The organism is Janthinobacterium sp. PLB04, from assembly GCF_021165895.1.
In the GTDB taxonomy this organism is placed as follows: domain Bacteria; phylum Pseudomonadota; class Gammaproteobacteria; order Burkholderiales; family Burkholderiaceae_D; genus Janthinobacterium; species Janthinobacterium lividum.
Window position 1 is genome coordinate 4,391,724 of record NZ_CP088968.1, and the last position, 57,671, is coordinate 4,449,394.

The 57,671-nt window shown below is 65.8% G+C and carries 47 protein-coding genes (1 of these 47 only partly in view); 21 read left to right on the top strand and 26 right to left on the bottom strand.

Features of this window, described 5'->3' with window-relative positions; all coding sequences use genetic code 11:
- From LSO07_RS19275 to LSO07_RS19285, 3 genes are all read left to right on the top strand, one after another.
- Positions 1-2,079: the 3' portion of an indolepyruvate ferredoxin oxidoreductase family protein gene (locus LSO07_RS19275; protein WP_151097779.1), read on the top strand. It extends 1,446 nt beyond the left edge of the window; the window shows 2,079 of its 3,525 coding nt (coding positions 1,447-3,525); its start codon lies off the left edge, out of view; the stop codon is at positions 2,077-2,079.
- Between the two features lie 67 nt (positions 2,080-2,146).
- Complete coding sequence (locus LSO07_RS19280) at positions 2,147-3,550, top strand: SLC13 family permease (protein ID WP_208672423.1); 1,404 nt, start codon at positions 2,147-2,149, stop codon at positions 3,548-3,550.
- 232 nt (positions 3,551-3,782) lie between these two features.
- Positions 3,783-4,670 (top strand): LysR family transcriptional regulator, encoded by an 888-nt coding sequence (locus LSO07_RS19285; protein ID WP_034783934.1) that lies wholly within the window; start codon positions 3,783-3,785, stop codon positions 4,668-4,670.
- A gap of 203 nt (positions 4,671-4,873) precedes the next feature.
- Here LSO07_RS19285 and LSO07_RS19290 read toward each other — a convergent pair whose 3' ends face one another.
- The 8 genes from LSO07_RS19290 to LSO07_RS19325 all read right to left on the bottom strand — a co-directional run bounded on the left by LSO07_RS19290 (position 4,874) and on the right by LSO07_RS19325 (position 11,028).
- The gene (locus LSO07_RS19290; protein WP_151096311.1) at positions 4,874-6,001 is read right to left on the bottom strand and encodes an acyl-CoA dehydrogenase family protein; all 1,128 of its coding nucleotides are present in this window, start codon (positions 5,999-6,001) and stop codon (positions 4,874-4,876) included.
- A gap of 66 nt (positions 6,002-6,067) precedes the next feature.
- Complete coding sequence (locus LSO07_RS19295) at positions 6,068-6,760, bottom strand: glutathione S-transferase family protein (RefSeq protein ID WP_151096312.1); 693 nt, start codon at positions 6,758-6,760, stop codon at positions 6,068-6,070.
- 23 nt (positions 6,761-6,783) lie between these two features.
- Positions 6,784-7,392 carry a flavoprotein gene (locus LSO07_RS19300; RefSeq protein WP_070257682.1) on the bottom strand — a complete coding sequence of 203 codons (609 nt, stop codon included), beginning with the start codon at positions 7,390-7,392 and terminating at the stop codon, positions 6,784-6,786.
- A 36-nt stretch (positions 7,393-7,428) separates the two neighbouring features.
- Positions 7,429-8,649 (bottom strand): MalY/PatB family protein, encoded by a 1,221-nt coding sequence (locus LSO07_RS19305; RefSeq protein ID WP_225317355.1) that lies wholly within the window; start codon positions 8,647-8,649, stop codon positions 7,429-7,431.
- Positions 8,646-9,368 carry a glutamine amidotransferase gene (locus LSO07_RS19310; protein WP_034783929.1) on the bottom strand — a complete coding sequence of 241 codons (723 nt, stop codon included), beginning with the start codon at positions 9,366-9,368 and terminating at the stop codon, positions 8,646-8,648. The genes LSO07_RS19305 and LSO07_RS19310 overlap by 4 nt, the downstream gene beginning before the upstream one ends.
- Positions 9,361-10,056 (bottom strand): peptidoglycan DD-metalloendopeptidase family protein, encoded by a 696-nt coding sequence (locus LSO07_RS19315; protein WP_034783928.1) that lies wholly within the window; start codon positions 10,054-10,056, stop codon positions 9,361-9,363. The genes LSO07_RS19310 and LSO07_RS19315 overlap by 8 nt, the downstream gene beginning before the upstream one ends.
- A complete protein-coding gene (locus LSO07_RS19320) occupies positions 10,053-10,610 on the bottom strand; it encodes a hypothetical protein (protein WP_099388187.1) in 558 nt (185 codons plus the stop codon). The genes LSO07_RS19315 and LSO07_RS19320 overlap by 4 nt, the downstream gene beginning before the upstream one ends.
- 1 nt (position 10,611) lies before the next feature.
- Positions 10,612-11,028 carry an acyl-CoA thioesterase gene (locus LSO07_RS19325; RefSeq protein ID WP_034783925.1) on the bottom strand — a complete coding sequence of 139 codons (417 nt, stop codon included), beginning with the start codon at positions 11,026-11,028 and terminating at the stop codon, positions 10,612-10,614.
- A gap of 273 nt (positions 11,029-11,301) precedes the next feature.
- On the opposite strand from LSO07_RS19325, the gene gshB reads away from it, so the two are divergent.
- The 4 genes from gshB to LSO07_RS19345 all read left to right on the top strand — a co-directional run bounded on the left by gshB (position 11,302) and on the right by LSO07_RS19345 (position 17,422).
- Positions 11,302-12,270 carry a glutathione synthase gene (gshB, locus tag LSO07_RS19330; RefSeq protein WP_070280423.1) on the top strand — a complete coding sequence of 323 codons (969 nt, stop codon included), beginning with the start codon at positions 11,302-11,304 and terminating at the stop codon, positions 12,268-12,270.
- Complete coding sequence (gene paaZ / locus LSO07_RS19335) at positions 12,267-14,321, top strand: phenylacetic acid degradation bifunctional protein PaaZ (protein ID WP_151096313.1); 2,055 nt, start codon at positions 12,267-12,269, stop codon at positions 14,319-14,321. The genes gshB and paaZ overlap by 4 nt, the downstream gene beginning before the upstream one ends.
- A gap of 245 nt (positions 14,322-14,566) precedes the next feature.
- Positions 14,567-16,612, top strand: a complete 2,046-nt coding sequence (locus tag LSO07_RS19340) for a TonB-dependent receptor domain-containing protein (protein WP_151096314.1) — start codon at positions 14,567-14,569, stop codon at positions 16,610-16,612.
- Positions 16,613-16,657: 45 nt separating this feature from the next.
- Entirely contained in the window at positions 16,658-17,422 is a 765-nt protein-coding gene (locus LSO07_RS19345) for an SAM-dependent methyltransferase (protein WP_151096315.1), read from the top strand.
- Here LSO07_RS19345 and LSO07_RS19350 read toward each other — a convergent pair.
- The 5 genes from LSO07_RS19350 to LSO07_RS19370 form a co-directional block, all read right to left on the bottom strand.
- Positions 17,419-19,026: an ABC transporter ATP-binding protein gene (locus LSO07_RS19350; protein WP_151096316.1), complete on the bottom strand. Its 1,608-nt coding sequence runs from the start codon at positions 19,024-19,026 to the stop codon at positions 17,419-17,421. The two genes, LSO07_RS19345 and LSO07_RS19350, sit on opposite strands and share 4 nt — an antisense overlap.
- Entirely contained in the window at positions 19,020-19,805 is a 786-nt protein-coding gene (locus tag LSO07_RS19355) for an ABC transporter permease (RefSeq protein ID WP_151096317.1), read from the bottom strand. Before LSO07_RS19355 ends, LSO07_RS19350 begins: the two co-directional genes overlap by 7 nt.
- Positions 19,802-20,740, bottom strand: coding sequence for an ABC transporter permease (locus LSO07_RS19360; RefSeq protein ID WP_151096318.1), 939 nt, complete (start codon positions 20,738-20,740; stop codon positions 19,802-19,804). Before LSO07_RS19360 ends, LSO07_RS19355 begins: the two co-directional genes overlap by 4 nt.
- Before the next feature lie 64 nt (positions 20,741-20,804).
- Positions 20,805-22,370, bottom strand: a complete 1,566-nt coding sequence (locus LSO07_RS19365; protein ID WP_151096319.1) for an ABC transporter substrate-binding protein — start codon at positions 22,368-22,370, stop codon at positions 20,805-20,807.
- Between the two features lie 253 nt (positions 22,371-22,623).
- Entirely contained in the window at positions 22,624-24,072 is a 1,449-nt protein-coding gene (locus LSO07_RS19370) for a M20/M25/M40 family metallo-hydrolase (RefSeq protein ID WP_092605695.1), read from the bottom strand.
- A 174-nt stretch (positions 24,073-24,246) separates the two neighbouring features.
- On the opposite strand from LSO07_RS19370, the gene LSO07_RS19375 reads away from it, so the two are divergent.
- The 3 genes from LSO07_RS19375 to LSO07_RS19385 all read left to right on the top strand — a co-directional run bounded on the left by LSO07_RS19375 (position 24,247) and on the right by LSO07_RS19385 (position 26,457).
- A complete protein-coding gene (locus tag LSO07_RS19375; RefSeq protein WP_070258128.1) occupies positions 24,247-24,789 on the top strand; it encodes a GNAT family N-acetyltransferase in 543 nt (180 codons plus the stop codon).
- A 121-nt stretch (positions 24,790-24,910) separates the two neighbouring features.
- Entirely contained in the window at positions 24,911-25,357 is a 447-nt protein-coding gene (locus LSO07_RS19380) for a glycine zipper 2TM domain-containing protein (RefSeq protein WP_034751896.1), read from the top strand.
- 149 nt (positions 25,358-25,506) lie between these two features.
- Positions 25,507-26,457, top strand: a complete 951-nt coding sequence (locus LSO07_RS19385; protein WP_151096320.1) for a PP2C family protein-serine/threonine phosphatase — start codon at positions 25,507-25,509, stop codon at positions 26,455-26,457.
- On the opposite strand, the gene LSO07_RS19390 is transcribed toward LSO07_RS19385, so the two are convergent.
- A complete protein-coding gene (locus tag LSO07_RS19390) occupies positions 26,438-26,857 on the bottom strand; it encodes a DUF2177 family protein (protein WP_034783974.1) in 420 nt (139 codons plus the stop codon). The genes LSO07_RS19385 and LSO07_RS19390 overlap by 20 nt on opposite strands.
- A gap of 646 nt (positions 26,858-27,503) precedes the next feature.
- On the opposite strand from LSO07_RS19390, the gene LSO07_RS19395 reads away from it, so the two are divergent.
- The 5 genes from LSO07_RS19395 to LSO07_RS19415 all read left to right on the top strand — a co-directional run bounded on the left by LSO07_RS19395 (position 27,504) and on the right by LSO07_RS19415 (position 34,197).
- Positions 27,504-28,883, top strand: a complete 1,380-nt coding sequence (locus LSO07_RS19395; protein ID WP_318526593.1) for an FHA domain-containing protein — start codon at positions 27,504-27,506, stop codon at positions 28,881-28,883.
- A 523-nt stretch (positions 28,884-29,406) separates the two neighbouring features.
- Positions 29,407-30,009: a metal-dependent hydrolase gene (locus LSO07_RS19400; RefSeq protein ID WP_151096321.1), complete on the top strand. Its 603-nt coding sequence runs from the start codon at positions 29,407-29,409 to the stop codon at positions 30,007-30,009.
- Between the two features lie 24 nt (positions 30,010-30,033).
- Positions 30,034-30,633, top strand: a complete 600-nt coding sequence (locus tag LSO07_RS19405; RefSeq protein ID WP_151096322.1) for a sigma-70 family RNA polymerase sigma factor — start codon at positions 30,034-30,036, stop codon at positions 30,631-30,633.
- Positions 30,633-31,601: a FecR domain-containing protein gene (locus LSO07_RS19410; RefSeq protein WP_191909728.1), complete on the top strand. Its 969-nt coding sequence runs from the start codon at positions 30,633-30,635 to the stop codon at positions 31,599-31,601. Before LSO07_RS19405 ends, LSO07_RS19410 begins: the two co-directional genes overlap by 1 nt.
- Positions 31,602-31,716: 115 nt before the next feature.
- Complete coding sequence (locus tag LSO07_RS19415; RefSeq protein ID WP_151096324.1) at positions 31,717-34,197, top strand: TonB-dependent siderophore receptor; 2,481 nt, start codon at positions 31,717-31,719, stop codon at positions 34,195-34,197.
- 7 nt (positions 34,198-34,204) lie between these two features.
- Here LSO07_RS19415 and LSO07_RS19420 read toward each other — a convergent pair whose 3' ends face one another.
- The 5 genes from LSO07_RS19420 to LSO07_RS19440 all read right to left on the bottom strand — a co-directional run bounded on the left by LSO07_RS19420 (position 34,205) and on the right by LSO07_RS19440 (position 41,031).
- A complete protein-coding gene (locus tag LSO07_RS19420) occupies positions 34,205-35,092 on the bottom strand; it encodes a pirin family protein (RefSeq protein WP_151096325.1) in 888 nt (295 codons plus the stop codon).
- Positions 35,089-35,487, bottom strand: coding sequence for an OsmC family protein (locus LSO07_RS19425; protein WP_034783198.1), 399 nt, complete (start codon positions 35,485-35,487; stop codon positions 35,089-35,091). Before LSO07_RS19425 ends, LSO07_RS19420 begins: the two co-directional genes overlap by 4 nt.
- A 78-nt stretch (positions 35,488-35,565) precedes the next feature.
- A complete protein-coding gene (locus tag LSO07_RS19430) occupies positions 35,566-36,312 on the bottom strand; it encodes an SIMPL domain-containing protein (RefSeq protein ID WP_151096326.1) in 747 nt (248 codons plus the stop codon).
- Positions 36,313-36,359: 47 nt separating this feature from the next.
- Positions 36,360-38,690, bottom strand: a complete 2,331-nt coding sequence (locus LSO07_RS19435; protein ID WP_191909729.1) for a bifunctional serine/threonine-protein kinase/formylglycine-generating enzyme family protein — start codon at positions 38,688-38,690, stop codon at positions 36,360-36,362.
- A gap of 19 nt (positions 38,691-38,709) precedes the next feature.
- The gene (locus tag LSO07_RS19440; RefSeq protein WP_151096328.1) at positions 38,710-41,031 is read right to left on the bottom strand and encodes a hypothetical protein; all 2,322 of its coding nucleotides are present in this window, start codon (positions 41,029-41,031) and stop codon (positions 38,710-38,712) included.
- Between the two features lie 322 nt (positions 41,032-41,353).
- Between LSO07_RS19440 and LSO07_RS19445 the strand changes: the two genes are divergently transcribed.
- From LSO07_RS19445 to LSO07_RS19460, 3 genes are all read left to right on the top strand, one after another.
- The gene (locus LSO07_RS19445; RefSeq protein WP_099394078.1) at positions 41,354-41,590 is read left to right on the top strand and encodes a hypothetical protein; all 237 of its coding nucleotides are present in this window, start codon (positions 41,354-41,356) and stop codon (positions 41,588-41,590) included.
- A 199-nt stretch (positions 41,591-41,789) separates the two neighbouring features.
- Positions 41,790-42,488: a YXWGXW repeat-containing protein gene (locus LSO07_RS28435; protein ID WP_318526594.1), complete on the top strand. Its 699-nt coding sequence runs from the start codon at positions 41,790-41,792 to the stop codon at positions 42,486-42,488.
- A gap of 116 nt (positions 42,489-42,604) precedes the next feature.
- The gene (locus LSO07_RS19460; RefSeq protein WP_170846295.1) at positions 42,605-43,633 is read left to right on the top strand and encodes a transporter; all 1,029 of its coding nucleotides are present in this window, start codon (positions 42,605-42,607) and stop codon (positions 43,631-43,633) included.
- Between the two features lie 65 nt (positions 43,634-43,698).
- Here LSO07_RS19460 and rnk read toward each other — a convergent pair whose 3' ends face one another.
- Positions 43,699-44,106: a nucleoside diphosphate kinase regulator gene (gene rnk, locus LSO07_RS19465; RefSeq protein WP_162835757.1), complete on the bottom strand. Its 408-nt coding sequence runs from the start codon at positions 44,104-44,106 to the stop codon at positions 43,699-43,701.
- A 740-nt stretch (positions 44,107-44,846) separates the two neighbouring features.
- Between rnk and LSO07_RS19470 the strand changes: the two genes are divergently transcribed.
- The gene (locus LSO07_RS19470) at positions 44,847-46,739 is read left to right on the top strand and encodes a putative bifunctional diguanylate cyclase/phosphodiesterase (RefSeq protein WP_151096329.1); all 1,893 of its coding nucleotides are present in this window, start codon (positions 44,847-44,849) and stop codon (positions 46,737-46,739) included.
- 162 nt (positions 46,740-46,901) lie between these two features.
- Here LSO07_RS19470 and LSO07_RS19475 read toward each other — a convergent pair whose 3' ends face one another.
- Positions 46,902-48,578 (bottom strand): peptide chain release factor 3, encoded by a 1,677-nt coding sequence (locus LSO07_RS19475; RefSeq protein WP_070258162.1) that lies wholly within the window; start codon positions 48,576-48,578, stop codon positions 46,902-46,904.
- A gap of 174 nt (positions 48,579-48,752) precedes the next feature.
- Between LSO07_RS19475 and LSO07_RS19480 the strand changes: the two genes are divergently transcribed.
- Complete coding sequence (locus LSO07_RS19480; protein WP_151096330.1) at positions 48,753-50,810, top strand: methyl-accepting chemotaxis protein; 2,058 nt, start codon at positions 48,753-48,755, stop codon at positions 50,808-50,810.
- Positions 50,811-51,036: 226 nt separating this feature from the next.
- On the top strand, positions 51,037-51,846 hold the full coding sequence (locus LSO07_RS19485) for a Crp/Fnr family transcriptional regulator (protein WP_034783188.1): 810 nt from the start codon (positions 51,037-51,039) through the stop codon (positions 51,844-51,846).
- A gap of 61 nt (positions 51,847-51,907) precedes the next feature.
- On the opposite strand, the gene LSO07_RS19490 is transcribed toward LSO07_RS19485, so the two are convergent.
- From LSO07_RS19490 to pheT, 5 genes are all read right to left on the bottom strand, one after another.
- Complete coding sequence (locus LSO07_RS19490) at positions 51,908-53,323, bottom strand: sensor histidine kinase (RefSeq protein WP_151096331.1); 1,416 nt, start codon at positions 53,321-53,323, stop codon at positions 51,908-51,910.
- A 144-nt stretch (positions 53,324-53,467) separates the two neighbouring features.
- Positions 53,468-54,100, bottom strand: a complete 633-nt coding sequence (locus tag LSO07_RS19495) for a response regulator (RefSeq protein WP_034783185.1) — start codon at positions 54,098-54,100, stop codon at positions 53,468-53,470.
- Between the two features lie 210 nt (positions 54,101-54,310).
- A complete protein-coding gene (locus tag LSO07_RS19500) occupies positions 54,311-54,715 on the bottom strand; it encodes a MerR family transcriptional regulator (protein ID WP_034783182.1) in 405 nt (134 codons plus the stop codon).
- Positions 54,716-54,725: 10 nt separating this feature from the next.
- Entirely contained in the window at positions 54,726-55,073 is a 348-nt protein-coding gene (locus tag LSO07_RS19505) for an integration host factor subunit alpha (protein ID WP_010399205.1), read from the bottom strand.
- 169 nt (positions 55,074-55,242) lie between these two features.
- A complete protein-coding gene (pheT, locus tag LSO07_RS19510) occupies positions 55,243-57,669 on the bottom strand; it encodes a phenylalanine--tRNA ligase subunit beta (RefSeq protein ID WP_151096332.1) in 2,427 nt (808 codons plus the stop codon).
- Between the last annotated feature and the right edge of the window lie 2 nt (positions 57,670-57,671).

Consider the following 57,671-nt stretch of genomic DNA (forward strand, 5'->3'; position numbering starts at 1 on the left):
GGCGTCGACTGGGTGGCGCACTCGATGTTCAGCACCACCCCGCACGTGTTCCAGAACCTGGGCGACGGCACGTATTTCCACTCGGGCTTCCTGGCCATCCGCCAGGCCATCGCCGGGCGCGCCAATATCACCTACAAGATTTTATACAACGACGCCGTGGCCATGACGGGCGGCCAGCCCATCGACGGCAGCCTGACGGTCGACGCCATCGCCTGGCAAGTGCATGCCGAGGGCGCCAAGGCGATTGCCGTGGTCAGCGACGCGCCGGAAAAATACGCGGGCCTGCACGGCCGCTTCCCGCCGCCCGCCACCTTCCACGGACGCGAAGAGCTCGACCAGGTGCAGCGCCGCCTGCGCGAGGTGAGGGGCGTCACCGTGCTGATTTACGACCAGACTTGCGCGGCCGAGCTGCGCCGGCGCCGCAAGAAAAAGGAATTGCCCGATCCGCCGCGCCGCATGGTCATCAACAGCGCCGTGTGCGAGGGATGCGGCGATTGCGGTGTCCAGTCGAACTGCCTGTCCATCGTGCCCCTGGAAACGGGCTACGGCCGCAAGCGCGCCATCGACCAGTCGTCCTGCAACAAGGATTATTCCTGCGCCAACGGCTTTTGCCCCAGCTTCGTCTCCGTGCGCGGCGGCGCCTTGCGCAAGGCAGCCGACGCCGCCATCGATCCGCAAGCCCTGCGCCGCGCCGCGGCAGCCCTGCCCCTGCCCGCGCCGCATGCCTGGCACGGCCCGTTCAACCTGCTGGTGACGGGGGTGGGCGGCACGGGCGTGGTGACGGTGGGTGCGCTCGTTTCCATGGCCGCGCACCTGGAGGGCAAGCAAGCCTCGGTGCTCGACTTCATGGGCTTTGCGCAAAAGGGCGGCGCCGTGCTGTCCTTCGTGCGCCTGGCCCTGGCCGGCCAGGATCTGCACCAGGCGCGCATCGACATCGGCCAGACCGATGCCATGCTGGCCTGCGACATGGTGGTCGGCGCCAGCGCCGACGCGCTGCAGACCCTGCGCCACGGCCACACGCGCGTGGTCGCCAACACGCACCAGTTCCCCACCGCCGCCATGGTGCGCGATCCGGATGCGCCGCAGCACGCGGGCGCCCTGATGGACAAGCTGCGCCACGCCGTCAGCGTGGAACACATCGCCGAGTGCAACGGCCAGGTGCTGGCGCGCCAGCTGATGGGCGACACCATCATGGCCAATATACTGCTGATGGGCTTTGCGTGGCAGCGCGGCCTGATCCCCGTCGGCCTGGCGGCGCTGGAACGGGCCATCGAATTGAATGGCGTGGCCGTCGACGCCAACAAGGCGGCCTTTGCCGCCGGCCGCCTGGCCGCCTGCGGCGCGCCCCTGCTGCAAGGCGTGGCCGCGGGTCCGGTGGCGGAAGACGCCAGCCTGGGCGCGCTGGTGGAGCAGCGCAGCGCCATGCTGGCGCGCTACCAGAACGCGGCGCTGGCGGAACGCTTCCAGGCGTTTGTCGCGCGCGTGCGCGAGCACGAAAGCGCCGTCTTCGGCGCCGATGCGCCGCCCGTGCTGACCCTGGCCGTGGCGCGCGGCTACAGCAAGCTGCTGGCCTACAAGGATGAATACGAGGTGGCGCGGCTGTTCTCGGACGGCCAGTTCCAGCGCGAGCTGCAGCAGCAGTTCGAGGGCGACGTGACGCTCACCTTCCACATGGCGCCGCCGCTGCTGGGCAAGCGCAAGCGCGCCTTCGGCCCCTGGATGGGCAGACTGCTGGCGCTGCTGGCCAGGGCCAGGGGGCTGCGCGGCACGCGGTTCGACGTGTTTGGCTACAGCGCCGAACGGCGCCGCGAGCGCCAGCTGATCACCGACTACACGGCACGCCTCGACGCCCTGCTGCCGCGCCTGAGCGCCGGGAACCTCGCTTCCATCGTGGCGCTGGCCGAACTGCCGCAGGCCATCCGCGGCTACGGCCACGTAAAACTGGCCAGCATCGATGCCGCCGAACTGCGCGCGCAGGCGCTGCTGGCCAGGCTGGAACAGCCGGCCGCTGCCGCTGCCCCAGCCGCGCCACACGCCCAGCAGCCTTTCCGCACCATCGCCATCCGGCGCTACCAGTAAACATGCTTTTCATTGACCACCACACGGCGCGGCGCCTTGCCGCGCCGGCGCGCCCAGGAGCCCAGCCTTGAAGTCCTTGTCCCTCGCCCTTCCCCTGCCCGTTGCGCGCCTGCGCGCGCTGGCCGCCATCGCCGCGCTGACGCTTGCCAGCGGCCTGGCGGCCGCGCTCTACCTGCCGGCCTCCATGGCCGGCGTGGTGGCGCTGCTGGTCTTTTGCATCAGCATGTGGGCCACGGCCCTGGTGCCCGAATACTGGCCGGCCCTGGCCTTCTTCCTGGTGGCGATGCTGTGCAATATGGCGCCCGCGCAAACCGTGTTCTCCGGCCTGCAGTCGACCACCTTCTGGCTGCTGTTCAGCGGCGCCGTGATGGGGGCGGCGATCGGCCACACGGGCCTGGGCAAGCGCGCGGCGGCCATCCTGTCGCGCATGCTGGGGCGGCGCTACGCGGGCGTCATCGCCGGCATCGTGCTGTTCAGCGTGGCGCTGGCCTTCGTCATGCCTTCAGGCATGGGCCGCGTGGTCCTGCTCATTCCCATCACCATGGCCGTGGCCGAGCATATCGGCTATGGCGCGGGCCATAACGGCCGCACGGGCATGCTGATGGCGGCCAGCTTTTCCAGCTTCCTGCCGACCTTCGCCATCCTGCCGTCGAACGCGCCGAACATGATCCTGTCCGGCATGGCGGACAATCTATATGGCGTGCAGATCGCGTATGTCGACTACCTGCTGCTGCATTTTCCCGTGCTGGGCATCCTCAAATCCGTCCTGCTGGTGCTGCTGATCCTGTGGATGTTTCCCGCCGCCGATCCCGTGCGCGCGGCCGCGCCGGCGCAGCGGCAAGGTCCCATGTCGGCGCAGGAGACGGGACTGGCCGTGGTGCTGGGAGGCTGCCTGGCCCTGTGGATGACGGACGGTCTGCATCATGTGTCGCCGGCCTGGGTCGGCCTGGCCGCCGCCCTGGTCTGCCTGTGGCCGGCCGCCGACCTGACGTCGAAAAAATGCCTGAACCAGGAAATCAACTACGGCTCGCTGCTGTTCGTGGCCGGCGTGATGGGCCTGGGCGCGGTGATTTCGGAAAGCGGCCTGGGCGAAGCCGTGGTGCACGGCCTGAGCCGGCATGCACGCTTTGCCACCGACACGCCGCTGTGGAACGCCGCCGTGCTGACGGTGATCTCGACGGTGGTGTCGCTGGTGACCAACCTGGCGGGCGTGCCGGCGACGATGACGCCGCTGGCGCAGGACCTGGCGGCCGTCACGGGCCTGCCGCTGATGACGGTGCTGATGACCCAAGTGCTGGCATTTTCCAATGTCTGCCTGCCCTACCAGGCGCCGCCCCTGATTTTCGCCATGCAGGCGGCCAGCCTGCCGGTGGCGGCCGTCACCCGCCTGTGCCTGAGCCTGTTCATCCTCAGCCTGCTGATACTCACGCCGCTGGACTTCGTATGGTGGCACGTGGTCGGCCTGCTGTAGCGCTGGCCCGCGGGCAAGAACTTTCTCACGAAAAGTAACAATTTACGCCATTTCAAGGGCTGACGCGCGTCGCGCCAGTGACAGGGAGAAGGGAAAAGTCACAAATAATTACCCATCTTGCAGGCATTGTTAATGCGGTTTTCTTAATGAAATCACATATAATGCATAGTTGAAAAACAAATAAGAATATCTGAAATTTCACCCATATTTTAACTTAGTGGACCCGCCCCTCATGGAAATCCATCACCTGAAAACCTTCGCCACGGTGGCGCGCGAGGGCAGCATTACGCGCGCATCCGAACGGCTCTTCCTGAGCCAGCCCGCAGTCAGTGCCCATGTCAAGGCGATGGAGGATTATCTCGGCCTGACCCTGTTTGAACGCACGGCGCGCGGCATGAGCCTGACCAGCAGCGGCCAGCGCATCCTGGCCAAGGCCGAACGCACGCTCAACATCCATCGCGAACTGCTCGACGAAGCCAACCACATCAAGGGCCGCCTGGCCGGCAAGCTGCGCATCGGCGTCGGCGGCCAGTCCAACAACGAAGCCATTGGCCGGCTGGTGCGGCGCTTTTCCGAGCACCATCCGGAAGTCGAGGTCTCGCTGGAGCACGGCAGTTCCACCGGCACCCTGAACGGCATCCGCAGCGGCACGCTCGACGCGGGTTTCTACAACGAGGCGCGCTCGCCCGACGATGACCTGATGACGATCGAAGTGGCGTGCTTCCCCGTCTACGTGGCGGCGCCTGCCGGCATGCTCGACACCACCCAGCCACTCGACTGGAACGCGCTGGCAGAGCTGCCGTGGATCTTCGCGCCATCGAGCCTGTGCTGCGGCGGGGCCGCCGAGCACCTGTTCAAGACGCGCAATTTCCGTCCGCGCCGCATCATCAGCATCGACCGCGAAAGCGTCACCCGCTCGATGCTGGCCGAGCGCCTCGGCGTCGGCCTGCTGCATGGCGACACGGCGCTGGAAGCGCAGCGCCTCGGTGAAATCGACATCCTGTGCGTGGCACAGTCGTCCGTGCGCAATCTGTTCGCGCACCTGGCCTCGCGCGCCAGAGAGCCGATGTTCGAGGCGATCAATGATGCGCTGAGCGAATCGGGCATATTGGCGGCCTGAACCGCCAATATACCGTGCGAGTGCCACAGCCAGCCCGGGAAACCTAGCTAAGTAATCCTCGGGAAATTAGTGTGAATTTATGACGAACAGAACCGGATGCTATGCAAGGCGCTCACTGCGACGCAGTGCGAGCACTGCTAGCAGCGAGCAACGCTGCAGAGCGCCGGTTATGGAAGTCAGAAATCACAATAATTTATTGGGGGTTACTTAACCAGGCGCTGCATCTGATTGAAGATATTTTTGCGGTGCATTTCTTCGGTGCCGCCCACGCTGGCGAAAGCCAGGGCGTTTTTCATGAGCTCGGCCACGCGGCCGTTGTGATAGCCAAGACTGCCGTACAGCTTGACGAGGCTGGTAGCGCTGTTGATCAGGTCTTCGGATCCCACCAGCTTGGCGATGGAACAGCTCATCAACCCTTCCCGCTGGCCTGCCAGCAACTGCGACAGCGCGCCAAACGCCAGCCATCGCGAACGTTCCATGCCGATGCGGATATCGACCAGGCGCCGCTGCACGTACTGGTGGTTGTCGATGCTGCTATTGAAGCTGCTGCGGCTGGCCGCGTAGCGCATCGCCTCGTCCAGGTAGGGCGCGATCAGGTTGGCCGCCGCCAGGCCGTAATACAGGCGTCCCAGCGAAATGGTGTCGATCAGCGTGGCCAGACCGCGACCGGGTGCGCCCAGCAGTTGCGACGGGCGCACGGCCACATCCTCGAAATGCAGGGCGCCGGTGGGCAGGTTGCGGTTGCCCAGCTTGTCGTCCAGCAGGCCGGCGCGCAGGCCGGGCGTGCCGCGGTCGACCAGCGCCAGCGCGATATTGTGCTCGTCCTTGTCCGCCAGGCGGCAGACGATCAGGGCGAAATCCATGATGGGCGCGTGGGCGATATTGTACTTGCCGCCATTGAGCACGTAGCCGTCGGCCGTGGCGCGCAAGGTGCTCTGGATGCTGCGCACGTCCGTGCCCGTGCCCGGCTCGGCGATACCGGTGGCGCTGACGTCGCCGCGCAGGATGGCGCCGAAATAGCGGTCGCGCTGCCCTTCCGTGCCGTGCCGCTCCAGGCCCCGCACCATGCCGGCCTGGGCGATGACCGACAGCAGCAGCTCCGGCGCGCCGATGGTGGACGACAGGCCGTCGAGGGCGGCGGTAAAACTCCACCAGTCGCCCGTCGCGTGATCGCTGCCGGGCACGATCATGCGCCACAGACCGGCATCGCGCAGGCGCTGCCAGCCGTCAAAATCGAAACCTTCGGCGCGCGCGGCGGCGCCGGCGGCAATGTCGCTGCCGATGCCGGCATAGCGCTGGCGTATCTCGCCCTGTTGCGGTGTAAACATCATGGTTAGCCTTGTTGGTCAATGAAAGAAAAAGGGCCGCGCGGGCGGCCCTGGCAGGTACGCCGGCCGTCAGTCCGACAGGACGACGGAGCGCCCGATGGCGCCGTGCAGGTCGAGGCAGCGCTCGAACCAGGTACTGACGGGATCGTCGGCCTGCAGCAAGGGATACGGCACGGTGATGCGCGCCCATTGCAGCACGCCGAACAGGATGTAGTCGGCAAACAGGGGCTGCGCGCCGCCCAGCCAGGGCTGCTTGGCCAGCACGCTGCGCAGCGGCGCGAATTTTTCCGGCAGGGCCGCCAGCTCGATGTGGCGGGTGGCCGAGGCCTCTTCCAGGGTCTTGCCGAAGCGTTTCTCGCGCGCCGCGCGGAAATACGCCTGGTCCGCCGGCGACATCAGCGCATGCATGTCCATGGCGGCGATGGCCGAGACGGGCGGATGGATGACCGTCTGGCTGAAGCTTTCGACGAAACGGGCCATGGCCTGGCCGCCCGGGCCGCCAAACAGGCTGGGCCGGTCCGGATAGGCGCGCTCCAGGTGCACGGCGATTTCGAAGCTGTCGCCCTCGATGTGGCCGTTGTCGTTCAGCACCGGCACGCTTTTATAGCTGCCGTCCTCGATGCCGGCGATTTCCGCGAAGGAGACGGGCCGCACCTCGGCCTGCAGTTCCTTGTGCTTGAGTGCCATGATGATCTTCCATACATGGGGCGAATAATGACGGCGCCGGTCGGCGGCGCACAGGCTGTACAGGATGATGGACATGCGGTTCTCTCTGGTTGTGAAGGTCAGGCCGCGGCGCCGGTCAGCGCCAGGCGCTGCACGCCGCTGGCGGGGAAGCGTTCGCGCAGCAGCGCCAGCACCTGCTCGGGACTCGGCAGCGAGTGGTGGCCGTGCATGCGCTCGAGCAGCGGATCGAAATGGTCGCGCCAGACGGGGTCGATGATGATGTAGCCGTCCTCGCGCAGCTGCGCCAGGTTACGCTGCACGGCCGGCTTGGCCAGCATCGGCCCGCCCATCACGGGGAACAGCAGCACGGGAAAGGTGGCGGCCAGGATCACGGTGGTCAGGCGGTTGCCGGAAAAGCCGTTTGCCACGGCCGCCAGCGTATTCGCGGTGGCGGGCAGTACCAGCAGCAGGTCGTGCTCGGCGGCCAGGCGGCCCGGCTTGTCGGTCGGCCAATCCTGCGGCCGCTCGCCGCTGATGACGCGGTCGACGTACAGCGCGATCGATTCCGGCTTGAGGAAGTTGGTGGCATTCGGCGTCATCAGCACGCTCAGCTCGCAATCGAGGTGGTCCTTGATGATGCGCAGGTAGTTCGGCAGCAGGGTCGAATCGAGCGATCCCGTGACGCCGATGAGGATGCGCGGCTTGTGTTTGTTGATGGGCGTTTCCATGGTGTTGTGTCCAGGTGATGGCACGGCTGTGCCGGGTTAATGGGGTGCAGGCGGACGGCGGCGCTGGTGCGCGCGCACCGCCATGACCATGCGGTCGAGGATCTCGGCCAGCAGCGGCTGCGAGGTGGCGAAATTGAGGCGCGCGCAGTGCGCGGCGCGCGCGTCGAAGACTTCGCCCGGGCTGAGCGCCACGCGCGCATGCTGGAGGAAGAAATCCGCCGCCGGCTGGTCCAGCTCCAGCGCGCCGCAATCGAGCCACAGCAGATACGTCCCCTGCGGCACGTGGAAGCGGATGCCCGGCAACTCGCGGCGCAGGATCTGCGCCGCGTAGTCGCGCATGGCCAGCAGGTGCTCCAGCACGGCGTCGAGCCAGGGCTGCCCGTCGTTCCAGGCCGCCACGGTGGCGTCGATGCCCAGGTTGTTGACGGCGCCCGTCAGGCGCGCCGGCAGGCGCGCATGGAAGCGCTGCTGCAGCTGCGGCGTGCCGAAATGGGCGACGGCGCAGCGCAGTCCGGCGATATTGAAGCTCTTCGTGGCCGAGTTCAGGGTGACGGTGCGCGCGGCCGCCGCCTGCGACAGGGAAGCGAATGGCAGATGGCGCGCGCCCGGGTAGACCAGGTCGGCATGGATTTCGTCGGACACCACGATCAATGCATGGCGCTCGGCAAAGGCCAGCACGCCGTCCAGCTCCGCGCGGCTCAGCACGCGCCCCGTCGGATTGTGCGGATTGCACAGGATCAGCACGCGCGTGCGGGCATCGACGGCTTGCTCCAGGCTCTCCAGGTCGAGCTGGAAGCCGTCGGCACCCGTGCGCATTTCCAGCGCGACCAGGCGCCGGCCCGTGCCCTCGACCGCTTCGCGGAAGGGCGCATAGTGCGGCACCTGCACGATCACGCCGTCGCCCGGGTCGGAAAACGCCATCACCGCGGCAAACGTCGCCTGCACCAGGTCGGGCAGGACCAGCACCTGGTCGGCCTCGGCCTGCCAGCCGTACAGGCGGCGCATGCGCGCGGCGAACGCGTGTGCCACGGCGCGGTCGGCCTTGCGTCCGTCGCGCAGGGGATAAGTGAAATCGACGCGCTGCAGCACCTGCGCCAGCGCCGCCTGCACGGCGGGCGCGGTGCCCAGGTCCATGTCGGCCACGCAGGCGGCAAGCACGCCGGGCTGGTACTGGCGCCACTTGAAACTCTGGCGCGCCAGCAGCTGGTCCAGGGTCAGCGCCAGGCCGTCCTGCAGGGTAGCGAGCTGGCGGCTCATGCTTCGGTAAACACGCGGTTCAGGAAGCCGTTGAACCAAGCCCGCAGCGCCTTGTCGTGCAGCACGCGTCCCTGCAGGTGCTGTTCGCCCTGCTGCGCGTTCGGCAAGTGGAAGCGGTGCGCGCCCTTCACCGCCCAGCGGCGCTGCATGGCCAGGGTCAGCTCGGGATGGTACTGGATGCCCCAGGCTTTCTCGCCGTAGCGGAAGGCCTGGTTGCGGTAGGCGTCGCCCTCGGCCAGCAGGATGGCGCCCTTGGGCAGCTCGAAACCCTCCATGTGGAAGTGGTACACCATGTCCGGCCACTTGGGCATGATGCGCTGGCCTTCGGCCGTCGGCTTCAGCGGATACCAGCCGATCTCCGTGACGTCGCCCTCGGCCGCCGTCACCTTGCAGCCGAGATTCTTGGCCAGCATCTGCGCGCCCAGGCAGATGCCCAGATACGGCCGGTTTTCCGCCAGCGGCACGGACAGCCACTCGATCTCGCGGCGGATGTGGGCATCGCTGTCGTTCGCGCTCATCGGACCGCCGAACGAGATCACGCCCGCGTGGCCATCGAGGGTGTCGGGCAGCGGGTCGCCGCACACGGGACGGCGGATATCGAGTTCAAAGCCCTTGTCGCGCAGCAGCTTGCCGGCGCGGCCCGGCGTCGACGCCTCCTGGCGCAATATCGCCAGGATCGGCCGCTTGCGCCCGCGCCGGCCTTGCATCGTTTCACTCATGCTGCTCTCCTTGTATCTTGTTGCGCTGGATGTAGGACTCGACCAGGCTGGCATACGGCGGCACGAAGGTCACCAGGGTCTGCTGGCCCACCTTGATGGTGTCCTTGACGTCGAAATGCAGGTGGATCGGCAGCTTGTCGATCCAGTTGTTCGAAATCCTGCCGATGCGCGCGCCGCGCGCCACCGGCTGCAGTTCGCGCACGGCCAGGTCGCTGGTATTGAGGTGCACATAGCGGTACAAGGTGCCGGCGGCCGTCTGCAGGGTGACGCTGAAACGCGCGATCTGCACGATGACGCCATCGTCGGCCGCTACGGCCCAGTGAAAGTTGGCGCGGCAGGTGGCCGGGCGCAAGTCTTGCCCCTGGTGTCCGCCGGACAGGCAGAACGGCAGATTGTCCTTGCGCAGCTCGCAAAAATTGTCGCGCCACGGATAGGCATAGTTGGCGTCGTCGCAGGAATCGCCTGCCTTGCCGCGCTGGCCGCCCACGCCGTAGAAATGCGAACTGGCGTAGGCCGCGCCCTTCTCGATGGGAAAGCGCATGTCCGGGTACAGCACGGCGGCGCTGGCCACGCCGCTGCCGCTGCCGGGCAGCAGTGCTCCGGGCGGCAGGAAACGGTCATCATTGCCGGCCAGTGCCGGCAGCGCCAGCGCACCGAGCACGCCAGCCAGTAGCAAAGTCTTCATCATGGTTTTTCTCCCGCCACGAGCAGCAGCGCACGCGCCGTGTCGGTCAGATATTGCGGATCGGTGCAGCGCTTGTCCTTGAGCGGCTCGTCGCAGCTCATGCGCAGCGTGTAGGCGGCGCCGAAGCGCGTGAAGCTGTAGTCGGCGCCGTCGCCTATCGATTCGAAGGCGCCGCCCGCATGTTCGAGCTTCAGGTCACCTGGTGCGACGAGGTGCGTGGCGCTGCCGAACAGCCCCAGCTTCGCGCCCGCCGGCGCATACAGGGCCGCATAGGCCGTGCCCTGGCCATGGAAACGCGGCGCGCCCCAGTCGCCTTCGGCCGGCAGCAGCAGTACCGGGATGTTGACCTGCGCCAGCCCGGCGGGCGCCGTGGCGCGCAGCGGCCGCAGCACCGCGTCGGCCTGCGCCGCGCCGGCACGCGCCAAGCTGGCCGCGGGCCAGTCGATCGGCGTCAGCACGCGCCGCACCGGTTCACCGGCGCTGGCGGCCAGCGGCGCCGCAGCGCCCGCTAGCAGGCCCAGCGCGCCAAGCGCTTGCAGGAATGCCAGGCGCGCCATCTTAGAGGCTGCCCTGGTAGGCCAGCACGGTCTGCTTGAACGACTCGGGCACGGGCTGCGTGGCCTGCTTTTCATAGTCGTACATGACGTGCACGGAAATGGCCTTGGCCATCACCACACCCTGCTCGTCGCCGATGTGCATGATGTGCTCCATTTCAAAGCTCTTACCGCCGAACTTGGAGACATGGCTGAGCACCAGCACCTTGTCGCCGTACTTGGCCTGGGCGATGTATTCGCACGCGGTTTTCACCATGATGTGCGGCAGCTTTTCGCTCTTCGGAATTTCCAGGATGCGGTGCATGTATTCGAGGTAGGCCGTCTGCATGTACTCGTAGTACACGGGGCTGCTGACGTGGCCCATCGAGTCGGTGTCGCGGTAACGGATGTCGAGATTGGTCTTGAAAGAGCGGCGCATCATTGTGTCCTCATGTGGCGGTTATATCCGGTCAGGCCGGCTTGGGTAGTGACATTTCGCCAATGATGCTAAGACCGATAGCGGGTACCTCACAAGACGCAATATCTGAGGGCGGACGTCCAAATATCTGAGGAGCCGAATGGCGCCCGTTGCGCTACCATCGCTGCAGAAATATTCCAGCAACAAGGACCCGGCGCATGGCGCCACGGCTGCCGCGCGCACTGGCGCGGCCCACCGGTTTCCTCTACCCCACCCTATTGAATGAAAGGCGCATCGATGAAAATCGCGATCCTGGCTGACCGCCTCGAGCTGTTGAACATCAAGAAAGATTCGACCTACGCGATGATGCAGGAAGCGGCCGCGCGCGGCCACGCACTGCACGTGTTCGAACAGCAGCATCTGCACTGCGAGGGCGGCGTGGTCAGCGCCCATGCCGCGCGCGTGCAGCTGGTCGACGACGCCGGCACGTGGTTCCACCGGGAGGCGGCGGCGACGCTGCCGCTGGCGCAGTTCGACGCCGTCCTGGTACGCAAGGATCCGCCTTTCGACATGGAATACCTGTACAGCACCTACCTGCTGGAAATGGCGCAGCGCCAGGGAGCGCGCGTCTTCAACCGGCCATCGGCCGTGCGCAACCACAACGAGAAACTGGCGATCCTGGAATTTGCGCCGTTTTGCGCGCCGACCCTGGTCAGCCGCGAGCCGTCGCGCCTGCGCGCCTTCCACGCCGAGCACGGCGACGTGATCTTCAAGCCGCTCGACGGCATGGGCGGCGCCGGCATCTTCCGTGTGCGCGAGGACGGCATGAACCTGGGCGCCACTGTGGAAATGCTGACGCGCGACGGCGCCGTCACCATCATGGCGCAACGCTACATTCCCGCCATCAGCGAGGGCGACAAGCGCATCTTGCTCATCGGCGGCAAGCCGGTGCCGCATGCGCTGGCGCGCATACCGCAGGCGGGCGAGGTGCGCGGCAACCTGGCTGCCGGCGGGCGCGGCGAAGCGCGCGTGCTGACGGCGCGCGACCGCGAGATCGCCGATACCCTGGCGCCGGTGCTGGCGGCGCGCGGCCTGCTGCTGGTCGGGCTGGACGTGATCGGCGCGCATCTCACCGAAGTCAATGTCACCAGTCCCACCTGCTTCCGCGAAATCATGCAGCAGACGGGTTTCGACGTGGCAGGCATGTTCATCGATGCGCTGGAAACGGCGGCATCGCTCACGCACACGAACGAGGAACAATCATGAGCAAGGTAAGCACACTGCAAAGCTGGATAGGCGGACGCTGGATGGGCAGCGAAGCGGGCCTGTCGCTGCACAGCGCCATCGACAATTCGCTGATCTATCACACGCATGCCGAGTCGGTCGACGCGCAGCAGGCGCTCGACTATGCGCGCCGCACCGGCGTGCCGGCGCTGATGGCCCTCGACTTCCAGCAGCGGGCGGCCTGCCTGCGGGCGCTGGCAACGCACATCCAGCAGCATCGCGAGGAGCTGTACACGATCGCCTACCTGAGCGGCGCCACGCGCGCCGACAGCAAGCAGGATATCTGCGCCGGCATCGGCGTGCTCAATTCCTACGCCGGCATCGCCGCCAGCGGCCTGCCTTCGGGCAATGTGCTGCACGAAGCGCCCGCCATGTCGCTGTGCCGGCGCGGCGGCGCGGCCGGCACGCACATCATGGTGCCGCGCGGCGGCGTGGCCCTGCACATCAACCCGTTCAACCTGCCCGTCTGGTCGCTGCTGGAAAAATTCGCCGCCAGCTTCCTGGCCGCCATGCCCTGCATCGTCAAGCCCGCCACCTGCACCAGCTACCTGGCCGAAGCGCTGGTGCGCCTGATCGACGCGTCCGGCGTGCTGCCGAAAGGCGCGCTGCAGCTGGCCATCGGCCCGGCCGATGCCTTGCTGGCCCGCCTGCAGGACAACGATGCCGTCAGCTTCACCGGTTCGGACGCCACCGCCACGACCTTGCGCAACCACCCCAACCTGCTGGCGCGTTCGGTCCAGGTCAGCCTGGGCGCGGCGTCGCTCAATTGCGCCATCCTGGGACCGGACGTGCGCAGCGGCGAGCCGGAATTCGAGCTGCTGGTCGACGCCATCGTGCGTTCGATGACGGTCAAGGCGGGCCAGGACGGCGCCGCCATCCGCCGCGTGATGGTGCCGCACGGGCAGATCGAAGCGCTGACGGCGCGCCTGCGCGAACGCCTGGCGGCGGTGGTGATCGGCGACCCGGCCCAGGCAGGCGTGCAAATGGGACCGCTGGCATCGCAGGAGCAGCGCAGCGAACTGGGCGCCCGCGTGCGCGCCCTGGCCGAGGAAAGCGACATCGTCTGCGGCCAGGCGGACGGCTACGCGCCTTCCGGCGCAGGCGTGCGCGATGGCGCCTTTGCCGCACCCACACTGCTGCTGTGCCGCGGCGGCGCGCGCAGCGACGCCGTGCATGAAATCGAGGCCTTCGGCCCCGTCTGCGCCCTGATGCCGTATGCGGACGTGGAGGAAGCGCTGGCGCTGGCCGCACGCGGCAGGGGCAGCCTGGCCAGCACCCTGGCCACGCGCGATCCGAAACTGGCCGCGTATGCGGTGCCGCGCCTGGCCGCCTCGCACGGGCGCGTGCTGGTGCTGGAACGCGAAGTGGCGGCGGCGGGGACGGACGTGCTGGCGTCGGCGCACCTGAAATACGGCGGCCCCGGCCGCGCCGGCTGCGGCGAGCAGCTGGGCGGCCTGCGCGCCATCTCGCAATACCTGCAACGCTCGGCGCTGCAAGGCTCGCCCACCATGCTGACGGCCGTGACGGGCGAATACGTGCGCGGCGCCGCCGTGCGCGAAAGCGTGCAGCATCCGTTCCGCAAGCATTTCGACGAGCTGGAAGTGGGCGAATCGCTGCTGACGCACCGGCGCACCGTCTGCGAAGCGGATATCGTGGCCTTCGGCGGCATCTCGGGCGATTATTTCTACATGCATTTCGACGAGATCGCCGCGCGCGATTCGCAGTTCGGCCGGCGCATCGCGCACGGCTATTTCGTGCTGGCCGCCGCCGCCGGCCTGTTCGTGTCCCCGGCGCCGGGTCCCGTGCTGGCCAACTACGGGCTCGACGACCTGCGCTTCGTCGCGCCGGTCGGCATCGGCGACACCATCCGCGCGCGCCTGACGTGCAAGCGCAAGGTCGACCGCCAGCGGCGCGACGACAAGGGTGTCGGCCAGGGCGTGGTGTCGTGGGACGTGCAGGTCACCAACCAGAACGATGAACTGGTGGCCAGCTACGACATCCTGACCCTGGTCGCCAAGCGCGCAGAGCTGTGAGCGGCAGCCCTCAGTTTTCCTGATGGCGCCGCTCAAGAAATACAAATAGCCAACGTTGCCCCCGTCTTTCAGAATGGCGGCTGACGAGATGAAGCCAACCGGGTATTTCAGGGACCGGAAGCGGTGCGGCGCGCCGCTTCCAGTCCCGGGACAGCGCTGCTGTAGCAGATTCGACTGACGCTGCGCAGGCCAGCACCTGCGCCCTCCCTTCCCGTAGCTTCCCTTCTGACAAAGACGACCTTCCCATGCGACATGCCGTTCCCCTTTTCCTGCTTGGCGCCAGCGCGCTGCCCATCGCCCCCTTCTCTTTCGCCCAGCAAATGTCCGACACGCGCGCCGAACAGGCCGCGCCGCTGGCGACCCTGCCCGAAGTCAAGCTGATCGAGCAGTCCGCGCCGGACGCGCCCCTGCCGGGCATCACGCGCATTTCCCGCGAGACCCTGCAGCGCCAGCAAGCCATGGACATGGCCGACGTCTTCGCCAGCGAACCCGCCGTCAGCGTGGGCGGCGGCGCCAGCAATGCGCAGCGCATCTACCTGCGCGGCGTCGACGGCGCCAACCTGAACATCAGCATCGACGGCGCGCGCCAGGGCCGCAGCCTGCACCAGCACCGGGGCGACCTGGGCGGCATCGATCCCGACCTGCTGAAACAGGTCGATATCCAGCCCGGCCCCAGCGCCGACGCGGGACCGGGCGCGCTGGGCGGCAGCATCCGCTTTGACACCGTCGATGCGCAGGAATTGCTGGCGCCTGGCAAACGCGCCGGCGCCAGCGTGCGCGCGGCGTACGCCAGCGCCGACGAAGCGCGGCGCGGCGCCGTCAGCGTGTACGGCATGCTGGGCGAGACCTTGGACAATAAGCTGGGCTTGCTGGCCCATGTCAGCGCCGTCAACCGCGACAACTACCGCATCGGCGGCGGTGGCGACGTGCCCAATTCGGCCGGGCATGACCGCGACTACCTGCTCAAATTGAGCTTGCTGGACCTGGCCGGGCATAGCCTGCGCCTGGGCGCGGCGCGCAACCGCAATGCGGGGCTCTACCTGTTCAGCCGGGTCGGCAGCGACAACGGCTATGCGCCCGCGAACGCCGTGCCCACCTACCAGCGCAGCGAACGCCATACCTATACCCTGGAACACCGCTACCAGCCGGCCGGCAATGCGCTGCTGGACTGGAAATTCAATCTGTACCTGAACGAGAACGAGCTGGAAGACGTCAGCCAGGCGCGCAGCGCGAGGACGACGGAACGGGGCGGCAGCGTGCGCAATACGGCAAACCTGGCCTTGGCCGGCACGCAGCACCGCCTGACGGCCGGCGCCGACTTCATGGACGAGGAAGGCATCACCAACGGCGTGCTGGGCGCCGCCATCCTGGGGCCGGGCCGCAAATCCACGCAGGCGCGCAATCTGGGCATCTTCGTGCAGGAGCGCATGCGCTGGCAAGCCCTGCAGCTGTCGCTGGGCTTGCGCCACGACCGCTACGATACCGCCTTCGGACCGCGTACCTTCAAGGGTGGCAAGACATCGCCAAACGCGGGCGCCGAGCTGGAGCTGGGCCGCGGCGTGGGCGCCTTTGCCAGCTATGGCGAAGCCGTGCGCGCCAGCGGCATCATCCCCATCGGTTTCCTCACCAGCCTGGACAAAAAGAGCAATTTCAACAACGGCAAGCCCTTCAAGCCGGAAACCTCGACCACGCGCGAAGCGGGCCTGAAGTACGAGGGCGCCAATGCGCTGCTGGACGGCGACAGCCTGACCGTACGCCTCGGCTACTTCGACACCCGCATTGCCAACCTGATCGAATGGGCCGGCCAGGGCGTCGTGTATCCCGCGTATATCCGCAACATGCCCGAGACCCTGCGCTCGAAGGGCTGGGAATGGAAGGCGCGCTGGCAGCGTGGCGGCTACGGCTCGTCCGTCGGCGTGGTGCTGGCCGATACCACGGTGGGCGACAAGCCCTTGAACCCGGCGCGCCGCGTGGGCACGGCGCTGGGCGACCGGCTCACGTGGGACAGCCACTGGCAGATGCTGCCCGGCCTCACGGCCGGCTATACCCTGAACGCCGTGCGGCGCCTGGACGACGTGCCGAAAGCGGCGGTACAGCGGGCCGGCTACGTGCTGCACGACGTCCAGCTGCAATGGCAGCCGGCCGCGCTGCGCGCGCTGAGCCTGGCGCTGGCCGTGCGCAACCTGGGCGACAAGCGCTACACGAGCCACAGTTCGCTCGACGGCGGCGTCGGCAATATCCTGCCGGAGCCGGGACGCGACGTGCGCGTGAGCGCCAGTTACCACTTTTAAGCGATTCCACCATCCCAATCACCCATCCGTAAAGAGAAGAGAACCATGACCTATACCACCCAAGCGGGCGCGCGCTGCGGCCTGTACCTCGTCAGCGCCGGCATCGGCGACCCTGACAGCATCACCGTGAAGGCGCAGAAAACCCTGCGCGGCGTCGATATCGTGTTCGGCATCCCGCGCCTGCTGGAAGCGTTTGCCGACCTGCTTGACGGCAAGGAAGTGCACAAGGCGGGCCACGGCCTGTTCAGCCCCCTGGCGCGGCGCGACACGCCGGAAGAGGAAGTCGACGCCATGGAAAAACAGACGCGCGACATCATCCACGCGGCGGCGGCGGCCGGCAAGACCGTCGCGGTGCTCGACTATGGCGACGCCATGATCTTCGGGCCGCAATCGGGCTACCTGAGCGAGTTCAGCGAACTGAATCCCGTCGTCATCCCTGGCATCTCCTGCTTCAATGCGGCCAATGCGGCGCTGGCCCGCGATGTCACCGGCGGCAAGCACAGCCGTTCCGTGATCCTCGCCGCCTCGGCCGACACGCGCGACGACTACACGGGCAGCGACACCCTGGACAAGCTGGCCGCCACGGGTTCCACCCTGGTCTTCTTTACCATGCGCGCCGACCTGCCCTCGCTGGTCGAACGCCTGGCGCGCCACCTGCCTGGCAGCACGCCGCTCGCCATCGTCGCCCACGCGGGGGCCGACGCGAAACAGGCCGTGCTGCGCGCCACGCTGGGCACGGTGCTGGCCCGCACGGAGAACGAAAAGCCGCCGTTCGAACACCTGGTGTATGTAGGCGATTTCCTCGGCTAGGCCAGGCGCATCCAGGCCGCCGGCGCGGCGCCCTCCGTGCCGTCCTGCGGCCCGGGCAACGCCGTGCAGCGGCCATCTTCCAGCCGCACGATGCGGTCCGCCACGTGGCGGGCGACAGGCAGATTGTGCGTGATGAGCAGCAGGGCCAGGCCGCGCGCCTCCTGCACGTCGAGCAGCAGCCGCAGCACCTTCGCCTGCACCGAGGCATCCAGCGCGGCGGTCGGTTCATCGGCCACCAGCACGGCCGGATCGGCGATCAGCGCCCGCGCGATGGCCAGGCGCTGCAATTCCCCGCCGCTCAAGCTGCGCGCCTGGCGCGCCAGGAAGGCCTCTGTGGCCGGCAGGCGCACGTCGGCCAGCGCCCGCAGCGCCGCCGCGCGGATCGCGTCCACGCTGACGCGATCCGCGATGGCGAGCGGCTCGGCCACCGCCTCGAACACGCTGAAGTGGCTGGCCACCGAGGCGCCCGCATGCTGCGGCACGTAGGCGATGCCCGCCGCCGCGCCCCCCTCTTCCCGCTCCGGCGTGGTCACTGTGCCCGTATCGGCCTGCTGCAGGCCGACGAGGATGCGCGCCAAAGTCGACTTGCCCGCGCCGGACGCGCCCACGATGACCACCGTTTCGCCCGACTGCACGTCCAGGTCGACGCCCGCCAGTACGGCTTGTCCGCCCAGGCGCTTGTGCACGCCGCGCGCGGACAGCACGGTGACGATGCCGCCGCGCAGGCAGGCTACGCCCGTGGCATCGAGCGCCGGCGCCTCCTCGCCGCAGCGGGCGATGCGCTGGCTGCAGCGGCTGGCGAAGGCGCAGCCGCGCGCGCCCTCTTCATGGGTGCCGGCGATGCCCTGTAAATCCTTGCCGTTCTCGCGCGGCCAGGCGCGCAGCAGGCCGCGCGTGTAGGGATGGCGCGGCGCCGCCAGCACCGCTGCGGCCGGCCCCGTTTCCACGGCGCTGCCGCCGTACAGCACCAGCACGTCGCCATCGAGCGCGCGCGCCAGCTCCAGGTCGTGCGTCACCACCACCAGCTGGCGCTGGGCCGCTTCGGCGCGCAGGCGCCCGAGCACCAGCGCGCTGGTGGCGGGATCGAGCGCGGACGTCGGCTCGTCCAGCACCAGCAGTGCCGGGTCAGGCGCCAGCGCCGCCGCCAGCAGGACGCGCTGCAGCTGGCCGCCGCTGCATTGGGCCGGATAGCGCCGGTGCAGGTTTTCGGCCAGGCCCAGCGAAACCAGCAGGGCACCGGCCGCCAGTTCGGCTGGCCCGCGCCGCATGCCCAGATGCCGCCGCAAAGGCGCCGCCACCTGCGCCAGCAAGGTGTGCTGGGGATTGAGGGCGTCGTGCATATCTTGCGGCACCAGGCCGGCCTGGCGGCCGCGCCAGCGCCGCAGCACCGCTTCGTCCGCATCCACCAGTTGCATGGCGCCGGCGCGCAAGCTGCCGCTGCCGCGCCCCGGCGCCATGCCGAGCAAGGCCCGCGCCAGCGTGCTCTTGCCGGCGCCCGATTCGCCGATGATCACCAGCGGCACGCCGGGGCGCGCCTGAAAATGCAGCTGGCGCAGCAGCTGGCGGCCATCCGCCTCGATGCAGAAAGCGGCCGCCGCTAGCATCGCGCGCGCTCGTCGAGGCCCTGGCCCAGCAGCGCCAGCGCAATCAGCAGCATGGCCAGGCACAGCCAGGCCGCCAGGATCCAGGCGCGCGCGTCCGGGTGGGCAAGATAGGGCATGGTTTCATTGAGCATGCCGCCCCAGGTCGGGGTACGCGGATCGGCCAGCCCGAGGAAGGCCAGGCCCGCGTAGTGAAACACGGCGCGGCGCACCAGGGCCACGGCTTGCACGGCCAGCAATCCCGCCATGGCCGGCCACACATGGCGGCGCAGCAGGTAGATGCCCGACGCCGACGCCAGGCGTGCCGCGTCCAGGCTCTCCTGGCGCCACACCTGGCGCAGGCGCAGGCGCAACGCGCGAAATTCGACATCCCAGCCGAATGCCGCCAGCATCGCCACCAGGGCCGCCACGCCCGGCTGCATGGCCGAGGCGATGACGATGAAAACCAGAGTCGATGGCAAGGCGCTGAACAGGTCGGCCAGCCGCAGCACCAGCGTATCGGCCGCCGGCCAGGCCAGCCCGCACAGCGCCAGCAGCACGGCCAGCACGATGCTGGTGGCGCTCACGGCCACGCCGATGCCCAGGGTCGGCAGCGCGGCGACGGCCAGGCGGCGCAGCACGTCGCGGCCCAGGTCATCGGTGCCCAGCCAGTGCAGGGCGCCGGGCGGCGCCAGCACGGCATCCATGGCGCCGCCGGACGCCGGCTGCAGCCAGCTGGCGCCGGCCAGCATCAGGGCCAGCACCAGCAGCAGCCCGGTCCCCGCGCGCACGGACGCGTTCATGGCGCGCGCTGCGCGCGCCGTGCCAGGCGGGCGGCCAGTGCATCGGCCAGCAAGTTCATGGCGAACAGCAGCAGCCCCGTCGCCAGCAGGGCGCCACGCACCAGCGGGTAGTCGTGCTTGACGATGGCGTCCGTCAGCACCAGGTTGATGCCGGGATAGGCAAAGACGGTTTCCGCGTACACGGCGCCCGACACCAGGCGCGCGGCCACGCCGCCCAGGCGCGACAGCACGACGGCAAGCACGTTGGGCGCCAGGTGGCGGTAGCGCAAGGCGAACGGCCCCACGCCCTGCGCGCGGGCCAGGTCCATGAAGGTGCGCTGCCGTACGCTGACGGCCGTGGCGCGCGCGCTGAGGAATACGCCGGCGGCCGCTGGCAGCGCCATGGCGCACACGGGCAGCACCAGGTGCTGTGCGCGCTCCAGCCATGCGGCCGCACCCGTCTGGATGGAAAACGGCGCCATGGCGCCATTGCTGGGAAACCATTGCAAACCATAGGCGAACAGCATGACCAGGCCCATCGCCAGGGCGAAAGGCGGGATGCTGTCGAGTGCCAGGGTGATGGCCGTCAGCACGCGGTCCGGCGCCCTGCCCTGCGCGAACGCGGCCTCGATGCCCAGCACCACGCCCAGCAGCAGGGCCAGTGCCAGCGCGCACGCCACCAGCAGCATGGTCCAAGGCAGGTGCTGCGCCAATAAGTCCTTTACCGGCATGCCGTGGCGGATGGAATAGCCGAAATCGAGGCGCAGCAGCTGCGCCAGGTGCCCGAGGTACAGCTGCCACAGCGGCTGCCCGCCGCCCAGGCCATGGCGCGCCAGCAGGGCGCCGCGTTCGGCCGCATCGAGTTCGATCAGCGCATCCTGCCCCAGGATGGCCGTGACGGGGTCGCCGGGCATGAGCAGCGGCAGCGCGAAATCGAGGCTGACGAGCGCCAGCAAGGCCAGCGCATAGCCCGCGGCGCGCCGGCCCGGGAACGTAGAAGCGCTCAGCGTCGGCTCCCGTCTACTGCACGAACATCAGTTTGTTCAGCGGCAGCGAGATGCCGACGGCGATGCCGCCCGGCGTGAACCACGGCCGCAGGCGCGCATTGGCCGCCGTGATCCACTGCGGCGAATACAGGAAAAACGCCGGCAGCTCCTCGGCATAGATGGCCTGGGCACGGTCGAGCAGCGCGCGCCGTTTGGCCACGTCGACGGTGCCGACCTGCTGCTGCAGCAGCTCGAGCAGATCGGCGCGGCGGAAGGCATCGCTGAAGGCGCCGTTGCCCGCCGTTTGCCGCAGCATGCTTTCCGGGTCCCCATTGCTGCCCTGGCTGACGAGCGCCAGGTCGAAATCGGCAGCGACCATGCGCGCGCCCAGGATACCGCCGTCCATGATGCGCACATTGACTTCCATGCCCAGCTTTTCCAGCTGGCCAGCCAGCTGGCTGGCGGGCCGCGCCAGGCTGCGCGTCGCCGCCAGTTCGAGCACCCACGGCTTGCCGCCGCTGTCGCGCAGGCGACCGTCCGGCGCGGCGCGGTAGCCCAGCTCCGCCAGCATGCGGCGCGCTGCCGCCGGATCGTAGGCATACGCATCGAACGGCGCCCCGCTCTGCCAGATGCTGCCCCGCACGAAGCGTCCGGCGGACACCTCGCCCTGCCCATTCTCGACCACGCGCAGCAGTTCCTGCCGGTCGATGCCGCGCGCGATGGCCTGGCGCAGGCGCTTGTCGTCAAACGGCGGGCGCGCATGATTGAAGCGCAGCCGCACCGGATGGCCGGAAGGCGCGCTGACCACGGTGGCAAAACGCGTCACTTCGGCAGCCAGGGGCGCCGGCAGGCTGCGGATCATGTCCACCTGGCCCCGCTTGAGCGCGCCCACGGCAAGCGAAGGCTGCATGCGCAGGAACAGCAGGCTGCGCACCCTGGGCGGGCCCAGGTAGTACGCTTCGTTCGCGGTGAAAAGATAGCGGCCCGCCGCCTTGTCATACGCCCCCAGGCGATAGGGGCCGCTGCCGACGATGTCGGCCTGTTTCACGTGCTGGGGGTCGTCCAGGCGCGCATACACATGCTGTGGCAGGATGGGCACCGAACCGGCCAGCTGCGCCACGAACGGCGCATACACGCGCTTCAGGCGCACGCGCACGCGCCCCTTGCCCAGGTCGTCCACGCCGTCGATGGCCCCCAGGTCGAACAGGGGATGCGGGTGCTGGCGCAAATACGCAAAAGTAAACACCACGTCCGCCGCCGTGACGCTCTTGCCGTCATGCCAACGCGCATCGGAGCGCAAGGTGAAATCGATGGTGCGGTGGTCGGCGCTTTCCCGCCACGCGCTGGCCAGCCCCGGCACCAGCTTGCCGCTGGCATCGCGCCACACGAGGGTGTCGAAAATCAGGCTCGTCAGCGTATAGCCCATGCCGCCGCTGGCATGGGTGTAGGGAGTCGGCAAGCCGAAGTCGCCCTGTTCATCGGCAATGGTACAGCGCTCGATGCGCGGCGCCGGCGACGGCTGCTGCGTACTGGCGCTGGCGCCGGCACACGCCAGCCAGCCGGCAAGGAGTAGGGGAAAAAGCAAGCGAAGACGGGGCACCAGCGTTCCTGACGATCAGAAGAGAGGCAAACCCCGGCCGCCATGGGCCGGGCAAGTGTGCTGCGTAGAATGGATTCCCAACTAAATGAGAATTATTTACAGCTGCATATCTTATGGTTGCCGCGCTGGCCAGGCAAATTGTCTTTCCGGAGGGCTGGTATCTGAAAAACTGAGGGCCGGGGGCAGGCTCCCCTTGCCCAGGCGCGGGGCCTGTCAAGGCGCCACAGCTGGCGCTGTCCCGGCGCCATGCCGCTTACTCGCCCTGCTCCGGCGCGCGGCCGATCTCGCCATCGATATTGGCCAGGAACCAGGCCAGCGACGACATCAGCGCCACGTTGCGTTTCAGGTTATTCGGGTCGACCTTGTCCAGGGTGTCGGCCGGCGTATGGTGGTAGTGGAAGTAACTGTGGCTGTCGACCAGCGGCTCGAAGCTGGGCACGCCTCCCGTTTCCAGACGGTGCAAATCGCCCGTGCCCAGCGCATCGCGGCGCGTGAACGCGTGTGCGCCCATCGGCTGCAGGGCGGCCAGCAAAGGCGTGAACAGTTTTTCCGCCTTCGGTCCCACGCTGGCCTTGATGCCGAACGGGCGGCCGGCGCCGCTATCCATCTCGATGGCCGCATATTGCTTGCCGAGCGCCTGCTTGTGGGCCTCGAAGTAAGCCTGGCCGCCGCGGCCGCCGTTTTCCTCGTTCATCCAGGCGATCACGCGGATGGTGCGGCGCGGACGGTAGTCGAGCTTTTTCAGGGTTTCCACCACGCCCATGGCCGCCACCACGCCGGCGCCGTCGTCGTGCGCGCCCGTCGCCAGGTCCCAGGAGTCGAGGTGGCCCGAGACCACCACCACTTCGTCGGCCTTGTCCGTGCCCGGCCAGTCGGCGATGACGTTGTAGCTATCGGCTTCCGGCAGGTTTTGCGGCGTCAGGGTCAGGTGCATTTTCATCGGGCCGCGCGCGGCCAGGCGGCCGATCAGCAGGGCGTCTTCCACGGTGACGGCGGCGGCGGGAATGCGTTTATTGTCGTCCAGGCCCGTGGCGCCCGCATGCGGGATGCGGAAATCGGCGCCGCCCACCGAGCGCACCAGCGCGGCCGCCGCGCCCAGGTCGGCCGCCGCCTTCGGTCCGAGGAAGCGCGAGCGCGAACCCTGGCCGTAGGTGACGCCGGCCAGCCCCCGCTCGGCCATCTCCTGGTCGAACGGCGTGTCGATCAGCACGATGGCGCCCTTCACTTCCGCCGCGCGCGCCTTGAGTTCTTCCAGGCTCTTGACGATGATCACGGGCGCCGTCAGGCCGGCGGCCGCAGTGGCGCCGGAGCCGCCCAGGGCGGTGAGCACCACGCGCTGCGACACGCCCTGCGGACGGCCAGCATAGTCGACGATTTCCGCCGTTTCCACGCCGCGCACCCAGTGCGGCACTTTCACGGGCTGCAAGGTGACCTTGGCGCCCAGCTGGCGCATGGTGTCGGCCACCTGCTGCACGGCGGCGGCGGCGCCGGCGGAGCCGGACAGGCGCGGGCCGATCAGATCCGTCATGTCGGCCAGGCGGGCGTAGGCCCAGTCGCTTTGCAGCGCGGTGTCGCGCACCTGCGCCAGCGCTTGCGGCGTGTTGCCTGGCGCGGCGGCAAAGGCGCCGGCGCTGACGATGCAGCCAAGGGCAAGGGATACGGCGGAACGGCGCAGTGGCGCGCCAGTCAGGATACTATGCATGTGTTCAGTTCCAGTCAACAAGGTCGAAGCGGGTACGCCGTGGCCATGGGCAAGGCGCGAATTTTTCTACGATAGCGCATTTATTCTGTCATTGCAGCAACTTTTACGGGATCGATTGCCTCTTTCCCCCAGAGTCGATTACCATGCAGATCGTGATCGCTACCGGATACCGCCATGCTCAAGGGAAGACTCTGTATCGTCCGGCATTTGACCGCCGCCGACCTCAATACCTATATCGCGCTGATCAACGACCTGCCCGCGCGCAGCGAGTTCTTTTCCATGCAATTCAAGTCGCCCGAAGCGATCCGGCGCGAATTCATGCAGACGGGCCTGGTCACGGAGGATAGTGAACTGTTCCTGATTGAAGACCATCACCAGCACATCATCGGCTCTATCACGCACTTCAAGGGCCGCACCCCGGCTTGCCGCGAAATCGGCTACCGCCTGTTCGACCCCAAGTGGGGCGGACGCGGCTATGGCGGCGAAGCGACGCGCCTGGTTGTCGACTACCTGTTCAATGCCTATCCCTACCACCGTCTGGAATTGCTGATGGACCCACAAAATACGGCTTCCGAACGGATCGCGCAAAGGTGCGGCTTTACCGAGGAAGGCGTGAAGCGCCAGGCCTTTTTCATCAATGGCGTCATGCGCGACGTGAAAATGTATAGCCTGCTGCGTCCGGAATGGCAAGCGTTTGCGCCTATCGTGTCAGGCTGAAACTGTTACCACGCCGCCCTGATTGTAATAAGTTGTATTAGACGTGGAACAAGCTTGCGGCAGCGGATATAGTCCACTCCATGCAGATCATTGTGATCTCGCCGGAATGGAAGGAAATGCCATGTTGAACAAGAAACTCCTGGGTGCGGTAATGGTAGCGGCAGTGGCTGTGTCTTCGGCCGCAGTCGCCGGTGACCGCGACTTCAATACCGTTGCAGGCGCCGTTGTCGGAGCGGCCATTGGCAACAGCACCGGCGGGCGCAATGGCGCGATCGTCGGTGGCGTGCTTGGCGCCGCCGTCGGCAACAGCATCAGCACGAATGACCGTTATTATGACCGTGGCGGCTATCGCGGCGGTTACCGCGAAACCTATTACGCGCCTGCGCCGCAGCCGGTGTACTACGCCCCTGCCCCGCAGCCGGTGTATTACGCGCCGCCACCGCGCTACTACGGCCCGCCGGCTGTCGTCTACGTGCAACCGGGCCGCGGCTACTACCGCGACCATGGCCGCCGCGACTATTATGACCGTGGCCACGGTCACGGCCACGGCTGGGGCCATCGCCGTTAAGCACCGCCCTGCACCTGCACCATGAAAAACCTGCGCCAGCCTGCTGCCGCAGGTTTTTTTGCGCGACAGGCAAGGTATCGCCCCTGCACAATATCGGCTAAGCTGTGTCCTATGATCAACATTGCTGGCCGCCTGGACCGCACCAACCGATGCATTTAATCAAAGACGGACTTGACTTCGGCCCCTGGCTCGATGCCGCCGCCGGCACCAGCGTGGGCGCCGGCCCCCTGCCGCGCCGCGAGAACCAGGACAACTTCCTGCTGATCGATGCCAGCGGCCACGCCGTCTGCCTGTCGCAGCAAGCGCCGTTCCACTGCCAGGTGCCGGGCTGGCCGCGCGGCCATGTACGCGCCGCCGTGCTCGACGGCATGGGCGGTCACGGCCAGGGGCGAGAAGCGGCGGAAGCGGCCGTGCAAGGCTTGCTGGCCATGCCCGCCTGCCTCGACACGGCCAGCCTGGCCGCCCGGCTGGACGAATTGCACACGCGGCTGCAGCACAGTTTCGCCAGGGCCGCGCCAGCCCAGGCGCGTCCGCCTGGCACCACCCTGACCTTGCTGGAAGTGCCGCCCGGCGAAGCGCCGCTGCTGTATCACGTGGGCGATTCGCGCCTGTATGAAATCGCCGACGGGGCAGCCAGCATCCTCACCGTGGACCACGTGCCGGCCACCGTGTACGCCATGCGCGGCGCGCTCGACGAGACGCGCTGGCGTGCCGCCGTGCACGGCGAGCATCATCCGCAAATCTCGCAGGCATTCATTTTAGGCAATGCCATCAGCGACAGCTTGCAGCTCGACAAGCCCCTGCGCGGCCTCGATGCGGCCACCCTGCCGCCCTTCCTCGCGCACCTGGGCGACCGCCGCGTGCTGCGCGTGCGCCCCGGCGCCCACTATCTGCTGGCCAGCGACGGTTTCTGGGCCTGCGACGATCCGCTGGCCTTCATGGCCCGCTGGCCCGCCTTGTGTGCCGGCAAGACTGCGGCACAGGCCGTCAACGCCCTGTTCGACGACTTCCTCTCCCACCCGCCAACAGGCTTGCATAGCGACAACATTACCATGCTGGCGCTGCGCTTCGATGCGGAGTTCACCGCCCCAGACGGCTAGCGGCCAGGTAGCCGGCCGTCGCCGACACGGCCGACAGCACGGCGCCCCAGGCCATGTCGATCGCCGTCAAGGCCAGCGGCCAGTCGCGCAATGTCGCGTAGTTGCTCAAATCATAGGTGCCGTAGGCAAGCAGCCCGAGCAACGCGCCCAGCGCTGCCGCAGTGCGCCCGCGGCGCAAGCGCAAGCCGGGCAAAATGGCAAAGACCAGCAGTCCCGCCACGTACAGCAGGTAAAACAGCGTGGCTGGCGCCCAGCGGGGCGTGTCCGCCAGCAACGGCCCCAGCGCCGCGGCGTACATCGGTTTCATCAGCACGGCCAGCCACAGGGCATCGATGGCCAGGAATACGCACAAGGTGGCGCCATAGGCAATGGCAAGCTGGAGCGGACGTTGGACAGGCATGGTCATCTTTCGGCGTCAGGCAGCGTGTGGGGGATAACGGTTACGCCAGCATAATGCAAAACGCCGCCATGGATGCCATGGGATCAAATAGCCCGCATGAAAATACACCATGGCTCCGGTGCGCGAACTGCCCGCCTTACTCGAACGCATGAACTCTGCCGGCATCCTCTCGCTGGCGCTGCGGCGAGTATCTGGAAGTGACCGCCAACAAACAACGCAATGATAAGGCATATCAAAATAACATGCCAACAAAGACATTAAATGTGTTTTTGAGCAATAGTTTCCATGGCTTGTATGGCAAGATGTGACCAGGGACATGAATTTGGGCAAAAAGAGCGCATTCCGGCGCCGTGAAAGTTGCCAAGCAGGCGCAAAAGCGCGTAAGCTCTCATGTATAACAGAGGGCAAAATGTCCCCGCTCGATTCGAGTCAGAATGTCATGAAAAAATGCAGCAACCCGGAGCACCCGCACTGTACGTTCTGGGTCTTGCCTGGGGAAACAGTCTGCGCGGGCAACCACCCGCAAACGACGACTGCCCCCAGCAGCTACGACCTGTTGACCGCACTGCGCAGCGCCCGTTCCGAGCCATCGGCAACGGCGCTTTCGCACGCCCCTGCCCGTGATGCTGTTATTCGCGATGCTGCTATGCAAACGCTGACGAGCCCCGTGCCGGCTTCCGCCGCGCCTCCGGCATTCACGCCAACGCCGGTTGCGCCGCCATCGGGCCCGCAGGCCCACCAGCCGGTGCAAGCCCACCTGCACATCAGCGGCTTCGATCCGCGCGCGGCAGGCGGACGGCAAACCCTGAAAATGGAATTGCGCGGCATGAGCGCCGCCTGCGCGCCGCAGCTGACCTTGCGACTGCGCTCGGACCTGATCCCCCGCGGGCACGTGCAGCATGATTTCGTGCGCACCACGCGCGGTGACTGGCGTCCCGTGTTTGTCGAGTTTTCCTCGCGCAACAAGGAACACGGGCAATACCAGATCGAAGTGGAAGTGCACAGCCACGTCGATGGCGCCGTGGCGCAGAAATGGGTGTGCACCTTCGTCATCCTCGTGCCGCGCCGCGACGCCACCCTGACGGAAATCCACCAGATCTTCCTCAGCACGCACAAGAACGTGCGCGTGATGGCCGATGACGCCTCGATCGCCCGCGTGACGGGGGGCGACGGCTGCAACCTCGACGTGACGGCGCGCAATGCCGGCATCGCCCACGTGGATTTATCCGCGCCGCAAGGCAAGATCGACATGGGTTTTACCACCATCGCCTGGGACGAGGAGTTGATCGAAGTCGACCTGCCCGCCGCCAGCCACTGCCATCCGCACCCGAGCCAGGCCGCCTGCCTCGTCAATGCGGCGCCGGAAGCGGGCGAACAGCGCCAGATCCGCCTGTTCGCGCTGGAAGAATGCATGCTGGGCCGCTTCGAACTGGTGGACCCGGAAGCCGATGTGCTGCTCAGCCATTTCAGCCCCGACGGCCAGGACAACAATGGCTTGACGCGCCGCCTGTCGGGCCGCCACGCCATCATCCGACGCAGCCAGCAAGGCTTTGAAATCGAGGATGTCTCGCGCTACGGCGTGCTGCTCGACGGCGTGTGGCCCGGCAAGCACAAGCCCGTGCCCCTGCGCCTGGGCATGCGCATCGAATTGACTGCCAGCATCAAGGGCATCGTCGTGCTCAGCGTCACGGCCCTGCTCGCGCACGGCGTGATACTGCACCGTATCGACCACGGCGCCCGCGCCGAATGTTTTTACCTCTTGCTGCCCGACACCCAGCCCACGCCGGCAAGCCACCTTGCCACGCCGCAAGCCAGCTGCCTGCCCGTACTCTTCCACCGCAATGGCGGCTTCTGGCACCTGGACACGGCCAGCGGCAAGGAAACGGCGCTGGCCCCCGCTACCGCGCTCGACAAGCTCAGCGGCTTCGCGCGGCACAACCGCTTCGCCAGCGAACCGTATCCGGAATGCTGGATCATCCGCACCGAAGGTGCAGCCCTGTGCGACAGCGCCATGCAAACTGCATAGGGACACTGAACCAAACCTACTGCGCGTCGGTATAGGCGGCCTGCGATGCTCACCGGCTCGGCGCCCCCGTACCGAGTACGGTTGCGCTTCTCGACCACCTCTCCCTTCCGCTCGCTACGGTTTTGTTCAGTGTTGTAAATCTGCAGTTATCCGCAAGGCACTAGCGGGGTACTAGTACGAGAAAAATCATTGACAAACCGAATATAAACACCGCTTCCAGCGTAAACACGATGGCGGGAATCTGCAATTCGCGCGGGATTTTCATGGCGACACCTCTTCAAAACACAGGACTGCCTTCAGCATAGCGCGCCCTGCGCCAATTGCATTATCAGCCACGCAATACACTTGACCGCCCGGCATGACTTGCCGAGTCCGCTGGCCAAGCCATGCCGACACATAATTTAACAAATTATCGGCAGATATTCCGCAAATAGCCCCCTCCACGCCCTTGCATACTGTATATTCATCCAGTTAATATTCCCCTGTATTTCACACAGCGCCCGCATGGCGTTTTACATTTCCTATGGCTTCCAACAAAGCGCATCATGCGACCGGTTGGGCTGCTGGCGTGATCGCCGCGGCCCTGGTCGCGCACGCTGGCGCCGGTGGCCCGTATCAAGTGCTGAGCATGCTCGCCTTTGTCATGGGTGCGCTGGGCGGCACGGCGCCGGACTGGCTGGAAGTGGCCTGGTGGGCGCGCACGCACCGGCTGTGGATCACGCACCGCACGTGGACGCACTGGGGCTTGGCCTGGATCGCCCTGCTCGTCTACACGTACATGCAATTGCCGCACCACCTGTGGGCGCCGCCCCTGTTCGGCTTTGCCGCCGGCGGCATCATGCATTTGCTGGCCGACTGGCCCAATCCGCTGGGCGTGCCGTGGATCTTCCGCCGCCACTCGCTGCGCTGGTGGAAAAGCGGCCGCCACGACATCATCGTCATCATCGCCGCCTGGCTGGCCGCCACCGTCGTGGCCGACCATGTGTTTTTTGACGGCATCCACCTGCGGCGCACCCTGCTGGCGTTTGACAGCCTGCTGCACTGGTCCGCAGGCGCCCTGCAGCAGGCCTGGGCGAATCTGCAACAATGGCAGCTGCGCTGGCGCCTGGGCGACGACGCCAATTGACGCCGGCTGCGTGGCAATGTGATAATGAGTATCATTCTCAAACAGCCCAGCCAGCCGGCACCGCGCGTTCCGTCAGCCCAGCCCTTCCCTTGCCTGGAGAACGCAGTGAGCACCGTCAGTCCCGTCCATACCAGCCACCTGAGCACTCTGTACAGCGAGCACCACGGCTGGCTGTATGGCTGGCTGCGCGGCAAGCTGGGCAACCGCGCCGAGGCGGCCGACCTGGCGCAGGATACGTTCGTGCGCCTGCTGGGCAAGCGCGAGGTGACAGCGCTGACGCCCCTGCGCGAACCGCGCGGCTACCTGGCGACCATTGCGCGCGGCTTGCTGATCGACCGCTACCGGCGCCAGGCGCTGGAGCAGGCCTACCTGGAAACGCTGGCGCAGCAAGCCGAGCCAACAGCGATGTCGGCCGAAACGCATGCCATCATCATCGAAACCCTGCTCGCCATCGACCGCCTGCTCGACCGCCTGGGCCCGCGCACGCGGGCCATCTTCCTGCTGGCGCAGATCGAGGAGCTCAGTTATGTGGACATCAGCCGGCGCCTCGGCGTCTCCCTGCCCACCGTGAAAAAGCACCTGGTGCGCGCCTACACGGAATGCCTGATGCTGGCGGCCGGCTGATGTTCGGCCCCGCGATCTCGCCTTCCGCACCCATTGCCCGCAAGGTGCTGGCCGCCGCCGCCCACTGGCATGTGGAACTCCAATGCGGCAGCGCCGACCCGGCCGACGTGCAGGCATGGCGCGACGCCAGCGCCGAACATGAACGGGCCTGGAATCTGCTGCGGCGCATGCACGGCCAGCTGGGCGCAATACCGGCAGCGCTGGCGATGCCCGCCCTGGAGGCGGCGCAGCAGCGCCGGCGCGCGGCCGCCAGGATACTCGCCCTGCTGGTGGCGGCCGGCGGCGGCATCGCGCTGGGCCAGGCGGGCCTGCAATCCGCCCCATGGCAAGCCCTGACGGCGTCCTTGCGCACGGCGCCGGGCCAGCGCCGCCACGTGACCTTGGCCGATGGCGGAGGCATGGAGGTGAATACGGATAGCGCCCTGGATGTCGCTTACGGCGCCACGCACCGCCGCATCCGCCTGCACCATGGCGAAATCATGATCACGACGGCGCCCGACCCGCGCCCCTTCCTGGTCGACACGCCGCATGGCGTGATCCGCGCGCTGGGCACGCGCTTCGGCATACGCTGCGACGACGATGGCAGCACCGTCAGCGTCTTCGAGCACGCCGTGGAAGTACGCTGCGCGGCGCGCCCGGATGCCGTGCGCCGTCTGGAAGCGGGACAGCAACTGCGCTTTGGCGACACCGGCGCGGATGACGTGCAGGCCATGCCGGCCCACCAGGACAGCTGGCTGCGCGGCATGCTGGTGGCCGTCGACTGGCCGCTGCAACAGCTGGTCACGGAACTGGCGCGCTACCGGCGCGGACGCCTGGCGTGCGACGCCGGCGTAGCGCGGCGCCCCGTCACAGGCACTTACCGCCTCGACGATATCGACGCCGTACTGGAAAGCCTGTGCGCCTCGCACGGGCTGCAAGTGACGTACTTCACGCGCTACTGGGCCACGGTGTCGGCACGGCCTGCATAATTATTTTCAGTTTTTTTGCGCCAGGGGTTGGTGTTTCGATGCGCTGCTTCGGCTTGACAAGTAAGAAGCCGATTCATACGCCATTTTCTTATCCCTCTGAGCAGAAAGACCGAGCATGCAGCTGACCACCCCCGTCCTCCATCCCGCCGCGCGCGCCATCCGCCTGGCCGTCATCGCCATGGCTTGCGCCGCCCCCGCCGCCTTTGTCGCCGCGCCCGCGCTGGCGCAAGGCCAGGTCCCCGCCACCGCAGCGCCGCAAGCCTATGCCGTGCCAGCCGGGCCGCTGGCCACCGCCCTCAACGACTTTGCCGTCGCCGCCGGCGTCAGCCTGTCGACCGATCCCGCGCAGACGCGGGGCCTGCGCTCGCCCGGCGTGCGCGGCAGCCATAATGTGGCGCAGGGTTTCGCACAGGTGCTGGCCGGCAGCGGCCTGGAAGCCGTGCAGCTGCCGAACGGCGCCTACGTGCTGCGCCAGGCCCCTCCCTCCTCCGCGTCGGCGGCCGGCGTGGAAAAGACCATGGCGCCCGTGACGGTCAGCGCCAGCATGGAGCGCGACCCTGTCAGTGAGCACAGCAACTCGTATGCGGCGCGCGCCGTCACTGTCGGCAAGGGCGTGCAGACCCTGCGCGAAATTCCGCAATCCGTCAGCGTCGTCACGCGCCAGAAGATGGATGACCAGAACCTCAACACCATCGACGCCGTGCTGGCCAACACCACCGGCATCACCATGTATGACAGTCCCATGGGCGGACGCTATGTGTATTCGCGCGGCTTCATGGTCGAAACGTACCAGTTCGATGGCGTCAACCGCGCCATGTACTACCCGCAGGCGAACAGCTTTACCAGCAATACGGCCATGCTCGATCGCGTGGAAATCGTGCGCGGCGCGACGGGACTGCTGCAGGGTACGGGCTCGCCGGGCGCCGCCATCAACATGGTGCGCATGCGCCCGCTGGCGGAAAAGCAGGTGCAGCTGGCGCTCGGCGCGGGCCGCTGGAACGACGTGCGCGGCGAAATCGACGTCACCGGCCCCTTGAACGAATCAGGCAGCATCCGCGGCCGCGCCGTGGCCTCCATGGAGCAGCGCGATTATTTCTATGACGTGGCCGACAGCCGCACCGACGTGCTGTACGGCGTGCTGGAATTCGACCTGGCGCCGGGCAGCAAGCTGACGACGGGCGCCAGCTACGAGAAGCTGCACTCGACGCCCTTCTTTTCCGGCATGCCCCGCTACCGCGATGGCAGCGACCCGAAACTGCCCCGCGCAACCTTCCTGGGCGCCGACTGGAACCGCTGGAATAGCAGGCAGACGGCCGTCTTCGCCGAATTCGAGCACCGCTTCGACGCCGACTGGTCGCTCAAGGCCAGCGCCAACTACACGCGCGAGCGGCATGACGTGAAATACATGTTCAGCCAGGGCGCGCTCAATCCCGACACACTGGCCGGCATGATGATGTATGGCGGCGTGTTCGACTACGGCAGCACCAACAAGGGCATCGACCTGTCGCTCGATGGCAAATTCAACGCCTTCGGCCGCCGTCATGGCTTCAGCGCCGGCATCAACACGAACCGGCTGGAAAGCGACAGCGATTTCAGCCTGGCCCTGCTGCAGCAAGCGAACAATCCGCTGCGGCCCAATCACGGCGTGGCCGAACCGAGCGATGCCTGGTTCCGTGAAAACAGCTACCGGGGCGATCCCAGCGTAACAAAAATGACGCAGACGGGTGCCTACGGCGTGGCCCGCTTCAGCGTCAGCGATCCGCTCACGGTGGTGGCCGGCGCGCGCGTGTCGAACTACAAATGGAGCAGCGTGTACCGCGACACGGGCGAGGTGTATATCGACCCGTACCGCGAAAATGGCGTCGTCACGCCGTATGGCGGCGTCATTTACGCATTCGACCCGCGCTGGTCCGGCTATGCCAGCGTTTCCGACATCTTCCAGCCGCAGAACCAGCGCACGGCCGACGGCGCCCTGCTCGACCCGCTGAAAGGCCGCAACCTGGAAGTGGGCGTGAAAGGTGAACTGTTCGACGGCAAGGTGAATACCTCGCTGGCGCTGTTCCGCATCGAACAGCGCAACCGCGCGGAGCTCGACCTCGTCAACACCTGCTCCAGCGGCACGGAGTGCTATTTCTCGGCCGGCAAGGTACGCAGCGAAGGCCTCGATGCGGAAATCAGCGGCGAAGTGGCGCCGGGCTGGCAGCTGTTCGCCGGCTATACCCTGAACAACTTCAAGTACCTGGACCAGACGTCGAATGCGGGCGTGATGTTCGCCAGCACCTACTCACCGCGCCACATGCTGCGCGCGTGGAGCGACTACCGCCTGCCCGGCGCCTTGCAGAAATGGAGCGTGGGCGGCGGCGTGAACTTCCAGACGGAGAGCTCGCGCGTCACGCAGAACATCACGGTGGCGCAAGGCGCGTATGCGTTATGGAGCGCGCGCGCCGCCTACCAGATCGACCGTAACTGGACGGCGTCGCTGTCCGTGACGAATCTGCTCGACAAGCGCTACTACCAGACGGTGGGCGCGCCTGCGTGGGGCAATTTCTATGGCGAGCCGCGCAAGGCGCAACTGACCTTGCGCGCGCGGTTCTGAACGAAGCCTAGCTTGCCGGGCGCAGCGGCGCTTTCGGCAGCGGGATGAATTCCGTCTCGCCCGGCACGCTCCCCATGCGCTGGGCGCTCCAGTCATCGGCCGCCTGCGACAGGCGCTCCTTGCTCGACGAAACGAAATTCCAGAACAGGAAGCGGTGGCCATCCAGCGGCTCGCCGCCGATGACGACGAACTGCACCGGGCCGCCGCCTGCCGTCACCACGGGCGCGGCTCCCGCTTCCAGCAAGGCCATGGTGTGCGGCACCAGCGCCACGCCATCGACCAGCACTTCCCCGCTGATCGGATAAATCGCCGCTTCCGCCGGCAAGCCTTCCAGCCGCAACTCGCGCCCCGCCTGCAGCGCCACATCCAGGTACAGCGTCTGCATGTAGGTGCGCACGGGCGAGGTCTGGCCAAAGGCCGTGCCGATCAACACTTTCACCACGGCGCCATCGAGCGGCACGACGGGAATGTCGGCTTGCGGCGTGTGCGTGAAACTCGGTTCGTCCTCTTCATGCGCCTTGGGCAACGCGGCCCATAGCTGCAAGCCGTGCGTGCGGTGCGGCTGGCCGGCCAGGTCGGGCGGCGTGCGCTCCGAATGCACGATGCCGCGCCCGGCCGTCATCCAGTTGATGGCGCCCGGTTCGATGCGCTGGCAGGAACCGATGCTGTCGCGGTGGTCGATCGCGCCCTCGAACAGATAGGTGACGGTGGCCAGGCCGATGTGCGGATGGGGGCGCACGTCATGGTTGGCGCCGGGCGCCACGTCGATGGGGCCGAAATGGTCGAAGAAGATGAAGGGACCGACGGCCTGTTTTACTGCGGAGGGCAGCAGGCGCCGCACGACGAAGCCGCCGCCGAGGTCCTTTTCGTGGCTTTTCAGGATGGCCGCGCTCATGCCAGCACCGTCGTCACTTCGGTCGTCACGGCCGTCATCAATTTATGCAGCGGGCATTTGCCTGCCGCGGCCAGCAATTCCTCGCGCTGCGCATCCGTCAGCTCGCCCGTCAGGTGCAGGGTGGCAGCCAGGCGGTACACGCCCTTGCGCTCTTCGCTGGCATCGCGCTCGGTCGACACTTCCACGTGTTCCAGGGGGATGCCCTTGTGCTTGGCGTACCAGACGACGGTAAGCGCCTTGCAGGCCGACAGGGCCGCGTCGTACAGATCGTGCGGCGAGGGGCCGGCATCGCCGCCCCCTTCGGCCACCGAGGCGTCGGCGGAAATGATGTGATCGCGCACGTGCACGATGTGGCGCATGGGTTGCGACTGATCGCGGATGGCTTTGATGGTCATGGCGTTCCTTGGTGCGTTTGGAAAGCCACAATTTACACCGTTTGCCCGCTTTGCGCAGCCTGCTGCCCTGCTACCTGGTCATTTGATACGGAACACGGCGTCGACCGTCTGCGCCATTTTGAGGCTGGTGACCATCAGCATGTCTTCGGGGTTCTGGCGCTGGCGGCTATTCGCGCGGTTGTAGCGGTCGGACGGCACCAGGCCTACCGCATTGCCCAGGTTTTTCAGCTGGTCCGACGAGATGCCGGCCACGGCGCCCGCGCGCTTGCCGAAGCCGCGTGCCATGGACTCGGCCTTGCGCTGCGCATCCTTGACGGCTTCGCCCATCAGTTCCTCTTCCAGGCGGATGCGCTCCGTGGCGCCGAAGGTGACGGCAAACGCATCGAGGTTGGGCATGGCCAGCAGCGGGCGCATGACGGCGGGCCATTTCGATAAATCCGCCACGTTGATATGCACGCTCGCCTTGATCTGGTACTGCGGGTTGGCCGGGTCCTGCTCGGCGCCCTTGCGGATCTCCTTGCGCACGTCGCGCACCTCGATGCCGGCCGCCGCCTCGGGCAAACCCTGCTCCACCAGCAGCGCTTTGATTTCCGCGATGCGCGCCGCTACCTGCGCGGTGGCCACGTCCGGCGCCGGGTCGAAGACACTGACGTCGAAATCGATCTCGCCCAGGTCCGGCGTGACGAAACTGTACGCTGTGCCCGTCGCGTGGATGAAGGGATAGGAGGGCAGATCGCCGGCCAGGGTGGCGAGGGGCAGGCAGGCAAACACGATGGACAGCAGGCGGCGTTTGAACACGGACACTCCGGCACGGTTAAGGTGCATGAAGTATCCGCCAAGATGGCCGATATGACAACCTCATTGTCCTCACCCTAATCGAGCGTGCGCGCCACCCGAAAGCCCACGATGTCGTTCGACAGCACGGTGGAAAAGCCGTTGCGCAAGGCCGAGCGCAGATAGCGCGGGTGGTACAGCCACGAGCCGCCGCGCAGGATGCGCCGGCTGCTGTCGCTGCCCTCTTCCCACGCGCTGCCGTCGACGGGCGCGCCTTCGTAATTATCGTGCACCACGTCCTGCACCCATTCCCACACATTGCCATGCATGTCGAACAGGCCCCAGGAATTCGGCGCGAATGTGCCCAGCGGCGTCGTGCCGCCGCGGTACACGCCGCGCGGGCCGCCGTTGTATACATACAGGCCGTCGTAGTTGGCTTGCTCGGTACTGATCGTGTCGCCCACGTTGAAGGCCGTGCGCGTGCCGGCGCGGCACGCGTATTCCCATTCCGCTTCGCTGGGCAAACGGTACTGGCGGCCCGTGCGCTCGCTCATCCACGCCAGGTACAGCTGCGCGTCATTCCAGCTGACGCCGACCACCGGGTGCTGCTCGTTCTGCACGAAGCCGGGATTGTCCCAGTCCGTTTCCGAACCGCCCGCCCAATCGGTCGCCTTGACGAAGGCGCGCCATTCGCCCACGCTGACGGGGTGGCGCGCCAGCGCGAACGGGCGCTCGATGCCGACCCAGTGCTGCGGCGTTTCGCGGTCCAGCCATGACTGCTGCGAACCGGCCTGGATAGCGGCTTTGTGCTCCGTCTCGTGCGCGCCCATCTGGAAGCGGCCGCTGGGAATGAGCACCAGTTCCGGCCCCTGTCCCGCGCCATCGAGGAAATCATCGCGCAAGATGCCTTCGGCATTGGCCACCGGTTCAGCGTGTGCGGGCGCCGGTGCCGGCTCGCTCACTGCGGCGGCGGCCGGCGCTTGTTGCTGCGCCGCGGCGCGGCTGGCCTCTTCGCGGCGCGCGCGCTCCTGCTCGGCGCGGTAGGCCGCCTCCGCCTTGGCGACGATGGCCTTGCGCTGCAATTCCTGGTGTTCCTGCAAGGCGGTGGCGGCATCGGCTTCGCGGCGCGCGCGCAGCTGGCCGCGTAGCGCTTCCTTGCGCAGCTTGCGCGCCTCTTCCGCTTCGAAATGGCGCTGCGCCTCCTGCTCGCGGCGCAGTTTGTCCTGGCGCTGCTTTTCCAGCGCGGCCGCCTGGATTTCCGCCTTGCGGCGCTGATCCAGTTCTTCCTGGCGTATCCGGGCCCGCTTGATCTCTTCCTCGCGGGCCTGTTCGGCGGCCAGCGCCGCCTGCCGTTGTTGCTGCGCCTGCTGCGCCGCACGCGCCTGCTGCTGGCGCGCCTGTTCCGCCAGTTCTTCGGGCGACGGCCCGGCCGCGCGCTCCAGCCCTTCCAGCAAGGCTTGCACGGATTGCGGCCGCAATTCCGCCGTCAAGGAAAAACCGTTCTGCAAGACTTGCCACTGCTGCGCGTTGAGCGCTTGCGGCGCCGACGGCAAGTGGCTGGCGCTGCGCGCGTCGTCGAACGGCATGCGCCCTTCCAGCATCTGGTAAATCATCACCGCCACCGCATATACGTCCAGGCGCGGGCTGGGCTGGCGCTGGTTGGCGCCTGCCTCGGGCGCCCGGTAGCCGTGCGTGCCCGCGTTCGGCATGTCCAGCGCCAGGCTGCTGTCCGCATTGCGCACGCGCGAGGCGATGCCGTAATCGAGCAGCTTGACGTCGCCCTTCGCCGTCAGGAAGACGTTGCCCGGCTTGAGATCGCGGTGCACCAGCTTGTGCTTTTCCCACGCATACGACAGGGCGTCGGCCACCGGCTGCAGCAATTGCTGCACCGTCGACAGCGGCAGCGCGCCCTCGCGCGCCAGATAGTGCTCGAGGTCTTCGCCATCGAGGCATTCCATGATGATGAAATAGCTGGCCGTGGCCGGGTCCTGCGCCCACTCGTAGACGCGCACGATGTTTTCATGCGCGAGTTTGCGCGCCTGCGTGGCTTCCTCGATCAGCAGTTTTGCATGCGTGGCGCTTTGCGTCAGCTGCGGCGGCAAGATCTTCAGCGCCACCATTTCGCTGCTGCCCAGCTCCGCGTGCGTGGCCAGGTCGGTGGCTTGCCACACCTGCCCCATGCCTCCCGTGCCGATCAGCCGTTCGAGCCGGTAGCGGCGGTTTTGCGGGCCGATTTCCTGGCCCGTCATGAAGCCCAGCTCCGTGCCCTGGCGCACGGGCAGCGGCGCGGGCGCAGGTGCGGCGCCGGGCGGCGCGTACTCGGCGTCGAGGATGGCGTTCTTGCGGCTTTCAAATTCCTGCTCGCTGAGCAGCCCGTCATCGTGGAGGGCGCGCAGTTCCCGCAGTTTGTCTCGTGCTTTTTGCATCATCTGGGGTGAAACGCTTCCATCAAGGCTGCAAGGCAACGCCGCAGGCGGCGCAGAATTTATCTTCCGGATGGCCCGCGCGCTGCGCATGGCCGTTCTTGCAGCGCAGCGACGCAGCGGCGCCCAGCCCGACACTTGGCTGCAGCGCCTGCGCCACGGCCACGCCCAGCTGCGCCTGCGCCGACAGGCCATGCGCATGCGCCGCATTTTGCAGGTTGACCAGGTCCAGCTGCTGGCGCCGTTCGCGTTCCGCCTGGCCTTCCAGGTAGCTGCGCTCCTGCGCCGCGCTGTCCTGCGCCATGCGCATGGCGTCGAGCGGCGCGACGCTGTTCTCGGCCGCCGCCAGCGCCGCCAGCGCGTGGATCTGCTCGGCGCTCATGCCCGCCTGCAGCTGCACTTTCAGCACTTGCGCCAGCGCGGCCGCGTTCTGCCCGGCGGCCATGGCCACCTTGCCCGTGTCGCTCAGCGAGCCGATTTTCTCGATGCGGTCGATATCGATGCGCGCCAGTTCGGCCGCATGCGCCTGCTGCGCCAGCAGGGCTTCGTACTCGCCCTTCCAGCGCGCGTAATCGCTTTCGCGCTGCTGCGCCATGGCCAGCAGATCGCGCTGCCATTGCGCTTCCTGCTCCAGCTGGCGCAGCTGCTGGCGCTGTTCCTCGATGGCCAGCGCGTCGAGCTGCGCCAGTTGCGTTTGCTGCTGCAGCTGGCGTGCGTGCACGCCATCGGCCTCGATGGTGCGCAGCAGCTTTTCCTGCTGCGCGATGGCGTCTTCGCGGGCGCCGCCGCGCCGCAGCGCCGCCACCTTTTCCGCGATTTCCGCCGCCTGCACCTGGGCCGCCTCATCCTTGTGCGCCTCGGCGCGCAGCAGCTCGCGCTGGCGCGCCAGCTGCATCTGGTCTTCCCACTCCTGCACCCGCTCCGCCTCGCGCTTGCGCGCCGCGTTCGCCAGCATCAGGCCCTGCCAGGCGGCCTGGTGCTGTTCCGCCTCCAGCTGCGCCTCGCGCTGGGCCGCATCCGCTTCCGCCTGGCGCAGGCGCGCCAGCTGGGTGCGGCGGCCCGTCTCGTCGTCGATCAGCAGCGCGCTTTCCACTTGCTGCGCGATCGACTGCAAGTGGACTTGATGCGTAAAACGCTGCTGCGCCAGCTGGATCTGTTCGCGCCCGTGCAGCTGCGACAGTTCCAGCTCGCTGCGCATCTTGATGGCGGCCAGTGCCCGCACGTGTTCCCAGTTGGCCGCTTCATCGGCGCGCTGCGCGCCCTTCTGCGCCAGTTCCTGTTCCAGTTCGCCCAGCGCCAGCGCGGCGCCATGGTCGAGCGCCTGGCGCCGCGATTTCGCTTCCAGGATGCGGCCATACAGGTCGATCTGGCGTCCGCGCAGCGCCTGCAGGCGCTCCGCTTCCTGGTGGTTCAGTTCCGCCTTTTCCACCGTCGCATCCTGCTGCAGCTCGGCGCGGCGGTGCGCATGGCGCGCCGCCAGTTCCTCGCGGCGGATACGCTGCCACTCTTCCTCGTCATACAGCTGGTCGAGCTGCTTCATGCGTTCCAGGCTGTGCTGCTCCAGTTCCTGCGCCGGCAAGCCGCCCAGCCACAGGGTGCCGATGCTGGCGCCGGCGTCGCCTTCGCGCTTGTCGTGGCGTAGCGCCAGGGTTTCCACGCGCGCCACGGCCAGGCCGCTGGACGCCAGGCGCTGCGTCAGCGCCGATTGCAGGCGTTCATTCAATTCCGGCCGCAGGTCGGCATTCGCCTCCATCTCGCGCAGCGCGCGGCTGCCGATGAATTCCAGCGCGATCTGGCACACGGATGGCAGCAACAGGGCGTGCAGGTGGGCGCGCGTGACGGCGCCCGGTGCGCGCATGAACTGGCGCGCGAACGCATCGGGCTGGCCCAGGGCGATATCCACGCGCAGGGACGCGGCGACGTTCAGCCGCTCCGTGCTGGCCATGCCGGGCAAGTCGAATTCCAGGCTGACGGCGTCGGCGCGTGCGATCAGCACTTCGGCCGGACGCGCCGGCAGCAGCGCGGGCAGGCGCGCAAAGAAGGCGGCGCTGTCGTAGTCGCCGGCAGGTATCAAGGTGAAAGCGTCCGATTGCACGATCCAGGCGCGCGACTCGGCCGGCACCTGCAGGCGGCGCGCGGCGCTGCCGAACAGCGAAGACAGTTCGCGCACGCCAAAGAACAGTGCCAGTTGCCCATCAGCAAGATGCCATTGATTGGCATGCAGCACCGCGTCGCTGTCGGGTGCTCCCAGCGACAAGCCGCATTGCGCGCAATAGCCGGCGGCAGCGCCGTTCTTGTGCTCGCAGCGCGGGCAGCGGGCGCCGCCAAAACCAAACAATTGGAACATATGTGACTCCTGATGATATTTTTATCCATGCGACGGGGCCGCCATGCCGATTCTAGCAGGACAGCTGGCCCTGCACTTGCCGCGCGCGGCAGTGTGCAGCGTCAAATAATGCCACGCGGCAATTACATTCATATGCCCGGATACAGGGCAATTTAGGCCTCAATTCAAGCGGTCGGCTTGCCAGCCCCGCGCGCAGGCATTTCAGCGCCGTTTTTTTGCAGGCCATCCCGCCAAAACCACGGCTGGTCGCATCCGCATGGCGCAGAGGAGCGCGCATGGCTACAGTGCATGCATACCCACCCGCCACCCGAAAGGAAACATCATGAAAGCCTTGAAAAACATGGAAGCCATCTTCACCGTCGCCGTCGCCATCGCCTGCGGTGCCAGCTATGCCAGCTTCATGCAGCCATCGGCCGCCAAGGCTGCCGATGTGGCGCAAGCGAGCGCCATCCCCGTCGTGACGGTCAGCGCCAAGCGCATGACGGAACAGGAAAAGAAAATCTCTCTGATCGAGGAAAGGCAAGCCTTGCTGGGCAACGCCACTGCCAGCACCCTGTGAGCCACCGATGCTGACACCACGCCGCCTGGCGCCCGCTTGAATACCGCCGCGCCAGGCCGCCATTTGCATCGCAAATGTATCCGCCACGGATACACGGACACACAGCATTGTGTCAATTGTAATAAGTTGAATCAAAGGCGAAAAACCGCCAGCAAGCGCCTATAGTCCATTTCACGCAATCACCGAAATGGAGTACACCATGAAACCCATCACACTCTACGCAGCAGCCATGCTTGCCATCAGCACCGCGGCGTTCTTGCCCGTGCAGGCCATGGCACAGAATCAGCTCGGCGTCAGCATTGTCGTCGGCAACGCCCCGCCTCCGCCACGGTTTGAAAGCGCACCCGCGCCGCGCGCCGGCTATGTCTGGGCGCCCGGCTACTGGAACTGGGATGGCCAGCGCCATGTCTGGAACAACGGTGAATGGCTGCGCGAACGCAGCGGCAACCAGTACCGTCGCGCCGCCTGGATACAAGAGAACAACCGCTGGCGCCTGGACCGTGGCGGCTGGGTCTCCGCGCAAGTGCAGCCCGTGCGCTATGACGACATCCGCATCGCCCCGCCGCCGCCGCGCCGCGAAGCCATCCCGCGCGCGCGCCACGGCTACACCTGGGCGCCGGGCCACTGGGAATGGCGCGGCCAGCGCTACGCCTGGACGCCAGGCGTATGGATCGCCGAACGCCCCGGCTACGTGTATGCGCCGCCCGCCTGGAACCAGCGCGATGGCCGCTGGCAGATGGAGCAAGGCCGCTGGTCGCCACGCGGCCCGAACGGTGACCGCGACCGCGACGGCATCCCCAACCGCTATGACCGCGACAATGGCAATCGCCATGACCGCGACCATGACGGCGTGCCGAACCGCGACGACCGGCGTCCGGATAACCCGAACCGCAGCTGATATGCGGCTGTAATTAGCACCAAGGCCACCGTTCGCGGTGGCCTTGTCACTTTCCCGACATATCCGTGTATTAGAATCGCGCGACGATCAATCACACTGCGCGAGAAAGATTCACGATGGCGATGGAAACTGCCGGTTTTACCTACGGCTCGGACACCTCGGGCCTGGTCTGGGGCTTCCTGTTTGGCCGCGACGGGCCACCGCTGGCGCTCGACTCGACGGCGGCACTGGCCTGGCTGGCCGATGGCGCGGCGCGTCCGGCGCAGGAATTCGTCTGGCTGCATTTCAATTTGTCGCATGCGGCCAGCGAAAAATGGCTGATGACGCATACGCAGCTGGCCGACGAATTCTATGAAACCCTGCACCAGGGGTCGCGCTCGACGCGCATCGAACAGGCGGAAAACACCCTGATCGCCGTGGTCAACGATGTGGTGCACAATTTCTCGTTCGAGGCATCCGATATTTCCACCATGTGGGCCAGCGTGGCGCAAAACCTCGTCATCACGGCGCGCCGCGCGCCGCTGCAGTCGATCGAGCGCCTGCGCCAGGCCGTCATCAAGAACCACGAGCCGATCCGCTCGTCGGTGGAGCTGCTGATTCATTTGCTGCGCGACCAGGCGGACGTGCTGGTCAACATCGTGCGCGACGCCGTGGCGCGGGTCGACGATATCGAGGATCACTTGCTGGCCGGGCGCCTGGTGCCGAAACGCGAAGACCTGGGCGCCATGCGGCGCGTGCTGGTGCGGCTGCAGCGCCTGCTGGCGCCGGAACCGGCCGCCCTGTTCCGCCTGCTGCAACGCCCACCCGCGTGGGTATCGGAGCTGGACAGCCTGGAACTGCGCCAGTCGACGGAGGAATTTTCCGTGGTGCTCAGCGATATGTCCTCGCTACAGGAACGCATCAAGCTGCTGCAGGAAGAGATCGCCGCCAGCGTCAACGAGGAAAACAGCCGCAGCCTGTTCGTGCTGACCATTGTCACCGTGCTGGCCTTGCCGATCAATATCATCGCCGGCATGCTGGGCATGAACGTGGGGGGAATTCCGCTGGCCCAGCACCCGCAGGGCTTCTGGATCATCGTTGCCATCATCGTCACGTTTACGGTCGTGGCGGGATGGCTGGTGGTGCGCGTGCAGCGAAACAGTTAATTCCCGTCCCGGCACGGCCTGGCAGGCGAACGGCAGGCGCCGTCCGCCATTACTGCTTGCTGCGCTTAACGGTGGTATTCGCCAGCCCGTTCAGGCTGATAGACGATTTCCTCGATCTTGACCTTCACCACGCCGCCCGGCATGGGCCAGGCGATGCTGTCGCCGACGGACAGGCCCAGCAGCGCGCTGCCGACGGGCGCCAGCACGGAAATGCGGTCGGCCTGGCCTTCCACATCCTTCGGATACACGAGCGTCAGGCAGAATTCCTCCTTGTTTTCCACCGTGAAGCGCACGGTGGAATTCATCGTCACGACGGTCGGCGGAATCTCTTGCGGCTCGAGCACCTCGGCGCGGCCCAGCTCATCGAGCAAGGCGGCCTTGTCCGGCGACAGATTATTACCCAAGGCATACAACAACGCTTCCAGTCGTTCCAGGTCTTGTGACGACAAAATAATTTTTGGTTTTTTTTCCAAGATATCCTCACTATTGATCATTAGGGCGACGTCCGGTTTTACTGGCGGCAGCTTGCTTGGCCGCGGCAGACAAAACAAACAGCATCAGAACGTCCATCATCAGCGGATTATGGACGAAGTCGCGGAGCAAGGCCATAGCGTTCGCGCATTCTTCATTAAAATTTATTAAAATCAATGACTTGCAATCGTCCATACGGACAAGAAATTAATCCATGCCGGGATGGTCGCAGGTATTGAAGTTATTCTTGATGGTATTTTGTTTACTATCAGCATGTTTTTAAAGAAAAAAACCGGCGGGCAAAAAAAGGATTAAAATTCATCTGGAATTATTATTAGAAAGACACGCCCTGCCTTTTCCGCCTGACTTGTCGCCTAAGTAGGTCGTGGGAAATTATTGTGAAGTTATGACGAACAGAACCGGATGCGCTGCAAGGCGCCCGTTGCGACGCAGTGCAGGCACTGCTAGCAGCGGGTAACGCCGCAGAGCGCCGGTTATGGAAGTCAGAAATCACAATAATTTATTACGACCTACTTAGCCTGCTGCCACCGGCCTGCGGTATGGACACTAAATTGCCGCGCGCCCTGTACTTTCACGCTGCAAAATGACAATATGTCGGCCTTAACAACACGTTGAGAGTTCCGGCTCACTTCGGTTTTCATCAGACTGGAACGTAAAGTATGGCAGGGCGAGGCGGGATCACACGGGGCGGCGGCAAGCGGGGCCGGCAGGAGGGCGCGTCATGATGGCGCCATTGATGCTGCCGTCGGCGCAATTGCGCGGCGACCGGATTGCCCGCTTGAACTTGCTGGCCGCAGCGGCCATGCTGGCGATGGCCAGCCTGCTGCTGATCCTCTTCCAGTTGTTTTCCCTCCAAACATCCTTCCAGCGCACGCTGCGCATCCAGGCCGACATGCTGGCGCCTGCCGCCACCCAGGCCCTGCGCCAGGACAATCGACTTGCAGCGCAACAACTCCTCGCCTCCCTCGCCGCCGCCCCGCATGTCCGGCAAGCACTGCTCTACAGCCCCTATGGCGCGCCGTTTGCCAGCTACGCGCGCAGCGCCAGCGATGCCGCGCCCGCAGCGCCGCGCAACGGCCTGCACATCGATTACCTGGACGGCAGCGCCGCCATCCTGAAAACCTTGCCCGGCGGCGGCGCGCTGTACCTGCGCGCCAGCCTGGCGCCGCTGTACGCCAGCCTGGCGCAATTTGCCGCCTTCACCCTGCTCGTCTGCCTGTGCGCGTTCGGCCTGACGTTCCTGATGGTGCGCCGCACGCGCACGGCCGCCCAGCATGCGGAAAACCATTTGCACTACCTGGCCCATGTCGACCCTGTCACGCAACTGCCGAACCGCCATGAATTCAACGATGCCCTGGCCTACGCGCTGGCGCGCGCCGACCGCCAGGACAGCAGCGTGGGCCTGCTGCTGCTGGACCTGGACAACTTCAAGATCGTCAACGATACGCTGGGCCACCACTGCGGCGACCAGCTGCTCAAGCTCGTGTCCGAGCGCCTGGTGGCCATCCTGCGCGGCACCGACATCATCTGCCGCATCGGCGGCGATGAATTCGTCGTCATCGTCGAACCGGCCGACGACGCCTCGGAAATGGCCAGCGTGGCGCGCAAGATCCTGGCCGTGCTGGCCGCGCCGTTCGACCTCGAAGGCCACCAGCTATATGTCAGCGCCAGCATCGGCGTGAGCCTGTATCCGTTCGACGCGCAGGACGTGGCCACCCTGACGCGCAATGCCGATACCGCCATGTACCACGCCAAGCACCAGGGCAAGAACCGCTACGCCGTGTTCAAGGCCGAAATGGAATTGCGTGCCCAGCGCCGCCTGCGCATGGAAGCGAACCTGCGCAAGGCTCTGCAGAACGAGGAACTGTATCTGCACTACCAGCCGCAGATCGACTTGCGCAGCGGGCGCATCGTCGGCGTGGAAGCGCTGATACGCTGGAACTGCCGCGACATGGGCCAGCTGAGCCCCGCCGAATTCATCCCCGTGGCCGAGGAAAGCGGCATCATCGTCGACCTGGGACGCTGGGTGCTGCAAAGCGCCTGCCGCCAGGCGGCCCTGTGGTGCAAGGCAGGCCTGCTCGATTCGCTCGAGCACGTGGCCGTCAACCTGTCGGCCTGCCAGGCGCGCGACCCGGGCCTGATGGACGATATCCGCGCCATCCTGGATGAAACGCAGCTACCGCATGGCTTGCTGGAGCTGGAAATCACGGAAGGCGTCCTGATGGACAATGTCCACGCCAACGTGGAACTGATGCGGCGCCTGCAGGAAACGGGCATCCACCTGTCGATCGACGATTTCGGCACCGGCTATTCGTCGATGTCGTACCTGAAGCGCCTGCCCATCGACCAGCTGAAGATCGACCGCAGCTTCGTGCACGACCTGCCCGGCGAGGGAGAAGCCATCGTCACGGCCATCATCGCCATGGCGCACAGCCTGCACCTGAAAGTGGTGGCAGAAGGGGTGGAAACCTTGCGGCAGGTGGAGTTTTTGAGAAAAGCCGGCTGCGACAACGTGCAGGGCTTCTTCTTCGCGCGTCCGATGACGGCGGCGCAGTTGACGGCGCTGCTGCTGGAACGGCGCGACTGGAGTACGCGCACGATCATGCCGGCTTGAATTGCTGCCAACAAGGGTGTCGGATTACGCACGGCGTGGCCGCGCTAATCCGACCTACGCCATAAACGGGTAGGCCGGGTTAGCGCATGGCGCGTCATCCGGCGCTACAAGACGTAGGTCGGATTAGCGCAAAGCGCGTAATCCGACACCACCAGCGCTACATCAGGCCAGCTTGGCCGAATGCTCGCGCGTGGCGTGGAATGTCAATTTCGGCCAGCGCTCTTCCGTCAGGCGCAGGTTCACGCCGGATGTCGCCAGATAGGCCATGTTGCCGGCCGCATCGTAGGCCACGTTATGGCCCAGCGCGTTTTCGAAATCCTGCAGGATGCGCTTGTCGTCGCAGCTGACCCAGCGCGCGCTGCTGATGCTGGTGCCTTCAAACACGGCGTCGACGCCATACTCGTTGAGCAAACGGCTGGCCACCACTTCGAACTGCAGCACGCCGACGGCGCCCAGTACCAGTTCGCCGCCCTGCACCGGCTTGAAGACCTGCACCGCGCCCTCTTCGCCCAGCTGCTGCAAGCCCTTGTGCAGCTGCTTGATCTTCAGCGGATTACGGATGCGCACGGAGCGGAAGAAGTCCGGCGCGAAGTACGGGATGCCCGTAAAGGTCAGCATCTCGCCTTCGGAAAAACTGTCGCCGATCTGCATGTTGCCATGGTTCGGCAAGCCGATGATGTCGCCCGCGTACGCTTCTTCCACCTGTTCGCGCGAGGAAGCCATGAAGGTCACCACGTTCGACACCTTGATCTCGCGCCCCAGGCGCAAATGCTTGACCTTCATGCCGCGTTCGAAACGTCCCGAGCACACGCGCAAAAAGGCGATGCGGTCGCGGTGGGCAGGGTCCATGTTCGCCTGGATCTTGAAGACGAAACCGGTAAACGGCTGCTCGGACGGGGCCACCGAACGCACGGTCGCGTCGCGCTCGCGCGGCGCCGGCGCCCAGTCGACCAGCGCGGAGAGAATCTCGCGCACGCCGAAGTTGTTGATTGCCGAACCGAAGAACACGGGGGTCTGCACGCCGGAGAGGAATTCCTCCAGGTTGAACGGATTCGACGCGCCGTGCACCAGTTCCACTTCCATGCGCAACTGGTCCATCTCCAGCGGGAACATCTCCTGCAGGCGCGGGTTGTCGATGCCCTTGATGATTTCAAAGGCGCCATCGGCCTTTTCTTCACCGGCCTTGAACAGCATGATCTCGTCGTTCAGCAGGTGGTACACGCCGCGGAAGTTCTTGCCCATGCCGATAGGCCAGGTGACGGGCGCGCACTGGATCTTCAGCACCGACTCGAGTTCGTCGAGCAGGTCCAGCGGATCGCGCGTCTCGCGGTCCATCTTGTTCATGAAGGTGACGATCGGCGTATTGCGCATGCGGCAGACTGCCAGCAGCTTGATCGTCTGCGCTTCCACGCCCTTGGCCGCATCGATCACCATCAGCGCCGAGTCGACGGCCGTCAGCACGCGGTAGGTATCTTCCGAGAAGTCCTGGTGGCCCGGGGTGTCGAGCAGGTTGACGACGTGGTCGCGGAATTCGAACTGCATCACCGAGGAAGCGACGGAAATGCCGCGCTGCTTCTCGATCTCCATCCAGTCCGACGTCGCGTGGCGGCCCGATTTGCGGGCCTTGACGGTACCGGCCATCTGGATCGCGCCCGAGAACAGCAGCAGTTTTTCCGTCAGCGTGGTTTTACCCGCATCCGGGTGGGAAATGATGCCGAAGGTGCGGCGGCGCTGCACTTCGCGCGCGATCACGGCCGGCGCCTTGCTGCTCGCTGGCGCTGCGGCGATGTCCGCATTGTCGCTGGAATCGGGAGTGTTGATGTCGTTCTCGTTGGCCATATTGGTGACCATAATATGGCCCTCGCAAAAAACCCTCGATTTTACAGAAGGATCGGCCTTCCGTGTGAACTGCTTCACTCTGGCGAACGGCAAAATCGCCCACTTCATCAAGGGGTCACAATCCGCAGGCAACATTGCACTGCAGAAATGTTGCCACTCTTTCCTGGAAACCCGATGAAAATGCTCCTCACCCCCGCCATCCGACTCATGCAGCGCTTGCGCCTGCTGCCCAAATTCATGCTTGTCTGCCTGGTCTTCCTGCTGCCGCTGGCGCTGGCGACCACCCTGCTGATCTCGGAGCTGGGCAAATCGCTGGCCCAGGCGCAGGATGCGCAGCGGGGCGTGGCCTATGTGCGCCAGTTGCAGGAAGGCACGCGGCTGCTGCAGCAGCGGCGCGGCCTCGAACATTTGCGCCTGAGCGGCAAGGCGGGGATGGACAACACGGCCCTGAATGCGCGCATCACGGCCACGCTGGCCGCCCTGGCGCGCTTGCCGGCTGGCGCAGGCCTGCCCCAGGCGGCCGAACTGACGAAGCAGTGGCAAGCCCTGCTGGGCCGCCAGGCAGGCCTTGCGGCGCGCGACAGCTACGCGGCGCACACGGCGCTGCTGCGCCAGGCGGCCAAACTGGGCCAGCTGGTAGCCGACCGTTCGCACCTGAGCCTGGATCCGGACGCGGGCGCCAACCACCTGAGCGCCGTTTTCACCGCCACCCTGCCCGACCTGGCCGAAAGCCTGTCGGACATCGCCGGGCGCGGCGCCGCCTATATCGACACGGGCCTGTTCGAGGCGAATGAAGATCAGCTCGTCAACGCCAACGCCCTGATCGCGCGCCACGAACTGGAACGCCTGCCGGCCCGCTTCGACGAAATCATCACTGCCAAGCCGGAACTGGGCGCCAGCCTGCAGCCAGCCCTGAAAGCCGTGCCGGCCGCGCTGGCCTTCCTCGAACGCACGAAGAATGAAGTGACGAATTCCTACGATCAGACCTCGGGCGCGCAATTCCATGCGGCCGGCATGCAGGCGATCGATGCCCTGCAGGCGCTGTCCGGCGCCTCGGCCGCCGCCCTGGACGGCTTGCTGGCGCAGCGCATCGCCCGCGACGAGGCGCGCCGCGGCCTGATCCTGGCGGCCATGCTGCTGGTGCTGCTGGCCGCCGCCTACCTGTGCGCAGGCTTCTATGCCGCCTTCGTGCGCGACGTGACGCAATTGCGCGTGGCCGTTGGCGCGGCGGCGGCGGGCGACCTGTCGCAGCGCATTACCTCGCAGGCGCACGATGAGATCGGCGACCTGGTGCGCGACTTCGGCGCCATGACGCACGGCCTGGCCACCCTGGTGCAGGAAATCCGCGGCGGCGCGGCCGTCATCGCCGCGGCCGGCGCCGATATCGCGCAGGGCAACGCGGCCCTGTCCGGCCATACGGCCACGCAAGCGGATGCGCTGGGCGCCACCGTGGACTCGATGCGCGAGCTGACGGCCACCGTGGGCCGCAACGAAGCCCACGTAGGACAGGGGCGCACCCTGGTGGCCTCGGCCGCCGAAGTGGCCCTGCGCGGCGGCGAGACCGTCAGCGCCGTGGTCGAGACCATGGCCTCGATCAAGGCCAGCTCGCACAAGATCGTCGACATCATCGGCGTCATCAACGGCATCGCCTTCCAGACGAATATCCTGGCCCTGAACGCGGCAGTGGAAGCGGCCCGCGCGGGCGAGCAGGGACGCGGCTTTGCCGTCGTCGCGTCCGAGGTGCGCAGCCTGGCGCAGCGCTCCAGCGAGGCGGCGCAGCAGATCAAGCGCCTGATCGGCGATTCCGTCGCCACCGTGGATGCGGGCGGCGACCTGGTCAATGCGGCCGGCAGCACCATGCGCCAGGTCGTCGATGCCGTGCAGCAGGTGTCTGTCGTCATCGGGCGCATCAGCAGCGCCGGCGCCGAGCAGAATGGCGAAATCGCCCGCATCAACGGCGCGCTGGCGCAAATCGACGACATGACGCGCCAGAACGCAGGCCTGGTCGACGAGGCACGCGCCGGTTCGCAGCGCCTGCACCAGGAAGGCGAAGCGCTGACGCAAGCCGTCAGCCGCTTCCGCCTGGGGGAACACGAGGCGCCAAACGTGCGCCAGACCCCTGCCGCAACCGTGCGCGACGGCTTGCCCAGCGTGCGTCCGGCCGGCCTGTGGAGCGCCAACAAGCCGCGCGTCATATCACAAAATCGCGCGGAACGGCGCAAGGCTAGCTAGTCAAAAGTGTGCGCGTAGGACAAGGACTACAATTTCGCCTCAATGGAGACTACAAAGTGGCGACTGCTAATCTTATGTTCGCCACTTACATAAGCTTTTAAAGTAGCTACATCGCGATCTGCACCGCGCGGTCGACAAAAACGCCGTTACCACATGAGTACGGCAGTTTTTTTTGACCAGCAACGCGGCAGTCGCACTCCGATGTAAAAAGCCTGTGAGGAATACTATGAGCCATACTCAACTTATCGCCCCGGTCCAGAAGAACCAGTTGCTGCCGCGCGCCATGCCGGCGGCCGGTCGGGAAATCAAGCTTGCGTCGCGGGTTAGCCTCAGCAGTGCACAACAGAATGAATTGCTGGCCGCCCTGCCGCGCGCCGCGCTCGAATCGCTGTTCGAAGACCTGGAACTGGTCGAACTGCCTTTCGGCAAGGAACTGTATGCCTACGGTAACAACCTGGAATACAGCTACTTCCCTACCACCGCCATCATTTCCTTGCTGTATGTAATGGAGGACGGCGCCACGACGGAAATCGCCGTTGTCGGCCATGAAGGCGTGGCCGGTGCCTCGCTGCTGGCAGGCGAGCGCGCCATGTGCACGGCTGTCGTGCAAAGCGCCGGCTACGGCTACCGCCTGAAAACGCAAAGCTTGCGCGATGCCTTCAATCAAGGCGGCGCCCTGCCCCAGTTGCTGATGCGCTACACCAACGCCCTGTTTGCGCAAATGGCGCAGAACGCCGTCGGCGGCCGCCACAGCTCGATCGAGCAAAAGCTGTGCCGCTGGCTGCTGGACCGCCTGGACCGTTCGCCATCGAATGAATTGAAAGTCACGCAAGAGCTGATCTCCATCATGCTGGGCGTGCGCCGCGAAAGCATCACGGCAGCCGCCGGCAAGCTGCAGGAAGAAGGCTTGATCCACTATCGCCGCGGCAATATCACGGTGCTGGACCGCGCCGGCCTGGAATGCTATGCGGGCGAGTGCTACAAAGTAGCCAAGACGGAATACGACCGTTTGCTGCGCGACGTATCGCGCTGCTGATCAGGCAAGATAAAAAATGGCCGGGCTGCATGCCCGGCCATTTTTTTTGCCGCAACCTCAACTAGGCTTCGGCATCCGCATCGATGTCTTCCGGCTCCGGCGTCAGCGGCAGGGGAATCACGGCTTCCACACAGGTCCCCTTGCCTTCCGGACCCTGGCGCACGGTGAGAGTGCCGCCCAGCAACAAAGCCCGTTCGCGCATGCCCAGCAAGCCATGCGACATGGGTTTTTGCAAGGCATCTTCCGTGATGCCGATGCCGTCGTCGATGACGCGCAGCACCAGGCCGTGCTCGTTGCGTTTCAATGTCACGCTGACCATGCCGGCGCGCGCATATTTCAGAATGTTCGTCAGCGATTCCTGCACGATGCGGAACAGGGCAATCGTCAGGGTGGCTTCGCGGTTGTCGATATTGATGGCCACGTCCGTTTCGCAGCGCACGGAACTCATGCGCGTAAAATCCTCGCAATAGCTTTCGATGGCGGCGCACAGGCCCAGATTGTCCAGCAGGCTCGGGCGCAAATCCTCGACGATGCGGCGCTTCAGCTCCACCGTTTCCAGCAAGGTTGCCTTGGCGCGCCGTAATTGCGCGGCCAGTTCCGGCTGCGCGTGCGCCAGCTGCTGCGTGACGGCGCCCAGGTCCATGCTGATCGAGGTCAAGTTGGCGCCCAGCTCATCATGCAATTCGCGCGCCAGGCGCGCCTTTTCCACTTCGTTGACGCTGATCAAATGGCGCGACAGCACGGATAGCTGCTCCGTGCGCTTGCTGACCGTCGATTCCAGATTGTCGTTGGCATTTTGCAATGCATACTCGACGGCCGCGCGGTTCTGGAAGCTGCGCCGCACCAGCTGGTAAAACATGATCAGCACGAGGATGGCCAGGGCATTGATGCCGATGCCGAGCAGCACGGCTTTCTGGTACTCATGATAAAACGCGGCGCTGCCGGACGACAGCGCTTCATTCTGCTCGCGCGTCATGATCACCACCTGCAGGCGGATCTCGTCCATGGTGGCGCGGTCATCGGTCACGCGGGAAATGTTGACGATCTCGGCCAACCCGCCCTGCCTGTAGACCTCGATTGACTCTTGCAGCATCGACATCTTGCGGCGGATCAAGCTTTTCAGCTGGCCCAGGTTTTTCAGCTGGGTGGGACTGCCCGCGAGCAAAGTCTGCAGCTCGTTGAATTCGTTTTCAATTTCGGTGGTAGCCGTCTTCGACGGCCCCAGATAGGTTTCGGAGCCGGAAATGAAATAGCCGCGCAAGCTGCTTTCCGCGTCGAGCACGAGCACGTTCAAATACTGCAGGCGGTCCGCCACGCGGGCGCTCTGGCTGAGCAAGGCATTCGTGCCCTTCAGCGACTGCAGGTTATGAAAGAGACTGAAACCATTAAGTACAAGCAACAAGGCGCACGTCACGCACAGGATCGTCTTGTACAGGGGCAGGCGGTGATTCGGGGCCGGTTCAGCGGTGAAATACATCCTGATGTGCATCCTTAGCAAGGTTCGGCGCGGGAGAGAGCGCCGGCGCCGGCCAATTATAGTCCTCGCCACAAACTGCTGCACTGCACAAGTCGTGCTGGCCAGCTGGCTGAGCGATCATGTTTCCATGATCGCACCGCAGCGCTAGTCAAGCAAATTGTTTTTCATTGCGTAATAGGTCAAGTCGCTGTTGGATTGCAAGCCCATTTTTTCCATGATGCGCGTGCGGTAGGTACTCACCGTCTTGATGCTCAGCGACAAGGCCACACCGATATCGGACACGGTGGCGCCGCGCGCCAGGCGCAGGAAGACCTGGAACTCGCGGTCCGACAATTCCGTATGCAGGGCGGCATTCGTGTCGCGGTCGAACGACTGCGCCAGCAATTCACCGACGGTGGAGCTGACGTAGCGGCGTCCCTGGAAAACGGTGCGCACGGCCGTCATCAGCTCGTCGGCTTCGCATTCCTTGTTCAGATAGCCATTCGCGCCCATCTTGAACAGGTTCAGCGCGTATTGCTGCGCGGGATAGCCGCTGAGGATCAGCACGGGCAATTCCGGCTGGCCCTGGCGGATCGTGCGCAAGGTATCGATGCCGCTCTGATCGGGCATGGCTATATCGAGCAACAATACATCGCAAATTTCGCGGCGGGCGATATCGAGGGCTTCACGCCCCGTACCGGCTTCCGCCACCACACTGAAATCGCTTGACGACGAAAAAATCTGTTTGAATCCAGCTCGTACTATTTGGTGATCATCACAAATGGCAACGCGTATCATTGTTTCCCCTTAAATTTTCCTGGCCTGGGAAAGACTACCGGAACCTGAACGCTGCTCCGGCTTAGCGTCACTAACAAAAACGCAACATTAACATTATATTCAAAATATGGCGCGCCGTACGGTAGCGTCAACGCCAAGACGGAGCGCCCATGCAGTATAGTCAACTTAGTCAACTGCTACCGGACAACCCCACCTATATTGGTACAAATCTTATTTTAGCAAGTTTAAAATCGCAATTAATTCATTGCGTATCCACACGCGGTCCAGCGGCGCTTCCTGCGGCACAACGGGCATGGCCGGCAGCACTGGCAACTCGTCAAGGATGGCATGCGATGCGCCACGGCTGTCGAGCTTGTTTCGCGCGCCGCTGATGGTAAAGCCCTGCTCGTACAGCAATTCGCGGATACGGCGTATCAGCAGCACCTCATGGTGCTGATAATAACGACGGTTGCCACGTCGTTTGACCGGCTTGAGCTGGGAAAACTCCTGCTCCCAGTAGCGCAACACGTGCGGTTTGACGCCGCACAATTCGCTCACTTCGCCGATCGTGAAATAGCGTTTCGCCGGAATGGGCGGCAAGGCGATCAACTCGGTTTTACTGATGCGCTCGTTCATCGCCACTCACTCAGGCAGCACGTGCCAGCGGACTGGTCTCTTCGACCATGCTTTTCAGCTTCTGGCTCGCATGAAAGGTCACGACACGGCGTGCCGTGATGGGAATCTCTTCGCCCGTCTTCGGATTGCGGCCGGGCCGCTGCGGCTTGTCGCGCAACTGGAAATTGCCGAAACCGGACAGCTTGACGGCCTCGCCACGCTCGAGCGCATTGCGGATCTCGTCGAAAAAGGTCTCGACCATATCCTTCGCTTCGCGCTTGTTCAGGCCCACTTGCTCGAACAACAGTTCGGCCAGTTCCGCTTTGGTCAAGGTGGGTAAATCTTTTTCCGCTTCCTGGCGCACTTTGGCAACCAGCATGGCCCGATGCAAATCGGCGGCCAGTGCGGATTGCAGTACGGCGGAATCAACGTCGCTGTTATTAATTTTCCTGCCCTGCCTTTTCTGTGCGCCCGAGCCTGCCACATGGCAAGCTCGTCTACGGTTGACGACGGAAAGGCCGTCACGCAAGGCGACGGCCGTCCGGTAATTACGAACGCAGTTTCGCGTCGTGGCCCTGCTTGGCCGCATCGATCAGGACAGCCATCAGGCCGTCGACGACATCGTCTTGCAGGGTGTTTTGAGTATCTTGCAAGCTAATCCGGAAAGCAAGGCTTTTTTCATCCACTTCCAGCCCTTTTCCACGATATTCATCAAATAAAACAATGGCTTGCACGATACGCGCTGCCGGGCTCGACTTGGCGGCGGCATGGAAGCTGTCGAGCAGATCCTGCACGGCCACCGATTGCTTGACGACCACGGCCAAGTCGCGGCTGGCGCCAGGGAATTTCGAGATTTCCTGGTACGACGGCACGACTCGTTGCGTCAAGGCAGCGGCGTCGACTTCGAACAGCACGGGCGCCAGCGGCAAGTCGTACTTTTGCATCCAGCGCGGGTGCAATTCGCCGATGAAACCGATGACCTTGCCATCGAGCTCCACATTGGCCGAACGGCCCGGATGCAGGGCAGGATGCTCCGCCTTGGTGAAACGCAGGACCAGCGGTGCAAACAGCGCTTCCAAGTCCGCCTTCACGTCGAAGAAGTCGACCGTGCGTGCAGCCTGGCCCCACTGCTCGTCGGCAACCGCGCCATAGGCCATGGCCGCCACGCGCTTCGGCTGGGCGTAGCCAGCCACCGACAAGGGGCCGTTTTCCACGCTGTCGTCGCGCTGGTAGATGGCGCCCACTTCGAAGATGCGCACGCGGTTCGTCTTGCGGTTCAGGTTATAGCGCACATTGGCGATCAGGCTGCCGATCAGCGAGGAACGCATCACGCTCATCTGGCTGGCGATCGGGTTCTGCAATTTGATCGGGTTCGTATTGCCCGAGAAATCGCGCTCCCATGCCGTATCGACAAAGCTCATGTTAACCACTTCCTGGAAGCCCAGGTCGGCCAGCTCATGACGTACCGCAAACAGCGAGCGGGTATTTTCCGGTGCAATCTGCATCACGTTCGCGGCCACGGGCGGCAAGGTCGGGATGTTTTCAAAGCCGTACACGCGCGCCACTTCCTCGATCAGGTCTTCCTCGATCTCGATGTCGAAACGGTAGCTGGGCGACGTCACGGAAAACACGCCGTCCGCCAGGGTGTATGGCAGGGCCAGGCGCGTGAAGATATCGGCGATCAGCTCATCGTTGAGCGGCACGCCGATGACTTTTTGCGCGCGCGCCGTCCGCATCGACACGGGCTGGCGCTGCGGCAGGTTCACAACGTGGTCGTCGACAGGACCGACGGTCGTGGCCGGCGTGCCGCAGATTTCCACGATCAGGGCCGTGATGCGCTCGATGTGCTCGACGGTGGTGGCGAAATCGACGCCGCGCTCGAAGCGGTGCGCTGCATCGGTCGAGAAATTCAAGCGGCGCGCGCGGCCTTGAATGGCGTTCGGCCACCAGAATGCCGCTTCCAGGTAGATGCTGTCCGTATCGTCCGAAACCGAGCTGGCGTCGCCGCCCATGATGCCGGCCAGCGATTCGATTTCCTGCTCATCGGCAATGACGCCGATCCACTCGTCGACGGCGATGGTGTTGCCATTCAACAGCTTGACGGATTCGCCCTTCTTGCCCCAACGCACGTCGAGGCTGCCGTGGATCTTTGCCAGGTCAAACACGTGGCTGGGACGGCCCAGTTCCAGCATGACATAGTTGGAAATGTCGACCAGGGCCGACAGCGGACGCTGGCCGCTGCGCTCGAGGCGCTGCTTCATCCAGTCCGGCGTGGCTGCCTTGGCGTTCAAGCCGCGGATGACGCGGCCCGTGAAACGGCCGCACAGGTCCGGCGCGCTGACTTTCACGGGCAGGATTTCGTCGCTGGAAACCGGCACGGTGCGGAACTGCGGCGCATTCAGGGGCACGCCCGTCAATGCCGACACTTCGCGCGCCACGCCCAGCACGGACAGGCAGTCCGCCTTGTTCGGCGTCAACTTGATGGTGAATTTCAAGTCGTTGAGCGCAAAGTAATCGCGGAAATTCTGGCCGATCGGCGCGTCGTCCGGCAATTCCATCAAGCCGGCGTTTTCTTCCGACAATTTCAATTCGCGCGCGGAGCACAGCATGCCTTGCGACTCGACGCCGCGCAGCTGGCCCACCTTGATTTCAAATGGCTTGCCATCGGCGCCAGGCGGCAGCACGGCGCCCGCCATCGCGCACACGACTTTCAAGCCCGGGCGCACGTTCGGCGCGCCGCAGACGATGTTGAGCATGGTGCCCGTGCCGACATCAACCTGGCACACATTCAGGCGGTCCGCATTCGGATGTTTTTCCATCTCCAGGACCAGGCCCACCACCACGTTCGAGAACGGCGGGGCGACAGGATCGACGTCCTCGACTTCGAGACCGGACATGGTCAGCAGATGGGCCAGTTCGTCCGAAGTCATCTTCGGATCGACCATGGTACGGAGCCAGTTTTCGGAAAATTGCATAA

Bases quoted from the DNA above. Each gene is read 5' to 3' on its own strand.
- LSO07_RS19490 (WP_151096331.1), bottom strand. From the start codon at position 53,323: ATGTATTTCACCGCTGAACCGGCCCCGAATCACCGCCTGCCCCTGTAC.
- LSO07_RS19290 (WP_151096311.1), bottom strand. From the start codon at position 6,001: ATGATGTTTACACCGCAACAGGGCGAGATACGCCAGCGCTATGCCGGC.
- LSO07_RS19440 (WP_151096328.1), bottom strand. From the start codon at position 41,031: ATGTTCCAATTGTTTGGTTTTGGCGGCGCCCGCTGCCCGCGCTGCGAG.
- LSO07_RS19445 (WP_099394078.1), top strand. From the start codon at position 41,354: ATGAAAGCCTTGAAAAACATGGAAGCCATCTTCACCGTCGCCGTCGCC.
- LSO07_RS19460 (WP_170846295.1), top strand. From the start codon at position 42,605: ATGGCGATGGAAACTGCCGGTTTTACCTACGGCTCGGACACCTCGGGC.
- LSO07_RS19410 (WP_191909728.1), top strand. From the start codon at position 30,633: ATGTTCGGCCCCGCGATCTCGCCTTCCGCACCCATTGCCCGCAAGGTG.
- LSO07_RS19435 (WP_191909729.1), bottom strand. From the start codon at position 38,690: ATGATGCAAAAAGCACGAGACAAACTGCGGGAACTGCGCGCCCTCCAC.
- LSO07_RS28435 (WP_318526594.1), top strand. From the start codon at position 41,790: ATGAAACCCATCACACTCTACGCAGCAGCCATGCTTGCCATCAGCACC.
- LSO07_RS19340 (WP_151096314.1), top strand. From the start codon at position 14,567: ATGCGACATGCCGTTCCCCTTTTCCTGCTTGGCGCCAGCGCGCTGCCC.
- LSO07_RS19425 (WP_034783198.1), bottom strand. From the start codon at position 35,487: ATGACCATCAAAGCCATCCGCGATCAGTCGCAACCCATGCGCCACATC.
- LSO07_RS19390 (WP_034783974.1), bottom strand. From the start codon at position 26,857: ATGCCTGTCCAACGTCCGCTCCAGCTTGCCATTGCCTATGGCGCCACC.
- LSO07_RS19320 (WP_099388187.1), bottom strand. From the start codon at position 10,610: ATGGCGCGCCTGGCATTCCTGCAAGCGCTTGGCGCGCTGGGCCTGCTA.
- LSO07_RS19385 (WP_151096320.1), top strand. From the start codon at position 25,507: ATGCATTTAATCAAAGACGGACTTGACTTCGGCCCCTGGCTCGATGCC.
- LSO07_RS19300 (WP_070257682.1), bottom strand. From the start codon at position 7,392: ATGGAAACGCCCATCAACAAACACAAGCCGCGCATCCTCATCGGCGTC.
- LSO07_RS19505 (WP_010399205.1), bottom strand. From the start codon at position 55,073: ATGCTGGTTGCCAAAGTGCGCCAGGAAGCGGAAAAAGATTTACCCACC.
- pheT (WP_151096332.1), bottom strand. From the start codon at position 57,669: ATGCAATTTTCCGAAAACTGGCTCCGTACCATGGTCGATCCGAAGATG.
- LSO07_RS19405 (WP_151096322.1), top strand. From the start codon at position 30,034: ATGAGTATCATTCTCAAACAGCCCAGCCAGCCGGCACCGCGCGTTCCG.
- LSO07_RS19295 (WP_151096312.1), bottom strand. From the start codon at position 6,760: ATGTCCATCATCCTGTACAGCCTGTGCGCCGCCGACCGGCGCCGTCAT.
- LSO07_RS19375 (WP_070258128.1), top strand. From the start codon at position 24,247: ATGCTCAAGGGAAGACTCTGTATCGTCCGGCATTTGACCGCCGCCGAC.
- LSO07_RS19475 (WP_070258162.1), bottom strand. From the start codon at position 48,578: ATGGCCAACGAGAACGACATCAACACTCCCGATTCCAGCGACAATGCG.
- LSO07_RS19395 (WP_318526593.1), top strand. From the start codon at position 27,504: ATGCAAACGCTGACGAGCCCCGTGCCGGCTTCCGCCGCGCCTCCGGCA.
- LSO07_RS19350 (WP_151096316.1), bottom strand. From the start codon at position 19,026: ATGCTAGCGGCGGCCGCTTTCTGCATCGAGGCGGATGGCCGCCAGCTG.
- LSO07_RS19345 (WP_151096315.1), top strand. From the start codon at position 16,658: ATGACCTATACCACCCAAGCGGGCGCGCGCTGCGGCCTGTACCTCGTC.
- LSO07_RS19420 (WP_151096325.1), bottom strand. From the start codon at position 35,092: ATGAGCGCGGCCATCCTGAAAAGCCACGAAAAGGACCTCGGCGGCGGC.
- gshB (WP_070280423.1), top strand. From the start codon at position 11,302: ATGAAAATCGCGATCCTGGCTGACCGCCTCGAGCTGTTGAACATCAAG.
- LSO07_RS19325 (WP_034783925.1), bottom strand. From the start codon at position 11,028: ATGATGCGCCGCTCTTTCAAGACCAATCTCGACATCCGTTACCGCGAC.
- LSO07_RS19415 (WP_151096324.1), top strand. From the start codon at position 31,717: ATGCAGCTGACCACCCCCGTCCTCCATCCCGCCGCGCGCGCCATCCGC.
- LSO07_RS19495 (WP_034783185.1), bottom strand. From the start codon at position 54,100: ATGATACGCGTTGCCATTTGTGATGATCACCAAATAGTACGAGCTGGA.
- paaZ (WP_151096313.1), top strand. From the start codon at position 12,267: ATGAGCAAGGTAAGCACACTGCAAAGCTGGATAGGCGGACGCTGGATG.
- LSO07_RS19470 (WP_151096329.1), top strand. From the start codon at position 44,847: ATGATGGCGCCATTGATGCTGCCGTCGGCGCAATTGCGCGGCGACCGG.
- LSO07_RS19370 (WP_092605695.1), bottom strand. From the start codon at position 24,072: ATGCATAGTATCCTGACTGGCGCGCCACTGCGCCGTTCCGCCGTATCC.
- LSO07_RS19285 (WP_034783934.1), top strand. From the start codon at position 3,783: ATGGAAATCCATCACCTGAAAACCTTCGCCACGGTGGCGCGCGAGGGC.
- LSO07_RS19400 (WP_151096321.1), top strand. From the start codon at position 29,407: ATGGCTTCCAACAAAGCGCATCATGCGACCGGTTGGGCTGCTGGCGTG.
- LSO07_RS19480 (WP_151096330.1), top strand. From the start codon at position 48,753: ATGAAAATGCTCCTCACCCCCGCCATCCGACTCATGCAGCGCTTGCGC.
- LSO07_RS19485 (WP_034783188.1), top strand. From the start codon at position 51,037: ATGAGCCATACTCAACTTATCGCCCCGGTCCAGAAGAACCAGTTGCTG.
- LSO07_RS19305 (WP_225317355.1), bottom strand. From the start codon at position 8,649: ATGAGCCGCCAGCTCGCTACCCTGCAGGACGGCCTGGCGCTGACCCTG.
- LSO07_RS19355 (WP_151096317.1), bottom strand. From the start codon at position 19,805: ATGAACGCGTCCGTGCGCGCGGGGACCGGGCTGCTGCTGGTGCTGGCC.
- LSO07_RS19310 (WP_034783929.1), bottom strand. From the start codon at position 9,368: ATGAGTGAAACGATGCAAGGCCGGCGCGGGCGCAAGCGGCCGATCCTG.
- LSO07_RS19315 (WP_034783928.1), bottom strand. From the start codon at position 10,056: ATGATGAAGACTTTGCTACTGGCTGGCGTGCTCGGTGCGCTGGCGCTG.
- LSO07_RS19430 (WP_151096326.1), bottom strand. From the start codon at position 36,312: ATGCACCTTAACCGTGCCGGAGTGTCCGTGTTCAAACGCCGCCTGCTG.
- LSO07_RS19500 (WP_034783182.1), bottom strand. From the start codon at position 54,715: ATGAACGAGCGCATCAGTAAAACCGAGTTGATCGCCTTGCCGCCCATT.
- LSO07_RS19380 (WP_034751896.1), top strand. From the start codon at position 24,911: ATGTTGAACAAGAAACTCCTGGGTGCGGTAATGGTAGCGGCAGTGGCT.